We start from the raw sequence: 57,671 nt of genomic DNA, 5'->3' as shown, positions 1-57,671 counted from the left end.
TTACGATTGACTACCAGGTTGAGCCAGAGATGATTAATTATTCGACCGTTAAGCTGATCCTGCAGCCATTTGTTGAGAATATTCTCGAGCATGCCTGGCGTGGAGACCGCATTCATATCCGAATTATAGGCAGCTGTATGGACGGTATGATTACTTTCCAGATTATTGATGATGGAGTCGGCATGCCGCAGCAAGCGATAGATTCCATATTCAGTGGAGATGGACTTGCGAGGGTTGGCTACGGTATTCGTAATGTTCACGAGCGAATCAGGCTATATTATGGAAAAGAATACGGTGTGACCATTCACAGTAAGAGCGGGATGGGAACATGTGTCCAAGTGAGAATTCCTGCTCAGAACAAGCATCAGGTCGCTCATGTCTAACTGCCTAGATCGTCAGATTCATTCATAGGAAGAGGAAAGCCGCTGGGAATGGATGGTTCCCCCAGCGGTTTTCTTCGCCCTGCAGGAGTCTGCTTCATTAACGTATATCACCTGCATATATATCGGCGAAACAAACAGGATATTCCAATAAACGAATGAAGTCAATTACGTTATTGTGGAATCGGACAACTGTGAAACAAAGGAGTAGGTTGACGCATTGCTATAGTTACAGCATAATATTAAGAAAACTCGGAAAATAGCGTGAATCGGAGTCGAATGGGGCTCTTTTCGGAAAGGGACGTTTCATGGGCATTGAGCAGTTACTCGAAAAGGCATCGGCCTATATGAAAGAACAGGACTTAATACGCATTAGGGAAGCCTATGAATTTGCGGAACAGGCCCATCATGGACAGGTGCGCAAATCAGGGGAGCCTTACATTCTTCACCCTATTGCGGTTGCAGATATATTAGTGGATATGCAAATGGACGTGCTGTCGATTATTGCAGCATTGCTTCATGATGTCGTCGAAGATACGACTGTAGACCTAGAAACCGTGCGCGCGAAATTCGGCGAAACCTGCGCTATGCTTGTCGATGGACTTACTAAGCTGGAGAAAATTCGGTTCCGTTCCAAAGAGGAGCAGCAGAACGAGAATTATCGCAAAATGTTCGTGGCTATGGCTCAGGATATACGGGTTATATTGATTAAGCTGGCTGACCGGCTGCACAATATGCGTACGCTCAAATTCCAGTCAGAAGAAGCACAGCGGCGTATCGCTTATGAGACGCTCGAAATCTTCTGTCCTATCGCTCACCGCCTCGGTATATCGGCGATCAAGTGGGAGATGGAGGATATTGCGCTTCGCTATTTGAACCCGCAGCAATATTACCGGATTGCCAATCTGATGAAGAAGAAGCGCGCAGAGCGTGAGCTCTTCATCTCCGACGTTATTACACGAATTAAGGAAAAGCTTGATGAAATGGGCATTGATGGAGATATATCTGGACGCCCTAAGCATATATACAGCATTTATAAAAAAATGACAGCTAAGAACAAGCAGTTCAATGAAATTTATGATTTGATGGCTATTCGGATCATCGTCGAGAATATTAAGGACTGTTATGCCACGCTAGGTATTATTCATACGTTATGGAAGCCGATGCCTGGGCGATTCAAGGACTACATCGCTATGCCGAAGGCGAACATGTACCAGTCTCTGCATACGACCGTCATTGGCCCGAACGGCGAGCCAACAGAAGTACAGATTCGTACGTGGGATATGCATCGCACCTCGGAATACGGGATTGCAGCGCACTGGGCGTATAAAGAAGGCTCGCTCGTGCCTAGCAATAACTTCGAGGACAAAATGTCATGGTTCCGCGAAATTCTGGAGCTGCAGAACGAGACGAGTGATGCGGCAGAATTCATGGAATCACTCAAGATGGACTTTTTCTCAGACCTCGTATTCGTGTTTACGCCGAGCGGAGAAGTTATCGAGCTGCCTGCCGGCTCTGTGCCGCTTGATTTTGCATACCGTATTCATACTGAGGTAGGCAACCGGACGATAGGGGCCAAGCTGAACGGTAGAATTGTGCCGCTTGACTATAAGCTCAAGACAGGTGACATCGTAGAGATTCTGACATCGAAGCATTCTTATGGCCCAAGTCAGGACTGGGTTAAGATCGCACAGTCCTCCCATGCCAGAAGCAAGATCAGACAGTGGTTCAAGAAAGAGAAGCGTGAAGAGAATGTTGCCAAAGGGCGCGAGCTGTGCGAGCGCGAGCTGAAGCGTCTTGGACTTGAGCCTTCGGCTTGGCTGTCTGAGGATAAGCTTATGGAGGTAGCGACGAAATTCTCGTTCAACGATACTGAGGATATGATGTCCGCGGTTGGCTTCGGAGGAATTACGGCTGCTCAGATCTGTACCCGCTTGACCGAGAAGCTGCGCAAGGAAGCTGAGAAGAGCAATATTATTGACATGAGCAACGAGAAGGATGCCAAGTCGCCGGGCTATCGCAAAACCCGTCCGACACATGGTGTCACGGTCAAAGGGATCGATAATCTGCTCGTGCGGTTCGCCCGCTGCTGCAACCCGGTGCCTGGCGATGCCATTATAGGCTATATTACGAGAGGACGGGGCGTATCCGTCCACCGTATGGATTGCCAGAACATACCGCTGGGTGTAGAGGGCGAGGAAGCCGAACGCGTTATCGAGGTCGAGTGGGAGGATTCGATTGAATCCAACTACAGCGTCGATATTGAGATCGCGGGTCATGATCGTAACGGCTTGTTGAATGAGGTTCTTCAGGCGGTATCCGAGAGCAAGACGAATATATCCGCAGTGGCTGGCCGCTCGGTTAAGAATAAAATGGTTATGATTAATATGACTGTATTGATTCGCAATATTGATCATTTGTCTTCCGTTGTTGAGAAAATCAAACGCATTCAAGATATTTATTCCGTTCAACGTGTAATGAATAGCTAACGGAGGTTTGCAGCTGTGAAAGTAGTCGTACAACGGAGCAGGCAGGCAGCGGTTACGGTTGATGGGGAAGTGACCGGCTCGATTGAATTCGGACTTGTGCTGCTTGTCGGAATTACCCATGAGGATTCGGAAGAGGATGTCCGCTGGATGGCGGACAAGATTGCCGGACTCCGTATTTTTGAAGATGAAGCTGGTAAAATGAACTTTTCTGTCCAGGAAATCGGAGGACAGATTCTCTCCATATCGCAGTTCACGCTGTATGGCGACACCCGTAAGGGCAGACGTCCAAACTTTATGGCTGCCGCCCGCCCGGAGCAAGCGGAGCCGCTGTATCAGCGATTCAACGAAACGCTTCAAGGAGCAGGCTTGACCGTTGCGACGGGTCGATTCGGTGCGATGATGGATGTATCACTTGTGAACTGGGGTCCAGTGACCCTCATTATGGATAGTAAGGCATAGATAGGCTGCTGGTTAGAGGGCTGCGATTAGAATATGGCAAGCGGGTTACAATAGGGATTAGCGAGGTGCAATTGCAGCTGCCATCTCAGGCAATGGCCTAAGTGGAATGCTGAATGTGCTACAAGCGTATACTTCTGCTATAGAAGGAGCCCGATTACGTTATGCATCAATCCCGCAAGGAGCAAGGAATGGAACGGACAGCACGGAGACTGCTTCATTCCGACCGCCGGGAATCGCTGATATGGTCTGAGCTTGAGGAAGATATCGAAGCCGCTGAGGAATGGGCTGGCTTTCCAAGTGCAATCAAGCGAGATCATCCCGGCCACCCCTAAGACAATGAACACAGACACCGTCCTGGCAGCCTGCCTTGGACGGTGTCTGTATGATTAGCTCATGTGAGAGCCTATAGCTAAGGGAGAGCGTAAATTAAACGCTTTCTAAATTGTAATATTGCTGTAATCAATTTATAACGGTTTTTTAACATCGTTAACCTATAATAGACCTCGACCCCCTTTTTTTAAATATATATTACTTTTGGACCTGCAACGACGTGTTGCAGGTTTTTTTCTGTGCCTTAGAACAAAGACATCACCTAAGGAGCTGCGCATAAGGTGACGAAGACTGTGATGAGCATGGCAATGCCGGCGATGGAGCCTGTGACAGGGCTATAATCGAATGCTCTGCTGATGCCAGCGGAGCGGGCGCTAGTGCCCAGCAGTACACCCCGGGCAATCGGGCTTGTGATCCGGAACCATTTGACGATAAGAGGGCCCATAATCATCCCTAGAACGCCTGTAATAGGCGTAGCAACACCTGTTATCGTGGGCAGTCCACCAATTATGGAGGAGATGGACAGAGCATTGCTGGAGATGGTTGAGCATGGGGCTAAAAAAATCGAGAAGACCATTGAGGATCCAGTTATTCTATGGCATCTGGAGCTGGTGTGGCGCAGGGAGGGGTATCAGTCACTCGCTGCAAAAGCATGGATTGCTTTTGTGAAGGAATCGTTCAGCGTGTCGGATTCCAAGGGGCAGGGGCGGAGAGTGACTCCCTATTGACTTTCTCTTAAGTGGAGGTTAGAATTAATTTTCAGTATACAAAATGATTTGATGATGGAACACAGTAATCCCGTGCACGTATCCAGAGAGGGACGCCTAGGCTGCAAGCGTTCTTATAGTGACAGGATGAATAGACCTTCCGGAGAACAGTCGGCGAACGAATGCCAGGCCACGATTAGTCAGTCGTACCTGAGCAGGTTAGTAGCCGGATTGCGTATGACGGGCGTTAACCGTTATGAGCGGGCTAGCTTAAGCATAAGCAGTCCGGAATTTGGGTGGCACCACGGGAGATATACTCTCGTCCCTGACGACGAAGCATTGTCGTTAGAGACGGGAGTTTTTTGCATGTTGACAAGTGGAAACAGGGGTCGGGAGGGAAACGCAATGGCATTTCAGAAATTGCCAGGGACACAGGATATTTTGCCTGGAGCGGTCGAGCGCTGGCAGTACGTTGAGCAGAAGGCAAGGGATATTTGCAGACGTTTCAATTTCCGTGAGATCAGAACGCCGATCTTTGAGTCGACGGAGCTGTATCAGCGGGGTGTGGGTGAGACGACGGATATCGTAGAGAAGGAAATGTACACGTTCACCGATCGCGGGAATCGCAGTGTTACGCTGCGTCCTGAAGGTACGGCGGGCGTTGTCAGATCCTATGTTGAGAACAAGCTCTACGGTGAGCCGGATGTATCGAAGCTGTATTATATCGGTCCGATGTTCCGTTATGAGCGGCAGCAGGCTGGCCGGTACAGACAGTTTCACCAATTCGGCATAGAAGCTCTAGGAGCGGTAGATCCGGCACTTGATGCTGAAGTGATCGCCCTGGGATATACCTTCTACTCCGAGGTAGGTCTGAAGAATGTGCAAGTAGAGATCAACTCGGTTGGAACACCTGCAGTACGCGCAGCATTCCGCGAGAAGCTGCTTGCTTTTCTAGAGCCGAAGCGTGATCAGCTGTGCAAGGATTGCCAGTCTCGTATGGATCGCAATCCACTGCGGGTGCTCGATTGCAAGGTCGACCAGCATCATTTTGCAGGGGCTCCTTCCTTGCTGGACAGTCTTGATGAGGAATGCGCCAATCACTTCGATAAGGTAAAAACTTATCTGTCAGATATGGATATTCCTTACGAGATCAATCCAAGGCTCGTACGTGGACTTGATTATTACACGCATACCGCGTTCGAGTACAAAGCTGAAGGTATCGGAGCTATCGATACCATTGGTGGGGGCGGACGCTATAACGGGCTTGTAGCGGAGGTAGGTGGACCGGATCAGCCTGGCGTCGGCCTTGGCCTTGGTCTGGAGCGCACAATCATGCTGCTGGAGCATCAGGAAGCACAGCTTCCGAACTTGCATGAGGTTGATGTGTACGTAATTAGTCTTGGTGAAGCGGCAGAACGCGAGACGACAAGGCTTGTCTATGAGCTTCGCAGAGCCGGCTTGCGCGCTGAGCGCGATTATACAGGCCGGAAGATGAAGGCGCAGATGAAGTCTGCAGACCGGCTTCAAGCACGCTATACAGCAATTCTTGGCGATGACGAGCTCGCGCGCGGGGAAATTGCTCTGAAGGATATGACCAAAGGCGAGCAGCGCTTCGTCGCTCTTAAACAGCTTGCTGATGAAATCAAACAATCTAACTAAACGAGGAGTATGATCAACATGATGTTAAAAACTCATCAATGTGGAACTTTAACCAAGTCTGATATTGGCCAGACTGTTGTACTGAACGGCTGGGTACAACGCAGACGTGACCTTGGCGGCGTATTGTTTATCGATTTGCGTGACCGTACAGGTATCGTTCAGACGGTATTCAACCCTGATTTCTCAGGTGACGCTCTTGCGATTGCTGACCGTGCACGTAACGAGTACGTACTGGCTATTACAGGCACAGTTGTAGAGCGTGATGCAGAGACAGTCAATGCTAACCTTGCTACTGGTGAAATCGAAGTTCGTGTAACAGCAATCGAAGTGATGAACGCTGCGAAGACGCCTCCGTTCCCGATCGAGGATGGAGTAGAAGTAGACGAGTCCATTCGTCTGAAGTATCGTTACCTTGACCTGCGTCGTCCAGAGATGCAGAAGACTCTGCTTCTTCGTTCGAAAGCAGCGAAGATTTTCCGCGATTACCTCGATGGCGAAGGCTTCATTGATGTAGAAACGCCAATTCTGACGAAAAGCACACCGGAAGGCGCACGTGATTATCTCGTGCCAAGCCGTGTTCATGAAGGTGAGTTCTTCGCATTGCCGCAATCCCCACAAATTTTCAAACAGCTGTTGATGGTAGGCGGTATTGAACGCTATTATCAAATCGCACGCTGCTTCCGTGATGAGGATCTTCGTGCTGACCGTCAACCGGAATTCACACAAGTCGACATCGAGACTTCCTTCTTGACGCAGGATCAGCTGCTTCCGATGATGGAGAAGCTTCTTGCTCGCTTGTTCAATGAGACGATTGGCGCTCAGCTCACAACACCGTTCCAACGCATTACTTATGAAGATGCAATTAACAAATACGGCTCCGATAAGCCGGATCTTCGTTTCGATATGGAAATTCAAGATATTACAGATATCGTATCAGCAAGCGACGTGAAAGTGTTCGCAAGCGTTGCAGCAAGCGGCGGCGTTGTGAAGGCATTCAATGCGAAGGGCTGTGGACATTGGAGCCGCAAAGAGCTTGATGATCTTCAACCGTTCGCAGCACGTTACGGCGGCAAAGGCTTGGCATGGATTACAGTGAAGGAAGGCGAATGGAAGGGGCCGATCGTGAAGTTCCTGAAGCCTGAAGAAATCGCTGCACTAACTGAGCGTCTTCAAGTAGAAGATGGAGATTTGCTGACATTCTCTGCTGACAAGAAGAAGGTTGTTGCAGATGTGCTTGGTAACCTTCGTCTGAAGGTTGGACGCGAGCTGGGTCTGATCGACGAGTCGAAATTCAAATTCGTATGGGTTGTAGACTTCCCGCTGCTCGGCTGGGATGAAGATGCGAAGCGTTATGTAGCTGAGCATCATCCGTTCACTCGTCCGAAGGATGAGGATCTACACCTGTTCGACACTGATCCAGGTCAAATCCGTGCGCAGGCTTACGATATCGTATTGAACGGCTACGAAGTAGGCGGCGGCTCCATGCGGATCTACCAACGTGATGTTCAAGAAAAAATGTTCAAGGCTCTTGGCTTCTCGATGGAAGAAGCGCATGAGAAATTCGGCTTCCTGCTGGATGCATTCGACTATGGTACACCTCCGCATGGTGGTATCGCCTTCGGCTTCGACCGTCTGGTTATGCTGCTGACAGGCCGTACGAACCTGCGTGAGACGATTGCCTTCCCGAAAACCGCGAGCGCAACCGACCTGCTAAGCGATGCTCCGTCTCCAGTAGAGCCATCGCAGCTTGAGCAGCTTCATATCCGTACGGTTCTGAAGCCGAAGCCAGAGGCTCCTGCAGCTGCAGCTGCATCAACGGACGGCAAGTAAGCTTATTATAAAAGGAGGCGGCTAACTCGATGCTGCACCAATTCTCACGTACAGAGCTCGCTATCGGACCGGAAGGGCTGGAACTGATGAAGGGGAGCACGATTGCTGTGCTCGGCATCGGCGGTGTAGGCTCAATTGCGGCCGAGGCACTTGCCCGTACCGGCGTCGGACGCATCATCCTGATCGATAAGGATGTTGTCGATATAACGAATGTGAACCGCCAGATTCATGCGCTGACGACGACAGTCGGGCAGCCCAAGGCAGATTTGATGCGTGACCGGATTAAGCTGATTAATCCGGAATGCGACGCGATCTCCTTGCGGATGTTCTACACGGAAGAGACGTATGAGCAGCTGTTCGCTTATCCACTAGACTATGTAGTGGATGCATCGGATACGATTTCTTACAAGATTCATTTGATTAAACAATGCCTGGAGCGTCAAATACCGATTATTTCGAGTATGGGCGCTGCGAACAAGATGGACCCTACGAAGTTCTCCGTCGTAGACATCTCCAAGACGCATACCGATCCGATCGCTCGTGTCGTAAGACAGAAGCTGCGCAAGGATGGGATTAAGAAGGGTGTCAAGGTCGTCTTCTCGTCTGAGCTTCCTAAGAAGCCGCGCCAGGATGTAACGCAGCGCATCGTACCGGAGAACGCGCCTGAGATACGCAAAGCGCAGCAGCCTCCGGCCAGCAATGCATTCGTGCCTCCTGTCGCTGGACTTATTATGGTGAGTGAAGTTGTCAAGGATCTGCTTGCTGCCGGCGGTATTGAGATTTAATCAGGACTGAGAAAAGCCCGGATTCGACATGGTGTCGGATCCGGGCTTTTTGCTGTGCTTATGTTACAAGTTACTAAATTGAGCTATTTTTTGCTGTTCGTCTGCTGTTTCTCTACTAGCAGCTTGAGCTCAGAGATGAGTGAATCCAGCTGTGCATAGCCTTTGACGAGATGACTCATTTTGCCGTCTTGCGTCTCCATGCTGGCGAATACCTCTTCGACTGAAGCCATATTCTGCTCGGTTGTAGCTGCCATATTGTTCATTTCATCTGCTATTGAAGCATATCGGTCATGCAATTGACGGGAGGAATCACCCACTGTATCGGATTGCTGCTTGACGAGCTCGGCATTGCCGTTAATGCTGGTAATGATCTGCTCCACTTGGCGTGATGCATTATAGCTTGTAATAACGGCCTGTTGGCCGAGATTTACCTGTTCGCTAACCGCGTTGATCTGAGTATGAATCGAGCTTAGAATAGATGATATCTCACTTGCCGCTAAGCGGGAATTGTCAGCCAGCTTACGAACCTCGCCTGCAACGACTGCGAAGCCCTTGCCTTGCTCGCCGGCTCTGGCTGCCTCAATAGCAGCATTCAATGAGAGGAGATTCGTCTGCTCGGAGATCTCACTAATGGAGCCTACAATAGAGCTTACGCGTTCATTCTGTTCGATTAGCTGCTGCATCAATGCGACTGTTTCTGTAATGATCGTCCGGACGCTGTCTACATCAGCCGTCAATGTCTGAATGAGCTTATTGCCATTATCGGTAAGAGTGGATGTATCCGTTGAATATTGCTGTAATAATGTTGCTCCTTCGAGCAGATGTGACACAGCCGTCTCAATCGTTTGAGCGGAATCACTCACATTCAGAACCATGCTGGTCTGCTTCTCGATGGAGGAGGACATCTCGGCGAAGGTAGCCGTTACTTCACGTGAAATATGTCCTGTAGACTGAACGGTATTCTTCTGCTCACTGCTGAAATCGCTAAGCAATAAAATGGATGACTTCAGCTTGTCGACGAGCTGCTCTGCCAGTTCCTTAGATTCCAGCGCATCCTTGCGCTCTTGCGTGACCTCTGTTTGAAGCTTCTGACTGAATTTGGCAGAGAAAGCGAGCGCCGTAGTTAAGAAGATAAGATACAGATACAAGTACAGCAATGATTCATTCGGGAATAGAATGGATTGCAGTCTTGCATCTAGGAATATATAAGTGCTTACTCCCATGCTTAGCAGACCCGTGAATATAATCGGTCTATAATCCGCGTACAGCGTCATTAACGCGATATTGACATACAGAAGAAAATAAGTGCTGATGATAGGATTTGGGTCCGATACAATAAGAAGCAAAGTCAACGTTGTTAGAATAATTGGAACTACATACATGATGGATTTGACTAGAATTTTCTTGTAGGTCATCAAGGTAGCGACACCGCAACCGATTGTACCGACAACAGCCAGTGTGATAATCAGGTCCGCCCCCAGTCCCGCCCCAAGATCTGCGACAATACCGAGCGCGAGCATTCCCCATAATATTTTGACAAATAATCTGTTCCGTTTGTTCAGTACAATCTGTTCATTGTCCAATGTGATCGCTACCTCTCAATGTGTTCGATTAATAGTTATTTGGAATAGGCATGCTTCGTTTCTGAACCGGACAGTTGCCTGTATTCCTCAGGATAGTCCAGCCAATCATACTTCTCTTTGTTCGTGTAAATGTACGCCATATCAAATATAACGGGTATGACATAATCGCCTTTGTAAAAGGTCTTCTGTCCGACTCTTTCCATCGGAACATGATACGAAATTCGAAGAGCTCGGAACAATACCGGCTCCAAGAGTGAGACAAAATAATGAAAGCGATGCTTTTCAGCACAATAAACGGCCGATGACAACAAATCCGATAACGGTTTGCCGCCGCGGTAATTTTTCATTACTGCTATTTTATCAATCTCTGCTGCTCTGGAAGGATCTTGTACAATAGACGGATGGGATTGAAAGGGGGCTACGGCTTCTATGCTGCTGGTTCCTAATATGTAGGGTTTTATCTCTGATGTACCTATGTAGCTTCCATCCGGGGATATTGCAACGAATCGCTCTATGACTTCCTCAGTGAACTCCAATTCGTATCCTTTTTCAGCCCATGTTGTGGTCCAAATACGGTTAAACATCGCTAATTCCCAATCATTCTCGACTTGCTTAAACAACTAGAACCTCTCCTCTTATCCCTCTCTCTGTTTAGTTTAGTTTTTTGTCTATTAAATGTTCCCTCTCAACCGGTGGCAATTCGATCATACCATATGACTATAGGAAATATATTCCTAGAATTATATCGGCAGATGATTGGGGAAAAATTATAGTAATTCCTATGAAAGAACTAGGTCTTTTGATCTATCCAGCTATCTGGATCGGCTGGCGAACATTTGTACGAGTATGATATGATCGTAATAACGTGTTGAAAAAGGTTGTGAATGATAAATGGACTTATTCTCCTATCAGGAAGCGGAATCCCCGCGGGCTCGCCTGCTTGCAGATCGTATGCGGCCGGAGACGCTGAATGAATATATTGGGCAAGAGCATATCATAGGAGCGGACAAGCTGCTTCGCAGAGCGATTGAAGGTGATCAGGTGTCATCGATTCTGCTGTATGGGCCTCCAGGCTGCGGGAAGACGACGCTAGCTCATATTATATCTAAGCGCACCGCTGGGGATTTCGTGAAGCTGAATGCGGTAGATGCATCCGTTAAGGACGTAAGAGAAGTAATCGACAAAGCACGAACGAATAAAGCGATGTATGGCAAAAAAACGATTTTATTCCTCGATGAGGTCCATCGCTTCAATACATCAAGACAGGATGCCCTTCTACCTGCAGTGGAGCAGGGCATCATTATCTTTATAGGAGCTACGACTGAGAATCCGTTCCATCATGTGAATGGGGCTTTATTGTCCCGCTCGACGCTGTTCCAGCTGCAGCCGCTCGACGAGGGCCATGCTCTAGAAGCGATGAAGCGTGCTCTAGCTAACCGGGATCGAGGACTCGGCTTTATGAATCTGCAAGTCGATGTAGATGCGCTGGCGCATATTGCATCGCTTGCAGGGGGCGACATTCGACGTGCCTTGAATGCATTAGAGATGGCGGCAGTGACAACTCCTTCAGAGCAGGACGGCTCGGTGCATATCACGCTTGAAGTCGCACAGGAGTCCATTCGGAACAAGGCGATTCGTGCCGATCAATCGACGCAATATGATGTACTGTCGGCGTTCCATAAGAGCGTTAGGGGCTCAAGTGACGCTGCGCTATTCTGGTTCCTATTCGCAGTAGAGAAGCTTGGGATGGATCCGATGACCTTCCTGCGCCGCTTGATTGTTGCTTGCAGCGAAGATATCGGGCTTGCGAACCCGCAAGCGATGATACAGGCGGTCACCGCGATGGATGCGTATCATAAGATTGGATGGCCGGAGGCGAAGTACAATATCTCACAAGCGATATTGTTCGCAGTAGAGAGTCCGAAGTCGAATGCTACAGCACTAGCTATTGCCAAAGCGACAGCAGCAATTGAAGGGGCAGGGCATGGGGAGGTGCCGCTTCATTTGCGGGATACCCATTACAAGGGGGCTCAGCAGCTGGGGCATGAAGGCTATCAATACCCACATGATTATCCAGGTCATTACGTGAAGCAGCAATATTTGCCGGACTCACTCCATGGCATGAGCTTCTACAAAGCGACTGAGCAGGGGATGGAGAACAAAATTCGTCAGAATCAGGAGCTTCGGAAGAAAACAAAGTAGTGCTGAAAAAAGTGACTGCCTAATCCTGAAACACAGGTGAACAGACGATGATGCTCCTACAGAATCATTCGTTCTTCTCCGGTTATGTGTAACTAACTGTTTTTGAGAAAATGAAAGCAACACCTTAATAGTAAAATAGCTGCGTAACTTACCCAAATGAGTATTTCGTTAAGGCTAGGGAGCAATAGCGCAATGAGGTTCACGAATAGCGAAAGGGATTTCGCTATTGGTGGCGGGAAGGCGTGGATGAGCGAGGCTAGCGCAAGCAGTTACCTTATTAGCGAAACTGATTGCGCGAATAAAGTAAATGGTTACTGTAAATTGTTGAGCGGCAAGCGAATGGGGAGCAATAGCGCAACGAGATTCACGAATAGCGAAAGGGATTTCGCTATTGGTGGCGGGAAGGCGTGGATGAGCGAGGCTAGCGCGTCCTAACTCGCATTGTATTGAGAACTTTAGTATAGCTTGGACAAATGGAGAAAGTGGATGGATTCTGGAGAAGTGATAGCGTTCGCCTTTGCCCACGGGTTTCTACCTTTTCTAATTCAGACAGAAGAAATCTGTGGGCAACAGCGATCGGAAGAACCATCCACTTTCGCAGTGCATCCAGTAATAATTCAAAAAGCCTCCAATCCCACTAGAAAAGTAAGTGGAGTTGGAGGCTTTTTAAGCTCCTTCGACTCAAGCGACTCCGAACATAAGAGCGAAATAGCCGAATATGGAGATCAACAGACCCATTATGAACGCGGGGATAATCCGATTGCTCCGATACATAACGATTAAGCCTGCGGCCATCACTGCAGCAGCAGCGATCATCAGAATGCTCTCCAGATTCGGGGAGTAGGCTAATGTGATGTCCGGACTGAAGCTCCCTTTAAAGATGGATGTGAATAAAGATGAGGGAGATACAGTCTGCAGCGTGTCCCTCACATCATGAGGCGGCGTTTGCTGCCCTAGCACTCCTGTTATCGCGAATACGACAATAGCTATCAAGCCCTCTGCTTTCAGCCAAGGTCTTGGATTAAATCCACTGTTCATGGCGATTGTCCGTTTGTAGCCGAAGCCATTGGTGTAGGCGAACAGCAGCAGAGGCAGAATGAGCAGATGCTTAATAAGCAGCATTTGTCCGTAAGGCAGCATCCATGAATTTACGTATTCTGGTGTTGTGAAGGTCATAAGCGTGAGTCCTGCTGCTATCGTGATGAACACACAACCGAGCGCTAGCGGTGAGAACCAAGATAAGAATCGATCCCAGTTCGCGCTGTCCTTGGAGAACCAGCCAATGACGAGTAGTACGCCTATCCATGCAGTAGCTGCCATGAAATGGGCGGAATGCACGATTAAGCCTTTGGTGCTGTATAACGACGAAGCATGGCTGGCATAGCCAAGCCAGATAATAAGCAGCAGCGTAATAAATAAGCCAACCTTCGGCATATGCTTGTCTGTACGAAAGGATTTGAGAGCTAACAGGAACGATAGACCAATTGATCCGATCGCAGTCCATATCCATGCTTTGCCTGCGTTGATATCAAGCAGAATGCTCTTGACCATTTGTCCATAAGGAGTGTCGAAGTCTTCTGCGAATAACATTGCTGATTGATGAATCGGCATAAAGGACAGAATGGGAATCGCAATCGCACAGACCAGAAGCAGCCAATCAGGAACCGATACATCAGGACGAAGGCTTACAGGTACGACTCTTATAATAAAAGAGCCCATCAATAGGGCGAAGCATACATACAGAAGAGCCTCGCTTACATAGATCATTTTTGGCGCCTCCGCAGGATGAAGACTACTGCTGCAATAAGGACAACGAATATAATAATGAACCCAGTTGTACTCAGACCTCTGCTTTGCTCACTGTCCGTGTCATTAGGAGCTGTGGCAGCCTCTGGCTGAGTGGAAGCTGCCGGCTCTGGAGTTTCAGTGGTTGCCGGCTCAGTAGATGGCTCAGTCGATGCAGCAGGAGTCTCCGCAGCAGCAGCCTCTACCTTGAACGAATATTGACCCTCTACCGAATGACCGTCTGCCCCAATAATAGTCCATTTGACCGTATAGCTTCCGTTAGCAAGGGGTTCAGAGATTGTTCCGCTTAGCGTTGCATCATTCACGACAGCGTCCCCTGTTGGGACCTGCTCGCCAGCTTCATTAAGGAGCTTGAAGTTGCTTAATTTCTCGATTGCCGTATTAAAAATCATTTCGATCTGGGCAGGAGAGACGGTAGCTGTCTCATCTGCGGCAGGAGATGAGCTGTCCATCTTGGAATGGGCCATGGCTACCCCTGGAACAAGCCAAAGCGCAGCGAGTAAAATAAGTAGAATGCGTTTCATGAGTATGTCCTCCTAGATTTTGAAAGTTGATTGCATTATAACAGATTAAGGGCGGTCAGAAGCGGTGAAAATCAGGCAAAAGATAACGTTTTTATGAATATATTCGTTGACAGGAGGGCGTACTTCTTCAAAAACATAAGGATTTGTAAGCAAAGGCCGCATATCTATAGGGTTAAGGCGAATAAACTTAATTAGGCTCCTTACAACAGGGAAATTGACGATTCTACCATTTGACGCCATAGCTTGGAATCGTCTAATGTTAATTTTATATCAAGGTTTGTAAATTATTGTACGTAAGGGAGGTGCGCCTGTCGTTGTACAGAATGTTATTCGTACGGCTGGCAGGGAATCGTTGGGTGATCCTTTACCATTAGCTTTTCAGTTGGCGCTTATTGTGTTTTTGGTGGTGTTAAATGGTTTTTTTGTCGCAGCAGAGTTCGCCATGGTGAAGGTTCGGGGTAATCGGATCGATTCACTTGATTCTGAAGGGCAATCAACGAAAACGATCGATGCGTATTTATCGGTATGTCAGTTCGGCATCACGCTCGTATCTATTGGACTTGGTTTTATCGGCCAGTCTATGATCAGCAGCATGATCAAACCTTGGTTCCAGGAGCTAGGATTGAATAATGGGCTTGTTGCTCATACTATTTCATTCCTCATCGCATTCTCATTATTAGCGATACTGCATATGGTGCTTGGACAATGGGTGCCCAGAACGATTGCCATCCGCAAAGCGGAGACGATTACGCTATTGATTGCTAAGCCGCTTAACTTACTGCACACAATAATGTATCCGTTTATTTGGGTAGTGAATGGTCTGACCAATTGGCTGCTAGGTCGATTCGGCATCGAACCCGTAACTGAGCAAGATTCGGCGCATACGGAGCAGGAAATACGGATTTTCATGCAAGAAAGTCACAAAAGCGGTCTAATCGACAATACGGAGCTCACTCTTGTAGATAATATATTCGATTTCACAGAAACCAACGCACGAGAAATTATGATCCCTCGGACAGAGATGACTTGTCTGTACGTGAATTTGTCACTGGAGGAGAACAAGACCATAGCGCTGGAGCAGATGCTCACTCGTTACCCGGTCTGCGAGAATGATAAGGACAATATTATCGGCTTTATTCATATTAAAGATTTGCTGAAGGATACGACTCATAGTCTTACGGATATTCGTCAGATTACAAGACCGGTCACGACAGTACCTGAATCTATGCAAATCAGCAGCCTCTTGAAGCTTATGCAGAAGAAGAAAACGCAGATCGCCATCTTGATCGATGAATATGGCGGCACCTCAGGTCTAGTGACGCTGGAGGATATTATGGAGGAAATCGTCGGCGAAATTCAGGACGAATTCGACGAAGAACGTGCGACTCTGGAACAAAAGGACGAGCAGACCTATTCCATCAGCGGATTAATGTTGATTGAAGAAGTGAATAGTTATTTCGGTCTTGATATTGATACCGATGATTTCGATACGATTGGCGGCTGGTTCTATTCACGAATTGAAATACCGCCTACCAATAATCATCGCATCGACTATAAGGATGAGATTGCCTTTATCATAGAAGAGACGGATCATCATCGTATTTCGCGTATTACTGTTCGCAAGCTTAGCACGTCTGAAACAATGAGCGTAGATGCAGCTATTGAGGGGTATGGATGACGCAGGGTGTTGAATTACTTTCGGGTTGGGTTACGTACTATTTATAATGTTGTATTCTGTACAGTAGAATCGACGGTTGATCGCATTGAAATAGAGCGGGACTGCATTTTGTACAACGTTTTAGCTGGTTTGCCATCGTTATTTCCCTAAAAAGGGAATTTGATTGTATAGAGTGCAGGGTAAAGGTGGCTTGCAAAGGTATAATCTCATTTGGTTGTATAAAATGCAGGCTGCACAGCAAAGCGGTCAAATAAATGCTCTATCCAGTAAGAAAGGGGAAGCCCATGGTCAACAATGATGACCTCTGGCTTCCCCCTTTCCTGTTCCTAATGTTATAGAGATTAAATCTGCACGCCAGAAAGCTCGAATGCAGCAGGGTCAACCTTGTGAACCGTCTCAATCGTGCCTCCTGCTAGACAAATATCTCCGTCATACAGCACTACGGCTTGACCTGGTGTGATAGCCTTCTGCGGCTTGTCGAAGACGATATTCGCTGTACCATCTGGCCGAAGCGTAACGCTCACGCCTTGATCGGGCTGGCGATAACGGAACTTCGCTGTACAGCGGAAGGTCCCTTCCGGCATGACAGGGGAAATCCAGTTCACACCGCTTGCTGTAAGTCCAGTAGAGTATAGACTCGCATGGTCCTCACCTTGGACAACATATAGAATGTTGCGCTCCAGATCCTTGTCAGCTACGAACCATGGCTGTCCGTTGCCAGATCCGCCTATGCCTAGACCTTGACGTTGGCCGAGGGTATAATACATCAGACCGTCATGGCGTCCTTTCACTTCACCGCTGCGAATATCGATCATATCGCCTTGCTGTGCAGGGAGGTAGCCGCTGAGGAAGGTCTTGAAGTTACGCTCGCCTATGAAGCAGACACCTGTACTGTCTTTCTTCTTGGCGGTATAGAGGCCAGCTTCTTCGGCGATCCGTCTCACCTCAGGCTTAGGCAGATGACCAATCGGGAACATGGCCTTCGCAAGCTGCTTCTGGTTCAGGGCACTAAGGAAATAGGTCTGATCCTTGTTGCCATCAACGCCGCGAAGAAGCTTCGTCTCGCCATCCTCGGTGCGTTCTACCCTTGCATAATGGCCGGTTGCCAAGTAATCGGCGCCGAGCTCATTAGCCTTTTGCAAGAAATCGCCGAACTTGATTTCACGGTTGCACATAACGTCAGGGTTCGGCGTACGACCGCGTTTATATTCATCGAGAAAATAAGTGAACACCTTATCGAAATACTGCTTCTCGAAGTTTACTGTATAGTAGGGAATACCGATCTGATCACATACGCGGCGAACATCCTCAGCATCTTCTTCTGCTGTGCAATGGCCGAATTCATCAGTATCATCCCAGTTCTTCATAAATATGCCGACAACGTCGTAGCCTTCTTGCTTCAGGAGCAGAGCTGTAACGGACGAGTCAACGCCGCCTGACATGCCAACGACAACACGCGTTGATTGCTTTGATTTTTCCATCGTGAACACCACCTTGTTCTACAAACATCTGACTCAATTGCTGTATTCCATATCGAGCTTCGTACTATTGTATCATAGAAGAAAAACTTTTTCATAGGAGATGACAAGCTTTTCTCGCATGTTGACTGCACAATATGTTAACATAGAACTGATATGGGAATACCATGATTTAATACTTATGAACGATAACATAAGAGATTAGGATAACATAGCAATCGACTAAATGAAAAGAGGTGCCTCAATTGAAAATTTCTACGAAAGGCCGTTACGGTCTTACTATTATGATGGAGCTTGCGGCTAAATTCGGAGAAGGTCCAACCTCACTGAAAAGTATTGCGGAGCGCAATCAATTATCGGAGCATTATTTGGAGCAACTGGTGGCGCCGTTACGTAATGCTGGACTTGTAAAAAGTATTCGGGGCGCTTATGGCGGCTATATTTTATCCAAGGAGCCAGAATCCATTACAGCCGGAGACGTGATTCGTATTCTTGAAGGCCCAATATCACCAGTAGATTTCACAGAAGAAGATGATCCAGCCAAGCGTGACCTATGGCTGCGTATTCGCGACAGCATCGCCAGCGTAATGGACTCAACGACCTTATACGATCTCGTTAACTTCCAGGATGCGGGTAAAGCAGACAACTATATGTTCTATATTTAAATAATTTCAATGCGTGCAATGCTTATACGCACGCATCGACTAGAGGGATTTATTATGTACAATTACTATTTCGACCACGCAGCTACCACGCCAATGCACCCGGAAGTTGCGAAGGTCATGTTTGATATTATGCAAGGTGCTGGAGGCAACCCCTCTAGTATGCACGCATATGGGCGGGCAGCCAAGCAGATACTTAACCGATCGCGAGACAGCATTGCTGCCGCTATCGGTTGTAAGTCGTCTGAGCTTGTGTTCACGTCCGGTGGAACGGAGAGCGATAATGCAGCTATCGTTGGTGCAGCAGCGGCTATGAAGAAGAAAGGCCGGAACCATATCATTACTTCTGCGGCAGAGCATCATGCGGTACTGCACACCTGTGAAGCGTTAGCTAGAGAAGGCTATCGCATCACATTTCTCCCAGTAGATGAGACTGGACGTGTATCCATAGAAGACATTGCGGCTGCTATTACACCAGAGACAGCCTTAATTACTATTATGCATGGCAATAATGAGGTTGGAACCTTGCAGCCAATCGAAGAGATCGGTGAATTGGCTAGAGCTCACGGCGTTTTGTTCCATGTAGATGCGGTGCAGTCCTTCGGTATCCTCCCTTACCGCTTGAATGAAATGCCGGTAGACTTCATGAGCTTCTCAGCCCATAAGATCAATGGTCCTCAAGGCGTAGGAGCTTTATATATGGCAACAGGAGCGCCGTTCGAGCCGATTGCTCACGGTGGGTCACAAGAGCGAAAGCGGAGAGCAGGGACGGAGAACGTCGCTGGTATTGCCGGTTTCGCTAAAGCTGTTGACATTTGTGTGAACAATCGAGAAGATAAGCAACTTTTGCTCAGCGAGCTCCGTAAAGAATGGATAGATCAGCTTCGAGCCGCTATGCCGGAGGAGACGCTTATCATTAACGGCAATAACGAGTATTACCTGCCCGGTATTGTCAATATTAGCTTTGTAGGATTCGACACAGAGACGATGCTAATGAATCTGGATATGGAAGGCATTGCCGCAGCTAGCGGTTCAGCTTGTACATCTGGCTCTTTGGAAAGATCACATGTGCTTATAGCAATGGGCCTATCTGAGGAACGGATTCATTCAGCTGTAAGGTTTAGCTTCGGATTGGGGAATACTATGGAGGAACTGGAAAGCGCCGCACATAAAGTTGCAACGATTGTACAGCGCCTTCGTACTATCAACTAGGAGGCCTTCCATAGAGCGTGATTAAACTTCAGCAACTAATCGGGCTCCCCGTTATTGTCATTCATTCCGGCAGACAGATGGGTAACGTCAAGGATGCATGGTTCGATGAGCATTGGCAGCTGCTGGGGTTAGTACTCGAGAGCGCCAAGTGGTTCACCTCATCCGTTAAGGCGGTACAGTGGTCGGAGGTGTTGACCTGTGGTGAGGATGCGGTTCTCATATCGAGCGAGGCTGCAGTTATTCCAATCCATTCCGTCGATATTGGCAGGTCATTCTGCACCGGAACTGTGAAATTGAAGGATATGCCTGTAGTAACCGTACAAGGTTTACAACTTGGACGAGTATCGGATGTTTATTTTTACCCATTTCAGGGTACACAAATAGTAGGCTATGAGCTTACGGATGGTTTTATATCGGATCTGATGGAAGGGCGCAAATGGTTGAAGGCGCCTGATGACTCAGATGCCGTACTGCTCGGGGAAGACGCGATTATTGTTCCTGCTGTCAGTGAAGCGGAATTGGAGCCTGTCGCAGCTTCCAATTCGACGAATAGGGAGAATGAAAGAAAATGAGATGTCCCAATTGCAATTCCAAAGATATTGGCAAGATCGGTTCCCATCAGTTTTATTGTTGGGGATGCTTCATCGAGCTGACAGTGAATGGTGAGAAAATGTCTGTCTATCAGGTTGAAGAAGATGGTACGTTAAGCTCTCTCGATGACTTGTTTTTCGAAGAAGAAATCGCAGAAGCGCATATACACGTTAACTAACGACTTGTTAATGATTGAAGGCGGCCTTAGGAGGTCGTCTTTTTTGCCGTTCAGGCAATACAGCTTGCGAACGAAGAGCAATTTTATGATGATTTATCGGATGAAATTCTCGGCTTGTACATATACTTTATCAGAATGTCTGTGCGGGTCATGCAGGCTGCTGCAGGTAGAAGTAGTGAGGAGCGGGGGTGGGGACGGTGGACCGATTTACGAAGAGCCGTCTGTTTGTTTGGCTGATTTATTTGATTCTGGCGCTTCTGGCCTTATATTTGCTGCTTCAGGTTAAGCCTATCATTATTCACTTCTACGTGTTTATGAAGGCGATACTGGCGCCGTTCATTATTGCGATGGTTATTTCCTACGTGCTCAATCCCATCGTTACAATGCTTCATGAGCGCAAAATGCCCCGAACAATTGCAGTACTTCTCATCTATACGGTGTTTATTGCTGGACTTGCGGTCATTCTGGTTAATGTCATTCCGATGTTCATCGAGCAGTTGCAGGAGCTTAACCATCATGTGCCAGACCTCACGATGAAGGCGCAGAGTCTGGTGACGGATTTCAATAATACGTCTTTTTTACCGGAGAGCCTGCGGGAGGGACTGAACAAGTCTCTAGTGCATATGGAGAAAAAAGTATCGGAGACGCTCATTCATTTCATCAATAATATCGGCTCTGTCGTTAATGCTGTATTTATCGCGTTCATTATTCCGTTCCTCGCCTTCTATATATTGAAGGACTTCGATTTATTCGAGCGGACTGTCATTACGTATGTGCCGAAATCTCATCGAAAAAATACGGTTCGACTGCTTAAAGATATCGATACGGCTCTAGGCAGCTACATACGGGGGCAGTTCATCGTGTGTGTCATTGTCGGCATTCTCGCATACATTGGTTATATCATTATCGACATTCCTTATCCGCTGCTGCTTGCGGGTATTGTGGCAGTGACGAATATTATTCCGTATTTAGGCCCTTTCTTTGGAGCGGCACCAGCTATTCTGGTTGCTTCAACGATTTCCATTAAGCTGGTCATTCTAGTTGCGATCATCAATACGGCTTGCCAGATTCTGGAGAGCAATGTCATATCTCCGCAAGTGGTGGGAAGGACGCTGCATATGCATCCCTTAGCGATTATTTTTGCTCTGCTCGTTGGAGGGGAAATAGCGGGAATCGTGGGAATGATATTAGCAGTGCCTATATTTGCAGCTCTGAAAGTCATCGTACAGCATATGTTCGCATATTATGTTCGCCGAAAGATTATTTGACAGAGCGTATCGCTGTAGATATACTTTAAGCAAATGAATACTATGCAAACCAAAAACGTTGATGAAATCAAGTACGCCTTAGCCCGTCAATCAGAGAGAGAGCTACTTCGCCTATAGGCGTTGGCTGCAATAGTTCTTATGGCGAAGAAGGGCGGAAAGCTAATTTCGGAGTGTGGATGAACTTCACCGGGAGGACCCGTTATCGTCCATACGAGGAGATTGCCTAATTGAGTGCACATAGCAAGCGATTAGCAATAACCAGGGTGGTACCGCGATTGTTAATTCGTCCCTGTCTATGACAGGGGCTTTTTTATGTTTCAAGAGTTGAACTAATGGAGGCGTATGACTAATGAAGGCTAGTGAAATTCGATCCAAATGGCTTGCATTCTTCGAAAGTAAAGGACATAAAATCGAATCGAGCGCATCGCTCGTTCCGCATAACGATCCTTCCCTATTATGGATCAATGCAGGAATGGCTCCGCTTAAGGCTTATTTCGATGGACGCACGATACCGGAAAACCCGCGTATCACCAATTCACAGAAATGTATTCGTACCAATGATATTGAGAATGTGGGCAAGACACGCCGTCACCATACTTTTTTTGAAATGCTCGGCAACTTCTCCATCGGCGACTACTTCAAAGAAGAAGCAATCACGTGGGCTTGGGAATTCCTTACGGGCAAAGAATGGATCGGCTTCGATCCGGAGCGTCTGTCTGTGACTGTCTACACCGAGGATGAAGAAGCGCTAGTATTCTGGAATGAGAAGATTGGCGTACCTCTTGAGCGTATTTATAAGCTTGAGGAGAACTTCTGGGATATCGGAGAAGGCCCATGCGGACCTTGTACAGAAATTTTCTATGACCGTGGCGACAAATATGGTGATCTCAGTGATCCTGAGTGCTGGCCTGGCGGGGAGAATGAGCGTTTCCTTGAAGTATGGAACCTTGTATTCTCCCAATTCAACCATAACAAAGACGGCAGCTACACACCGCTTCCGAACAAAAATATTGATACAGGCGCAGGTCTGGAGCGCTTCGCTTCCATTCTGCAGGATGTAGATTCCAACTTCGATACGGATCTATTCCTCCCAATTATTGAGCGCACTTGTGCTATTGCAGGCGTGAAGTACCATGTGAACGAGGAGCATGACGTAGCGCTCAAAGTGATTGCTGACCATATTCGTACTGTAGCTTTCGCTGTAGGCGATGGCGTAATGCCTTCTAATGAAGGCCGCGGCTACATTATTCGTCGTTTGCTTCGCAGAGCGGTTCGTTATGGAAAAACAATCGGTATCGATCGTCCATTCTTGTACGAGCTTACAGCTGTTGTCGGTGAAGTAATGGGCGTCTACTACCCAGAAGTGGTGGAGAAACGCGAATTCATCGAGCGTGTTATTCGCACAGAGGAAGAGCGTTTCCATGAGACTCTATCTGACGGCCTAACGTTGCTCTCTCAGCTGGTAGACAGCGCTCGTGAAGCGGGTACAACAGAAATCAATGGCGACGATGCATTCAAGCTCTATGATACCTATGGCTTCCCGTTCGATTTGACTGAGGACTTCGCTTCGGAGAATGGCTTGACTGTCGATCGTGCAGGGTTTGACTCGGCAATGGAAGCACAGCGTGAACGCGCGCGTGCTGCTCGTCAAGACACTGGCAGTATGAAGGTACAAGGCGGTCCACTCGCTGAATTGACGGTTAAAAGTGAATTTGTTGGCTATAATGAACTGGTAACAGAAACGGAAATTACGACTGTCGTAGCAGGTGACGAGCTGGTGGAATCGGCCGAGGCTGGCAGCCAGATCATCGTTCTGCTCAGTCGTACTCCGTTCTATGCAGAGAGCGGTGGCCAGATCGGTGACCGTGGTACGATTACCGGCAAAGGGTTCGTTCTGCAAGTAGAAGATGTAACGAAAGCGCCGCATGGCCAGAATGTACATCATGCCACTGTTGTCTCCGGAACTGTACGTAACGGTGAACAGGTAGAGGCTGCTGTATCTCGCGCTGTACGTGATGATATTATCAAGAATCATACAGCGACGCATTTGCTCCATAAAGCGCTCAAGGAAGTGCTTGGCGACCATGTTAATCAAGCAGGTTCCCTGGTAGAGCCTGATCGCATGCGCTTCGACTTCTCGCATTTCGGCAGCATTACGGCAGAAGAGCTTACGGAGATCGAACGCCGCGTGAACGAGCAAATATGGCTTGGCACACCTGTCGTGATCGAGAACAAATCGCTGGCTGAAGCAAAAGCAATGGGAGCTATGGCGTTGTTCGGTGAGAAATACGGCGATGTCGTACGTGTCGTTCAAGTTGGTTCCTACAGCTTGGAGCTGTGTGGAGGTATTCACGTTACGAATACAGCGCAGATTGGCCTGTTCAAGCTGCTGAGCGAGAGCGGAATCGGTTCCGGTGTTCGGCGGATTGAGGCAGTAAGCGGCCGTCATGCTTATAGCTATATGGAAGGCCAGCTGGATCTGCTCAAGCAAGCTGCTGCGCTGCTGAAATCCAACCATACGGATGTTCCAAAACGGATAGAAGCACTGTTCACGCAAGTGAAGGAGCTGGGCCGCGAGAATGAATCGCTTCAAGCGAAGCTTGGTCGTATCGAAGCTGGTTCTCTAGAGCAGAGTGCGAAGACAGTTAACGGTATTACGGTTCTGAGCACGAAGGTTAGTGCCCCGTCGATGGATGCGCTCCGTGGAATTGCTGACGAGCTGAAGCTCAAGCTGCCATCCGCAGTCATCATTCTTGGTGCTGCACAGGATGACAAAGTGAATCTCGTTGCGGCTGTATCGCCGGATCTAGTGAAGAAAGGTTTGCACGCTGGGAAGATTATAAAAGAGGTAGCTGTTCATTGCGGTGGAAGCGGCGGCGGCCGTCCTGATATGGCGCAAGCGGGCGGCAAGGATGCTTCGAAGCTGGACGAAGCTCTGAAACTTGCGGAAGAACTGGTTCTCAACCAATCAAATGTGATATGATAGCTGTGTAAAGTTGAATTTAATCCCATTGAACTGCGGTTGGAAAGCGAGGTGCTGGCGATGAGTTCCATGGACAAAACGATGAAGTTTGATGTAAAAGGAGAAGGCGTTGAAACCTCCTCACAAGACATTTTGCTGACGGTGCATGAGGCGCTCCTGGAGAAGGAGTATAATCCGATCAATCAGATTGTAGGGTACTTGCTGTCCGGAGATCCCGCGTACATTCCACGGCATAATAACGCCAGAAGCTTGATTCGTAAAAAAGAACGCGATGAACTCATTGAAGAGCTTGTCCGGTTTTATTTGAACAATAAGAAATCATAGTAGATCGGGAGCTATTCAGCAGATGAGGACAATGGGTTTGGATTACGGAGACCGTAACATTGGTGTTGCGGTAAGCGATGCGTTCGGTTGGACCGCGCAGGGGACGGAAGTCGTCAAGAAGCGACGGGACGGCAGCGAGATGGATCGGATAGCCGAATTAGTGCAAGAGTATGAAGTAACAGCTATTGTTGTCGGGTTGCCGAAAAATATGAACAATACGATCGGCCCCCGCGGCGAGATCAGCATTGCATTCGCAGAGCAGCTGCAGCAGAAATTGAACTTGCCTGTTCACCTTTGGGATGAGCGGTTGACGACGGTTGCCGCCGAAAGAACGTTAATTGAGGCGGATGTCAGCCGCAAGAAGCGAAAGCTAGTAGTCGACAAAATGGCGGCAACGCTCATTTTGCAAAATTATCTCGATTCTAAAACGAAAAGGTGAGGGTTACGATGACAAACGATGACACGCAGTTCGAAGAACCGGAAATCATTTATATTCCGGATGAAGAAGGCAACGAAGAGGAATTCGAGGTCATCATGAAGTTTGAAGTGGACGGCTCTGATGAGAAGTATATGATGGTTGTGCCGCTGACTGGGGAGAATGACGAGGAAGATGAAGTATATGCTTTCCGTTATGAAGAAGACGGCGATGACTTGAAGCTGTATACGATCGAAGATGAGGAAGAATGGAGCATGGTCGAAGAGACGTTCAACACGCTTCTCGGCGAACTGGAGGAAGAAAACTAATGACAGAGAGCGAACGCCTCGTTCCGGTACCGCTTAAGCGGCTCCGTGAAGTGTTCGGCAACGATATTGATTTAGTGGCTGACGACGGTGGGCTCGAGACCTTCGAGATCAAAGCGGAGTTCCAGCTTGGAGCATTCGTATATGCCGCACTTCAATCTGTCGCGATGCAGAAGGATGATGAAGTGGAGCTATTCCGCGTCGTCCTATCTGACAGCGGAGAGCCTCAGCTTGAGACGATTGAAGAAGATGAAGAGTGGGAATTAGCCTCTGAGGCTTATGATGATCTTCTTTTTGCTAACGATGAAATGCCTTAAGCGTTCTACAATTGGATATGCCAGAGATCAAAGAGCGGCTAACACCGCTCTTTTTCTCCACGTTCAGACATATTTATTCTAGGAGGAGCCAAGATTGGATAATTCATTGCAGCATTCTTCATCATCCGGGCCAGGAAGAGGACGTATCACAATGTGGGTCATTCTCATTCTTCTAGGGCTCATTATAGTGGGAGCCGGAAGCGTGTTTCTCTATATATGGAACGGACTTAAGCCAACAGCAGCCTCTGAGCCGGTAAGGATAGAAATTGCCAAAGGCTCTTCAGCCTTCGAGGTATCGGATCTGTTGGAAGAAAAAGGTATCATTAAAAATTCATTTCTTTTCAAATATTATTTGAAATTCAAAGACCAAGGCTCCCGCTTTCAAGCTGGTGTCTATGAGCTAAGCCCAGGCACGGAGAACGATGCCATTATTGCAACGCTTAACAATGGTGAGACGGTTGCGGCTGAGATGATCCGATTCACGATTCCCGAAGGCTTCACGCTGCTCCAAATTGCGGATAAGCTTGCGGCAGACAAGCTCATCGATCGTGATAAGTTCCTGGAACTTGCTGAGAAGCAGACCACCTGGGGAGACGCAGAAGCAGTCCGCTCCATCCCAACAGACGATCAGCTGCATCATCGGCTTGAGGGATATTTATTCCCGGAGACCTATGAGCTAGTGAAGGACAGTACAGAAGAGGATATTCTGAGGCGTATGATGGTGGAGCTCGACAATAAGCTCGGTCAATTGCCTGAGGATTGGCAGGATGTAATGGAGGCACATGGGCTTAATCTCCATCAGCTGCTGACGATTGCATCCTTAGTGGAGCGCGAGGTTGTCGTCGATGAAGAAAGACCACTTGTAGCAGGTGTTATTTATAACCGGATCAAGGATGGCATGATGCTGCAGATTGACGCAACGGTTCAATATTCATTGGATAAGCCGAAGGAAAGATTGTTTGAAAAAGATCTTCTAATCGATAGTCCATACAATACGTACAAGGTAGATGGCTTGCCGCCAGGCCCGATTGCAAGTCCGAGTCTATCTTCGATCCAAGCAGCGCTATACCCTGAAGAGTCAGAATACTTCTATTATGTAACGAAAAAAGATGGCACGCAAAGTCACTTGTTCGCCCGCACTTATCAAGAGCATTTGCAGAACATCGAGAAGAGCAAACAGACGGCACAGTAAGGAGGAAATGAGATTATGACCTATAAGCCGGAATTACTGGCGACGGCTTCATCCATTGAAGAGCTGAAGCTTCTTATGGAAGCAGGAGCAGATGCTTTTATCATTGGAGAGGCACGTTATGGCATGAGATTGCCAGGTGAATTCGACCTTGCTAGGATAGCGGAAGCGGTGCAGCTTGCATCGCCGAGAGGTGTGAAGATTTATGTATCCGTCAATAATTTAATGGACAATAAAGTGGTTGCAGCACTGCCGGATTATATTCGAGGGCTGGCGGAGGCTGCTGTTGATGGCATTGAGTTCGGTGATCCTGCTGTCTTGATGGTCGCTCGCGAGGTTGCTCCAACACTGCCACTGCATTGGAATGCGGAGATGACATCCACCAACTATGCGACAGCTGAGTATTGGGGTCGAAGAGGCGCGAAGCGATTCATTCTTGCTAGAGAGCTGAATATGGAGCAGGTTATTGAGACGAAGGGTGCAACGGCTATGGAGCTCCAGATTCAAGTTCATGGTCTCACGAACATTTATCATTCGAAGCGTTCTTTGGTTAACAGCTACATGGAGCATCAGGAGGAGCCGGATCGTCTTGACGATACGAGCCATGAACGTGGACTTTACGTCATGGAAGCTGAACGGCAGGATGAACGTTATCCAATCTATCAGGACAGCAATGGGACTCATATTATGAGCTCAGATGATATTTGCATGCTGGAGAACCTGCATGAGCTGCTGGAAATTGGAGTAGATAGCCTTAAAATTGAAGGACTGCTGAAATCTGTTGCTTACAATGAAACGGTTGTAAGAGCTTATCGGACGGCTATTGATGCTTATATCGCAGATCCGGATCACTACCAATTCCAAGAGAAATGGCTTGATCCGATACGTGAGCTGCAGGACCCGAATCGGGAGCTGAGCTTCGGCTTTTTTTATAAAGAGCAAGTGTACTGATTCAATGAGAAATAGAGGAGGTGGAACGAACATGACAACTATTGAGAAGACAAAACCACGTTTCCACGGAAAAAGAAATCGATTGGACAGGCCGGAGCTGCTGGCCCCTGCAGGCAATCTAGAGAAGCTGAAGTTCGCTGTGCATTACGGAGCAGATGCTGTATATATTGGCGGTCAAAAATACGGCTTGCGCTCTAACGCGGACAACTTCAGCTTTGAGGAAATGAAGGAAGGCGTTGAATTCGCGAGCCGTTACGGAGCGAAGGTGTTCGTAGCAACGAATATCTATGCTCACAACGAGGATATCAGCGGACTTGAGAGTTATTTGAGATCGCTTGAGGAGGCAGGGATTGCCGCGATTATCGCAGCTGATCCTACGATTATCGAAACCGCGCAGCGTGTTGCGCCTAAGCTAGAGGTTCATCTTAGCACACAGCAATCGACGCTCAATTGGCAAGCGGTGAAGTTCTGGGAGGAAGAGGGGCTGCCTCGGGTCGTGCTCGGGCGCGAGACGAGCTTCGAGGAGATTGCGGAGATTAAGGCGAATGTGGATATTGAGATTGAGGCGTTTATTCACGGCGCGATGTGCTCTTCTTTCTCAGGTAGATGTGTGCTCAGCAATCATTTCACAGACCGTGACTCTAATCGCGGCGGCTGCTGCCAATCCTGCCGATGGAAATATGATTTATTCGTTGATGATATGCCGCTGTATCCCAGTGATGAAGATCAATTCACGATGGGCTCGAAGGATCTGTGTATGATTGAATATATACCTGAGCTGATTGAGGTTGGCGTAGACAGCTTCAAGATCGAAGGCCGGATGAAGAGCATCCATTATGTGGCTACAGTTGTGAATGTATATCGTCAGGCCATTGACGCTTATTTCGAAGATCCGGAGCATTTTGTGCTGAAGCGGGAATGGGTCGACGAAATTAATAAAGCGGCGAATCGTCCGCTCAATACGGGCTTTTTCCTAGATACACCAGGAGCTGAGGATCATATTTATGAGCCTGAGGAAAAGTCGGCTCCCTATGACTTCGCTGGCGTTGTACTGGAGTATGATGAGGAGAACGGCATTGCTGTAGTACAGCAGCGCAACCATATTAAGCTTGGACAAGAGATTGAATTCGTTGGTCCTGGCGGAACGTTCTTCAAGCAGACCGTGGAGCATCTTACGGATGATAAAGGTCAGCCGCTGGACGCAGCGCGCCATCCGTTGCAGCATATTCGGATCCGTACGCTCCAGCCTGTTCGTCCGATGGACATGATGCGCAAAAGGATTATTAAAAAGTAGTGGCTTCTGCTGCAAGAGGCAGGCATACAGAGGAGGGCTGTCCCACATTCATCATGGATGACAAGGGGCAGCTTTTTTTTGATATTCTACACATCGATCAGGTGTTTTTTGATTTCCATATAATGAATTGACAGGGAACGTCCGATATACTTTAATAGGACTAGGTTATACATACGATTTGGGTCTATAGAACTAATTTTCTAGCAATGAATGCCTCTCTACATCTTCAGCATGGTAACAGCAAACTATTAAAAAGGCGGGTGTCTGTCTTGAAAAAAGAAGGCAGCAACAAAGAGAAAGTACCTAAACAGCAGAAGCTATTGAAAGCGCAACCAAGTTTACAGCTTGCAAGGAGATTGTCTAAGGGAGCTATTGATCAGCTAAAGTCTACAAAGCTTGGCAATCCTACTAATTCAGTAGGAACGAAGCTGCTTATAATCATTTTTATTTGTATTATTGCTTGCGTTCTCGTAGTAGGCCTTATGGCTTATTCTCAAACCAAATCCATTGTTGAACGTAAGGTGTCGGATGCAAGTCTGCAGACCATTAATCAATCCGCCAATAATTTGGATATTGTGTTCAAGAACTATGAGGATTTGACGATGCAATTATTGATTGATAAAGAATTCCACCGCATCGTTAGTGATATCGCAGGAAGTACGGATGATTATTCAAGCTTTGCAGGAATAAGGGAGTTAAGCGATAAGGTTCAGAACTATATACTTGGCAACAGTTCGATCGTTAGTGTATATCTGCTGCCACTTAACCCTAAGGTGAAATTCGTATCGACGGGCAATGCAACATCCGCCTCAGAGGAAATGCTGAAGGAGGGTGAGTGGTTTACCAAGGTTCAAGAGCAGAAGGGTAAAACATTATGGATCGAAACACAGCCTAAGGGCTTCGGCGGTGATCGCAGTACACCTTCAATTGGTCTTAGCCGAGTGCTCTCTGACAGCACAACGAATGAGGCGTCCTATGTGCTGCTGTTCGAGATCAGTGTGAGCTCTTTGCAGGATAAATATCAGGATATCGCACTAGGAGAAGGCAGCATTCTAACGATCGTTGATGGTAATAATAATTATGTTGCGAATCCCGATTATGCTCAGATTGGACAGGCCCAATCGATTACACTGCCCGAGAACAATAATTCAGGCAAAGTGACGACGGCAGACGGCAGCGAGCAGCTGGCTGTATACAAAACATTCGAGACGATGGATTGGAAGCTGGTCGGCACCATTCCGGTCAAAGAATTGATCAAAGATGCGCAGGCTATTCGCACCATGACCTATATAACAGCTGGTGTAGCGGTGCTTATCGCACTTGCTATCGGACTTCTCATTATTCGCACCATTGGTATGCCATTGATGAATTTAAGAAACCTGATGAACGAAGGCGCGCTGGGCAATCTGACGGTCAGCTCTGGTATGAACAATCGCAAGGATGAGATTGGCCAGCTTGCCCAAAGCTTCGATAGAATGATGATTCAGATTAGAGCGTTGGCACAGCAGACCACTCACTCCGCTACGGAAGTGCTGGCTACAGCTAGTGAGCTGACTGATGCATCGAAGAAGACCGCCATCTCGGCTAGGGAGATTTCAGTAGCGACAGAAGAGATCGCGAATGGCGCTTCGAGCCTTGCTGTAGAAGCAGAGCGTGGAAGCGACTTGACGAGCAGTATTAATAGCCAGATGCAAGCAGTCCTGCAGGCGAATGGGGAAATGGTGCAATCTGCGGTTGAAGTAGAGAAAGCGAGTGCTCAGGGTACGACCTATATGGGCGTACTTATCCAGAAGACCGGCTTGACGGAGGAAATGACACGCTCGATGGTTGAGAAGGTTGACAGCTTGAAGGACAGCACGGGCTCAATTGTCAAAATTCTCGAGGTGCTTAATAATCTAACGAAGCAGACGAATATTCTGTCTTTGAATGCTACGATTGAAGCTGCTCGTGCTGGTGCAGCCGGCAAAGGCTTCATGGTAGTAGCGGATGAGATCCGGAAGCTTGCCGATCAATCACGTCAATCGATTGATGTCGTTGCTCAAATTACGCAGACCATTCAGCATGAGATCGGAGAAACCGTGAATGTTCTATCCGATGCGTATCCATTATTCCAAGAGCAGATTGGCTCTGTGAAAGAGGCGAATCAAATATTCTTGACTGTTCAAGGTCAGATGGTTCAATTCATTGAGAAGCTGGATTCTGTAACAGGCTCAATCAGTACGCTTGATCAATCGCAGCTTGTACTCTCGGATGCAATGAGCAACGTAAGCGCAGTAGCAGAGGAATCCTCTGCAACGTCTGAGGAAGTTGCTTCATTAAGCTCTGAGCAGCTTAGCATCAGCAATGGTCTGGTTAACCTGTCTGAGAAGCTGGATACGGTATCACGCGAGCTTCAGCAGTCATTGTCGAAATTCAAGATTGATTAATACAGGAATGAAAGCTAATCGCCCATTGGAACTAGAAGTTGTTCCTATGGGCGTTTTTTTGGTTTTTAATAAGGCGATACTGAAGGGAGAGATATAGAAAGAGGGGGGCGATGAGATGCATCGTCGGTCAGTTCTCGTCGCTGTATTGTTAACTTGTATAATGTCGCTGTTTATGATTCGGTTAGCTTGGCTTCAACTGATCCCGAGCTCAGCACCAAGCTCCTTATCGACATCAACGGCTGCTTCCAGAGGCGGCTGGAAGCGGATGTCTGTTATCCAGCGGCAGAGAAATCTTGTGCTTGATACAGGCAGGGGAGATTTCGTTGATCGGAATGAGCAGCCAATTACTGGTGAGACCTACGATACACTTGCGTTGTTCCCGGTTAATGCCAGAGCGAGAGGCACAGATGAAGACATGGAGCAGCTTGCCAAGCTGCTCGGAGTGACAAAAGATCAGCTAATGCAGCAATGGGATGAAATTAGGGAGCCTACCTTCTGGCGTGAGGGTGCGGAGAAGCTTCCCTACAGGCTGACGGCTGGGCAATTGCAGAAGCTTGAGAAGCTGAGATTGAACGGCGCAAGAGTATTGCCATATCGCAATCGATATATAAAAGGATTTCAAGCGAAGCAGGTTATCGGATACACGAGTCAGCATCCGGAGTGGCTCCTGCTGCAGCATGCCGAGGATATAGCTAATGGCACTCGGAAGCTGACAGATCAGGTTGGAGGCTCAGGTGTAGAGAAATCGCTTGATAAGCTACTAAGAGGCGTTGGAGCAACCTCCGTATCCTATTTCACCGATGGAGCGCGGAAGCCGATGCAGGGGCTCTCCCTGCGTATGACTATGCCAAGAGACCCCTACTATCCACTGCAGGTTAAGACTACGCTGGATCTAATCGTCCAGAATCGCATAGAAGCTTATGCGGATGAGCAGGGATTGAAGGAAGGCGCCATCGTTGTCCTTGATATTCACAATGGAGATATCGTGGCCATGGTATCAAGGCCGATGATGAATCCCCTTAATTTGCAGGAAGAGGAAGGCGAAGGCTGGGCGAATCATGCCCTTAAGGCAGTAGCCCCAGGCTCCATATTCAAGCTTGTAACCGAAGCGGCTGCGCTGGAGGCGCATGCTGCCAATGAGCAGGAGACCATTACCTGCAATGGTGAATATGGCAAATACGGCTTGTCCTGCTGGAAAGAGGGCGGACATGGGACACTGACGCTGCGAGAAGGGCTTGCTCAATCCTGCAACGTTGCCTTCGCAACAATTGCTGAGCGCTTAAGTCCGCTGCAACTGCATCGAACAGCACAAGCGTTAGGTGTCGGCAGGAGAATCGGATGGCATTCAACGAAGGCATTCGGACCATTCAATGGTCAGCTGCGCCTGTTAGGCGAGGAAGAAGCCGGCCAGGTGTTCGCACCTTTGCCAGAATTAGGCGAGAAGGCCGATTCATTCAAGGATGTGGATGGGGGCATACTTGCCCAGAGCGGGATCGGTCAGCGGGACGTGCTCATGACGCCGCTGCAGGCGGCGAACTTAGTCGTCACGCTAGTGAATGGAGGGCGCGTAATGGAGCCGCGCCTCGTTAGTGAAATCCGCTACGCCAACGGCCAGCGGATGGTGAAGCTGGACGCGAAGCGAGCGTCTAGCAATGGCGGCCGCATACATGCGGCCACTGCCCGCGCGCTGCTGCGCGGCATGGAGGCGGTCGTCGACCATGGCACTGGTCGATCGATCCGCCAAGGGCTGTGGGCAGTGGCCGGCAAATCCGGCACTGCCGAAGTGATGCGGGCCGGAACGCCGCTCGTTCACCAATGGTTCACGGGCTACGGCCCAGCCAAGACGCCGCGCTACGCTGTTGCTGTGCTCTCGAAATACAGATCGCCTGGTTCATCGAACCAGGCGACCAAGCTATTCCGCGGTGTTATGGATATCCTTGCGTCCAATTAGAGGACGGGCTTGTCTGCTTCCGCCGCAGGGGTATCGAATTCCCCTTGCGGGGTTCTAATCCAGCGGTGGAAGAAGCCCTGATCGTACAAAGCTTTGAGGAGGATAATCAGAATTGGCGATAGAATGACGCCCGATATGCCGAATAATTTCAGTGAAATAATCATGAATGCCAGCATTGTGAACGCGGACACGCCCAGTGTATCACCCGTAATTTTGGGCTCCAGAATTTGACGCGTCAGAATAACGACAAGGAACAAGACAGACAGCCATATCGCAAGCGATGTTTGTCCTACGATGAATAGATAAATGATCCATGGAACGAAGAAGGTACCCACGCCAAGAAGCGGCAGAACATCGAGTATGGCACAGATCAGTGAGATGATGAAGGCGTTGTTGACTCCAAGAAGAAGTAAGGAAATGAATATAACGATGAACGTAATGCTGATCATTTTGCCCTGTGCCTTCAAGTAGCCGGCAATTCCTTTGAACACATTCTCTCTAAGGAAGAAAAAGGCTTTCTTGAACGTGTTCGGCGTTTTGTCGTTAGCCGTTTTTTTCCATACCACAATCTCGATGCTTAAGAAATAAGCTAAAATAATGCCAACTCCGAAATTAAAGAGGAAGCTGGAGAAGGACGATGCGTATCCCAGTGCCGCTGTGAATACAATGTTCGCAATTTTCGGTAGATACTCAGTAGCACCATTGATGTATTCTGTAATTTTGGCAACCCAGTCAGGCGGGAGAGTGTCGAGCCTGCTCTGCAGCTCACTGGAGTTATTCAATACCTGATCCTTCAATATTTGCTGATACTCAGGCAGCTTGTCATTGAAGAATTCGGTTCCCTGGGTGGTCAATATGAAGCCTAACCCGGAGAATGCGCCAACGATCACAAGGGAGAACAGCAGAACGGATATGCCAGAAGCAATCGATTTCTTAAGGCCCAGCTTATTCAAGCGCCGAGCTAGCGGCTCAATGCATAAGTAGATGACGAAAGAGAAAAAGATGGGTGTTGCAATCCGGTATAAATAACTGAACAGAAGCATAGTTAAGTAAACCGTTAACGCGATCAGTGCAATGTCAAATGCAGTTCGCCAATATTTCTTGTAGAATGGCAGCATAATCGAATCCCCTTTTTGGATAAATATTCATATTACGATATTGATTGTACTATAATTTTTAAATGGATACCTATTTTTAAATCTATTATGGTACAATTAAAGGTATTGTTGCGTTCAATGCCATACTGCATATGTAACTAAAATTTTATAAAACGGTGGGGAAAACTAATGGAGAATTTGCTGCTATGGGCACTTTACTTCTTGTCATTCTACGCCTTTCTCCCTGCATTTGTCAGTCGAACGTTCGGCTTCCGAGTATTCAAAAGAGGCCAAGTGGAGCGCGAGATATCACTTACATTCGATGATGGACCCGATCCTGTCTATACGCCACAGCTGCTAGATCTGCTCGCACGTTACAATGCGAAAGCAACCTTTTTCGTTGTAGGTTCACATGCTGAAGGACAGCCTGAATTACTTCGCCGAATGCATGAAGAAGGCCATATTATCGGTATTCATAATTATGTTCATAAGTCCAATTGGCTCATGCGTCCGAAGACGGTGAGGAAGCAGATTGCTCGTACCTGCGACGTTATACGTGATGCAACTGGCAAACGTTCCATTTATTATCGTCCGCCATGGGGAATTGTTAATTTCTTCGATTTTGCCAATATCGGTCATTATCAGATCGTGCTCTGGTCAGGAATGTTCGGCGATTGGAATGTGAAGCTGGGCGCTCAGCGATTGACGAAAAGATTGATGAAGAAGCTTCGGCCTGGCGAGGTTATTCTGCTGCATGACTGCGGTACAACACCTGGGGCAGATGCTGGCGCACCAGCTAATATGTTAATTGCGCTCGAGGCGTACCTCAAGGAGGGAACGAAGCGTGGCTATACATTCGTTGGTATTGATGACATGATTAAGCAGACGGAAGCGGCTAAAGGGAATAAGCAGTCGGTATGGAAAAAATCCATTATAGCGTTGTGGCTCTCTTACGAGCGACTGTTCCATCTGGTGTTCCGCCTGAAGAAGGTGGGCTCTAATGACCCTGCATTCCATTACCGAATTATCAAATATACAGGGCAGCCTGTTGAGCTGTCGAATGCGGAGAGGCTGGAGAAGGGCGATAAGATCGTCGAGCTGCATTTTGACAACAAGAAGCTGTCGACGATTGCTGCCGAGTCTAGCTCACCTGTAGCTACTGGTATCAAAATGCTAAGGGAAGTGGAGATGGCGCTGCCTATACTGGCAGATCAATTAGCTGTTGATCCCGATGCGAATAATGTGCGTGTCGTATATGGAGTGACTATGATTCATCGAGGTGCAGACCGACTTGGCTTCCAAGTGTTCCGGCTGCCGGACGGCTTATTCGCTCGTTCAACCCGCATTTATTTGCGTGTATTGATGAGAGTGCTGACTAAGAAGCAGCGTAATGCTAGAAGTAAGCAGAGAAGAAGCACGATTGACCCGCATATGCTGCTGATGCCGATTAATCGGATGATGTCTTATGCAACAACGAGGAGCTCTTCCTTCGTACAGGATAGTGCTATACGGCTATCAGATGCGGTTGAACGATCTATTCAAGCGGCTGCTGAGGATGCTGCTCACGCAGGGAGCAATACATCGGTTATTTAAGCTAATATATTGTAAAATACCTTCTTTATCGCCTTGTACCAAACCACTTGGGCGTGAAGAAGGTTTTTCTTCTTGTAGGCTGGCATTGACGTGTCGTTACAAAAAAAGGGAGCTCCTTCAGGCAGCTGTGCTGCACTGTGGAACTCCCTTTTCGATTCAATCCATTACATTTTCATTACGCCGCCTGTGCTGGCGTTCGTAACCAGGTGGGCGTAGCGTGCAAGATAGCCTCTTTTGATCTTCAGTTCGAAGCCAGGCCATGCTGCGCGGCGCTTCGCCAATTCCTCATCGCTGACGAGAACGTTCATCGTACGGTTGTTCATATCCAGCTCGACGATATCGCCATCTTCGATGAAAGCGATTGGACCGCCTTCAGCTGCTTCCGGAGATACGTGGCCGATACTGATACCGCGGGATGCGCCGGAGAAACGGCCGTCTGTGATGAGACCGACTTTGGCGCCAAGGCCCATACCGACGATTTGGGATGTCGGAGCAAGCATCTCTGGCATACCAGGTCCGCCTTTAGGTCCTTCGTAGCGGATAACAACGACATGGCCTTCAACAACTTTGCCGTTGGCAATGCCAGCAAGTGCTTCATCTTGTGAATCGAAGCAGATCGCAGGACCTTTATGATAGCCGCCGACCGATTTGTCGACTGCACCTACTTTGATAATGGCGCCTTCAGGTGCGATGTTACCGAACAAGACAGCTAGGCCGCCGCGTTCGCTATGTGCATCCGCCAAAGGACGTAGAACATCTTTATTTTTAATTTCGTGGCCAAGCACGTTCTCACGAAGCGTATTGCCTGTAACGGTCATTACATCGCCGTGCAGAGCGCCTTCTTTTTTGAACAGCTCATTCAATACTGCGCTAACGCCGCCTGCTTCATGCACATCTTCGATATGATAATCGGAAGCTGGTGCGATTTTGGCTAAGTGAGGTACGCGGTTAGCTACTTCGTTAATACGGGAGATCGGATACTCGATGCCAGCTTCATGAGCCAGAGCAAGTGTATGAAGAACCGTATTCGTCGAACCGCCAAGTGCCATGTCCAGTGCGAATGCATTGTCAATAGCTTCAATTGTTACGATATCGCGAGGACGGATGTCCTTCTCGATCAGTGTCATCAATTGACGTGCAGATTGCTTAACGAATTCTCTGCGCTCAGGAGCAACAGCAAGAATTGTACCGTTGCCTGGAAGAGCAAGTCCAAGACCTTCAGCCAGACAGTTCATGGAGTTCGCTGTGAACATACCCGAGCATGAGCCGCAGGTTGGACAACCGTATTGCTCTAATTCAAGCAAGGTTTTGTCATCGATCTTGCCAGCCATATGAGCGCCAACGCCTTCGAATACCGAAGTTAGGGAGATCGCACGACCGTCGCTAGTACGTCCGGCTTTCATTGGGCCGCCGCTGACCATAATAGTTGGGATGTTGACGCGGAGTGCGCCCATCATCATTCCCGGTGTGATTTTGTCACAGTTAGGAATGCAGACCATACCGTCGAACCAGTGCGCATTAACGACTGTTTCTACTGAATCCGCAATAATCTCACGGCTCGCAAGTGAATAGCGCATGCCGATGTGACCCATTGCAATACCATCATCAACGCCGATGGTGTTGAACTCGAAAGGTACGCCGCCTGCTTCTCTAATCGCTTCTTTAACAAGCTTACCGAATTCTTGAAGATGAATATGACCAGGTACAATGTCGATATAGGAATTGCAAACCGCAATGAATGGCTTGTCAAAATCTTCTTCCTTAACGCCTGCCGCTCTTAGAAGACTACGGTGAGGAGCACGGTCAAATCCTTTTTTTATCATGTCTGAACGCATTTTTTTTGCTGCCATGTAAGTACCTCCTAAGTAAATGTCGATACCTTTTAGTTTATCACAACAGACAAGCGTTGACTAGATAAGATGAAACCAGCGGAAGCATGTCGAGAGATGAGCAATGCTGTAGACACAAGGAGAATAGCTGTCTCCAGCGTGGCATACAAATTATTGTTACTTTTCTACCATAAAAGATGGCGGCTGTATCTTGCATTTAATAGCAATGCTGACGTCGTTCATTCAAGCGATGTGTTATTCTTGCCCTTTAATTGGGTTAATTGCTTCATATTAGCGATACTGCAAGGATAAGAGAATAGCTAGTGTCAGATATTCTGACACTACTCATTTACTAACGTTTTTTTTGCGATTATAATAGAATGGATAAGTTTAGGAAATTGGGCCAGTAAGGAGGTTCATCGATGCAGTTAACGGAACGCGAAAAAGAGAAGCTGCTCATAACGATAGCAGCAGACCTTGCTAGAAGACGCCTGAATCGAGGCGTGAAGCTGAACTATCCTGAGAGTGTTGCCTTAATTACCTCTGAGATTATGGAGGGGGCACGTGACGGACAGACAGTAGCCGAATTAATGGAATATGGAACACACATTCTGAAGCGCGACCAGGTCATGGTAGGCATTCCGGAAATGATTCACGAGGTGCAGGTTGAAGCAACCTTCCCGGACGGTACTAAGCTCGTAACGATTCATCATCCGATCACTGGTTAAGGTGAAAACAGGCCTAAGGAGGTAGCTGCGCTAATGATTCCAGGAGAATACCGGACGGCAGAAGGCTCAATAGTTCTGAACGCCGGAAGAAAGACGATAGATTGCATAGTGGTTAATACAGGAGATCGACCTGTTCAGGTCGGCTCTCACTTTCATTTTTTTGAAGTAAACCGCGCTTTGAAGTTCGATCGAGAGGCTGCCTATGGCATGCGTCTGCACATTCCGGCTGGAACGGCGGTTAGATTCGAGCCTGGCGAGGAAAAGCCAGTTACATTAGTAGAGCTAGGAGGCTCGAAGCTGTCCTATGGACTGAATGGCTTGTCACAGGGGTATGCAGAGGCAGGTGCGATGCCAGACGAGGTGCGGGCTAGGCTCGCGGCTTGGGAAGGAGTTGAATAATGGCTACCATGGATAGGAAGAGCTATGCTGCGATGTTCGGACCAACTACCGGCGATGCAGTCCGACTCGCTGATACGGGGCTGTGGGCAGAGATCGAGAAGGATTACACCGTCTATGGCGATGAATGCAAGTTCGGTGGAGGCAAGGTCATCAGGGATGGAATGGGTCAGTCCAGCGGTGCGGTTCGAGATGAAGGTGTTCTCGATACGCTCATTACAAATGCCGTTGTTATCGATCATTGGGGTATTGTTAAAGCTGATATTGGTATCAAAGACGGTTTAATCATAGGGATAGGCAAGGCGGGCAACCCGGACATTATGGATGGTGTATCACCGAATATGATCGTGGGGGCAAGTACAGAGGTTATCGCTGGTGAAGGGAAGATTGTAACGGCAGGCGGCATTGATTCCCATATTCATTTTATCTGCCCGCAGCAGATTGAGACCGCTCTCTCATCAGGAGTAACGACGATGATCGGAGGCGGTACTGGGCCGGCTACAGGCACGAATGCGACAACAGTTACACCAGGTGCTTGGCATATGCGCCGGATGCTGGAGGCGGCTGAGCATTTTCCAATGAATATTGGGTTTACTGGCAAAGGCAATGCCTCCTTCCTCGCGCCTCTAGTAGAGCAGATTGAAGCTGGTGTGATCGGGCTTAAGCTTCATGAGGATTGGGGTACGACACCCGCAGCGATTGATGCTTGCTTGCAGGCAGCTGATCAATATGACATCCAAGTTGCGATTCATACCGATACGTTGAATGAGGCAGGCTTTATTGAAGATACGCTTGCGGCAATTGGCGGCAGAACGATACATACCTATCATACAGAAGGCGCTGGCGGCGGCCATGCGCCGGATATCATTATTGCAGCAGGGGAGCAATATGTCCTTCCTTCTTCGACGAATCCTACTCGCCCGTTCACAATCAATACGATCGAGGAGCATCTGGACATGCTGATGGTCTGCCATCATCTGGACAGTCGAATTCCTGAGGATGTCGCTTTTGCGGATTCCAGAATTCGTCCGGAGACGATTGCGGCAGAGGATATCCTGCATGATATGGGTGTATTCAGCATGATCAGCTCAGACTCCCAGGCGATGGGTCGTGTGGGAGAGGTTATTATCCGTACCTGGCAGACTGCCGACAAAATGAAACAGCAGCGCGGGCCGCTCGCCCCTGATGGTGAGAGCAGCGATAATTTCCGGATTAAACGATATATTGCCAAATACACAATCAATCCAGCGATAACGCATGGCGTGTCTCATCTTGTAGGCTCCATTGAGCCTGGCAAATTCGCTGATCTTGTTGTATGGAGCCCGATGTTCTTCGGGGTTAAGCCTGATCTTGTGCTGAAGGGCGGCAGCATTGCGTTCGCGCAAATGGGTGATCCGAATGCCTCTATCCCAACACCTCAGCCCGTATTCGGCCGTCCGATGTTCGCCGCGTTCGGCAAATCAGTCTTCCAGAGCTGTATCACGTTCGTGTCGCAGACAGCGTATGATCGCGGTATTGCACAGGAGCTTGGTCTGCAGAAACGGATTGAGCCCGTACGCGGCTGTCGTTCTATAACGAAGAAGGACATGATCCATAATGATGCCACTCCGAAGCTTGAGGTAGACCCAGAAACCTATAAAGTAACCGTAGACGGTGAGCATGTTACCTGTGAGCCAGCTGAAGTCTTGCCAATGGCTCAGCGGTATTTCATGTTCTAGAGAGGATTCTTAAGCCATGACACAACCATTACCTTGGCTTGCGATGCAGCAGCTGCTCGATTCTGCACTGCCTATCGGTGGCTTCTCGCATTCCTTCGGATTAGAGACATTGGTACAGGAGGGTCGCATGAATACAACGCAGCAATTGTACGTGTATGCCTCCACGATGATGCTCCAGAGCTGGGCGACAGCAGATGCTATGGTCATCAAGGCTGTCTATCGGGATGCGCCGAGGCAAGACTGGGAGCGGCTATGGCAGGTAGAACGTCTTGTCCATACGCAGCGTGTGGCTTCAGAGACAAGGATTGGGATGGAGAAAATGGGCAGGAGACTACTGCAGCTTGCATCATCCATTCATCCACAGCTTGACCTTGCCCCGCTCACGGAAGCGATGCGAAGCGGTCAATGCTCGGCTACACATCCTCTTGTTCACGGATTTGTATGCTGCGGACTCGGTGTCTCTCAGGAGCAGGCTATCCAAGGCTATCTGTATACCTGCGTAGTGACCTGTATTAATAGCGCACTTAGACTTATGTCAATGGGACAGACAGAGGGGCAATCATTAATTGCCAGGCTGTCCGTTGTTATCGGAGAAGCGGGCGATATCGCTGTTGGTATGGAGCCGGAGGAAGCTTACTCGAATATGCCGATGGCGGAGCTTGCCATGATTAGACATGAACGGCTGTATTCCAGACTATTCATGTCCTGAGGAAAGGCAATTATCTATAAACAATAATCAGAAAATAATGGAGGAATGACTCATGTGCCAAGGTCAAGGACATACTCATCAGGAATGGAATAAACCGAATTTCGATAATTCTCGTCCGATTCGCGTAGGGATTGGTGGACCTGTAGGCTCAGGGAAAACAGCTCTTGTGGAGCGCCTTTCCAGGGAGCTGAGCGGCAAATACAGCCTAGGCGTCATCACGAATGATATCTACACTAAAGAGGATGCACGTATTCTCGTGAATACAGGCGTTCTGCCGGAGGAGAGAATTATCGGAGTGGAGACTGGCGGATGTCCACATACGGCGATTCGCGAGGATGCCTCGATGAACTTCGAAGCGATTGAAGAGCTGCAAGGGCGCTTCGAGAAGCTTGATCTCATCTTTATCGAGAGCGGCGGCGACAATCTGGCAGCTGCATTCAGCCCAGAGCTTGTAGATCTGTTCATCTACATTATTGATGTGGCACAAGGTGAGAAAATTCCTCGTAAGGGTGGACCGGGCATCATGCGCTCCGATCTGCTCGTCATTAACAAGATTGATCTGGCGCCATTCGTCGGAGCGAGTCTTGAGGTGATGGAACAAGATTCGAAGCGGATGCGCGGTGACCGTCCTTTCGTATTCTCCAATATGTTCGGTGGCGATGGCGTAGACGAAATCGTGGGCTGGCTGGAGCACGAGCTTGCACATGCACGAGGAGACGAGCACTCCCATGTAATCCAGCTGGGCGCAGCTCCGCATAAGCATTAACACATGCTTTCCAATAGCGTAAGTGAGCGCGCGGTACGGACCTCCGTTCTGCGTGCTTCTTTTGAGAATAAGGGATACGGTACCGTGCTGACTGACAAATATCATACCGCCCCCATCAAAATCGCGAAGTCCTTCCCATTGGAGCAGCAGCTAGGCATTATTGTAATGGATGTATCTCCTGGGCTGCTTGAGGGGGATCGCTACGAGCTGGAATGGTCTGCAGGCAACGAAGCTCATGCCTACATAACGAATCAATCTTATATGAAGGTTCATCCTTGCTTAACTGAAGGCATCTCCTCCATGCGCCAACACTTCACACTTCAATCTAATGCCATTATCGAGCATATGCCGGAGCCGATGATGCTATATAAGGCTGCGTCGTTCCATAACGAGACTCTTGTTCATCTGAAGCCGGGGGCGATATGGATGCAGGCGGATGTTGTGTGCCCTGGCCGGACGCTCCGTGATGAAGTATTCCAGTATCGAAGCTTCCATAATTCATTGAATGTGTATTATGAGGATGAGCTCGTGTTCGCGCAGCGGCAGCGGGTCGAGCCTGGTGTGCAACAGCTGAAAGTCCCAGGCTCTTGGGAGGAAATGACGCATTGGGGTACCTTTTATGTGTTCTCCGACAAGCTGACTAGCTTTCACTTGGATGCCGTGAAGGAGAAGCTTGATCAAATTCCCGAAGCCTTCGGTGATCATAAGGTTGTAGCGGGTGCTTCCAAAACACATAAGTATGGTATTGCCGTATCTGCTGCATCTACTGCTGCATGGCCACTACAGCAGGTGCTAAGGCTTGTATGGGAGGCTGTAAGGGAAGCGCTGCTGGGAAAACGGGCACTTTCTTTTCTGAGAATGTAAGGTATTACAGCCTATGCTGTTAGGAGTGAACGGGAATCGGCCGCCTTCAGGATGGGCTGTGGCTTGGCTGAACGTTCAAAACAAGTTATAGTATATGCAAATGGCATAAACGTGCGAGGGTGAACGGATGGATCAGCTTGTTGAAGAGAAAATGATTAAAATGCGTGAAATGGACGAAGCGTTCCGTGTGCTGCGCAGATTAATTAATGCAGAATATAATCGGTTTAATGTGCATGGTCTCGGGATGACGGAAGGGAAAATGATCATTATCCTTGCTGAATCAGGACCGCAGAAGGCATCGGTTATGGCTGAAATGCTGCGTATTACGAGCGGAGCTGTCACCGGGATTGCAGATCGTCTCATTCAGCTCGGTTACATTGACCGTTCCCGGAGTAATATGGATCGCAGAATCGTACTCCTCACCATTACGGATGATGGGAGAAAGCTGGTCGGGCAAATACTTGAAACGCGTGAGCGGATTATGCTCAAATTATTTGAAGGCTTCGAGATGGATCAGATGGATCAAATGATTCTATTGTTCAATAGAATGGCCGAGAATTTAGAGAAGGAATAAGCGAAACCTGATCAGCCTTTAGGCGGAAGATCAGGTTTTTATTTATAATGTAGATCGATGACGACATAATAAGAATAGGAAGTATGCCCTATTGAGTAGGAAGGAGCCTGTTCAAGAGGTTAACAGGCTCCAGCAATGTCGTAGGCTTGGACTAGGTTAATGCCTAATTGGCAATGGAAGGGCTCCCATTGTTACAAATTCGTGTCCATAGCGGATTTAATAACCATTACCGTGTAAAATGATGTAGAATAAACAAGTAATTTGTCGTAATTAATGGATTGACAAATCCCGATAAAAGAACTAGGATTAGATGGGAATGAAGGAAATTACACTATTTATGATCTAAGGGGAGAAACGTACAGATGAAAAAAACAGTTACTTTAGCACTAACACTGTTTGTAATCGTAGCCATGCTAGCAGCATGCGGCTCAAACAATAGTGGCAGCAATACAGCTAACAATGGAGCAGCAGGCAATACCAATGCTGAAGAAAAGCAAAAACGTATCGCACTCGTACTACCTGAAAAAATTGGTGTTAACCCATTCTTCGTTTCTATGGATGAAGGCTTCAAGAGAGCAGGAGAAGAATTTAATGTTGAAGTAAAAACAATTGAATCGACTGACCCTGCTGGCTTCGAGCAGAATCTTCGTGCAGCAGTTGCAGAAAACTATGATCTGATTATTACAGCAACCTTCCAAGCGGAAGATGCTCTCAATAAAGTAGCAGTTGAAAACCCGGACAAGCCGTTCGCGATTATCGATACAGTCGTTGACCAACCTAATGTTCGCAGCGTTCAATTCCGTGAGCAAGAAGCAGCTTACCTGCTTGGTGCAGCAGCGGGCTTGTCGACCAAAACAAATACGGTAGGAGCGGTTGTCGCTATGGATACACCGCTTCTGAAAAAATATACTTCAGGCTTCGAGCAAGGTCTTAAGCAGACGAACCCTGATGCGAAATTCCTGATCAACTATGTGGGTAACTTCTCGGATTCGGCAAAAGGTAAAGAGCTTGCGCTCTTGCAATATTCTCAAGGTGCTGACTTCGTAGCTGGTATGTCTGCAGTAGGGGATCTTGGCGTATTCGAAGCAGCGAAGGAAAAAGGCTTGTATGCTTCTGGTCAAGATATCGACCGTACAGAGCTTGATCCCGAGCACATCGTATTGTCCCAATTGAAAGGGACAGACGCTGCAGCTTATGAAACAGTTAAAGCTTTTGCATCAGACACATTTGAATTCTCATCTGTTGATTACGGTCTGAAAGAAAACGGAGTAGGCCTGACTTTCGTAACGACAGAGAGCAAATCAGCACTTAGCCCGTTCGTAGGTCAAGAAGCTGTTGATCAAGTAAAAACGATCGCTGAAGATATCATTTCAGGTAAAATCGTAGTACAAACACCTTAGGCTCAACAGTAAAAAAAGCACCGGCTGCCACTAGCAGCCGGTTTCCTTGTTGCAGGCTTATAAGAGAGGAGCGGCCGCATGCTGCTGCAAATGGATAAAATAACGAAATCATACGGTGCTGTAACGGCTAACCGTGATGTGGATTTCACACTTCGCGCAGGAGAAATTCATGCGCTTGTCGGCGAGAATGGAGCCGGCAAAACGACCTTGATGCGTATTCTATACGGGATGGAAAGTCCAACCTCCGGCTCTATTATCATGCGTGGCAACGAGGTGTCCTTCTCAAGTCCATCAGATGCGATTCGGAGTAAAATCGGCATGGTGCATCAGCACTTCATGCTGTTTCCGTCTTTTACAGTAGCTGAGAATATCGTAATTGGTCGGGAGCCTAGCAAGGCGATTGGCTTCAATCGCAAAGAGGCGGCAGCCCAGACGCAAGAGCTGGCCCGCAAATACGGGATGCCGGTCGATCCTTGGCGCAAGGTTGAGGAGATTTCTCTTGGTATGCAGCAGCGAGTTGAGATATTGAAGGTGCTGCATCAAGGCGCAGAGGTTATTATTCTGGATGAGCCTACAGCTGTTCTTACTCCGCTGGAGGTTAATGAGCTGCTGATAGCGATAAAAGCTCTGGCTAAGCAAGGCAAAAGCTTTATTCTAATTAGTCATAAGCTGCAAGAGATTATAGATGTAGCTGATCGAATTACGGTGCTTCGAGATGGCCGGGTAACAGGTACGGTCGCTGCCTCGGATACGAATGTAGAAGAGCTGTCGCGACTAATGGTTGGCCGGGAGCTAGTGGATATGAAGAGACATGCACCTAATCCAGGAGCTTCTGTACTGGAGGTTCAGGATTTGACTATACGTGGCGGGAAGGTCAAACCGCTGCTTGACTCTATAAACCTTCATGTAAAAGAAGGTGAGATTGTTGGAGTTGCTGGGATTTCGGGCAATGGACAGTCTGAGCTTCTACAAGCGATCTCTGGCTTATTGCAGCCGGATGAAGGCAAGGTGAGGCTGCTTGGTGCAGATATGACGGGAGTGTCTGTTCGCGACATCCGAGAGCGTGGGCTTGCTCATATTCCGGAGGACCGCTACCAATGGGGCGTCGCCAAAGGGGCTACTGTTGCTGATAATGGCTTAATGGGTCACGCCCGTAAGCACCAGCGCTTCGGTGTACTGCGAAGTAGTGCGATCCAGAAGCTTGTGAGTGGATGGGTAACGCAGTATGGCATTAAGACGGGCTCTATTCATACGAAAGCACAGAATTTATCGGGGGGCAATCTGCAGAAGCTGATCGTTGCCCGTGAGATGGCTCAGAACACGCCATTTCTTCTTGCAGCTGAGCCGACACGTGGTGTCGATGTAGGGGCTATGGAGATCATTCACGGCGAGCTGTTGAAAAAAAGAGCTGAGGGTGGAGCTATACTGCTCGTCTCCTCTGAGCTTACTGAGATATTAAAGCTGTCTGATCGAATTGTCGTTATGTTCGAAGGGCGCATAGTGGGAGAGCTTCAGTCTGAGACGGCGACGGAAGAGGAAATAAGTCTATTGATGGCGGGAGGGAAGTCGGTTGGATAAGCTAAAAGAAACAGGACGTGCGCTGCTTCAGCCGCTCCTCGCTATTATTGTGGGGCTCGCTGTTGGTGCTATTGCCATTGCTATCGTAGGTGGCTCCGTATTAGAAACCTATGGGGAAATGTGGAAGGGAGCGTTCGGCAGCTCGTACTTCTTCACGAATACGCTCAGCAGGGCTACTCCCATTATTCTAATCGGGTTAGGTGTAGCGCTTGCGTTCCGTGCAGGATTTTTCAACATGGGCTCCGAGGGCCAGATGGTTCTAGGCGCACTTAGTGCGGCATTAACGGCTATTTATCTGCCAGGTCCGGGATGGCTTAAGCTTGTTGCGGCAATACTGGCTGGTATTGTTACAGGCGGCATTTGGTCGGCTTTTGCCGGTTGGTTGGATTCGCGATTCAGAATGAACTTGCTTATTACGACCTTACTTCTTAATTATATTGCTACATTGTTCGCTGGATATATCGTATCGTACCCACTAATGGACCGTACCGGCTCTGCGGCAATGGCACAGACTGTCATGATCGACAAGAGTGCTATGCTGCCTAAGCTATTCACAGGAATGAGTCTGCATGCGGGGTTCATCATTGCTGCGTTAGGAGCGATACTTCTTGCGCTGTTCATGAAGCATACCGTGAGCGGCTATGAGATTCGGATGCTAGGGGGCAATCCTCTATTCGCAGGGTACGGCGGTGTTAAGCGCGGCCGGCTTATGTTGTACAGCATGTTTGCGAGTGGCGGCTTAGCTGGCCTTGCGGGTGCGGGAGAGGTTCTTGGCACGCAGTATCGTTATCTCGATGGTGCATTAACCTCTCCAGGCTATGCTTGGTCAGGGATAATGGCAACACTTCTGGCTGGCTCGAACCCACTGGGTACAGCGTTAGCAGCTATTGTCATTGCTGCGCTGCAGACAGGGGGAATGGGAGTTGAACGGAACACGGAGGTTCCGCTTGAGGTAGCAAGCATCATTCAGGCCGTGCTCATCTTGTTCATTTCAGCTAAGTTCACCTATTCATTCATTAAAAAGAAGAAAGCGGGGGCTTCTAATGGAACAACTGTTTGATGTGTCCCTGTTTGCTTCTACGCTCCGTATGGTTACACCAATTCTGTTGGCCGCACTAGGCGGGGCTCTATGCTCCCGTGTCGGATTGTTCAACGTTGGACTTGAAGGTCTTATTCTTATTGGCGCTTTCTCTGCGATTGTTGGCAATCATCTAACAGGCAATGTATGGCTTGCTGTATTATTTGCTATTCTTTGTGTAATGGCATTCTCACTTCTGTTAGCCTATATGAGTATAAATCTGAAGGCGAACGTTATCGTTGTCGGTATATCGCTTAATTTTCTTGCGATTGGGCTTACGACTTTCTCACTGCGGGCGATTTTTGATGTAAAAGGGGCTTATTATGATAAAGATATGGTTGGGCTTCCGAAATGGGATATTCCTCTGATTAAGGATATTCCGTGGGTTGGAGATGTTATATCCGGCCATTCTCCGCTCGTCTATTTGTCATTAGTGCTAGTAGGCGTTCTGCAATATTATTTGTTCCGCACGGTATCGGGCTTCCGCCTGCTTGCAGCTGGGGAGAATCCGACTGCAGCCAAAAGCCTTGGTATCAAGGTGACGAGAATCCAATATGGCGCAATTCTAATGTGCGGCGTTTTGTGTGGTCTGGCAGGCGCGCAGCTGTCGCTTGGTCAAGTGACGATGTTCACGGAAGGCATGACCGCCGGCCGCGGATTTATCGCGCTGGTAGCAACGATGCTTGGTCAATCCAATCCGCTTGGCGTAGCTGGCTCCAGCCTGCTGTTCGGATTCATGGACGCACTCAGCACAAGGCTGCAGGGCTTCACGATTCCGGTTCATTTTACGATGATGCTGCCTTATGTCGTGACGATTGTTGCTATGTTCTTCTTCAAAGACAGGAGCTATATGCAGGAAGCGCGTAAAGCCAATGAAAGCTCCCGCTAACAGGGAGTTGGAAGAAGCTAATGCTTACGAAGTGGTTTTGTTACACAAAACCTAGGATAATGCTTACGAAGTGGTTTTGTTACACAAAACCTAGGATAATGCTTACGAAGTGGTTTTGTTGCACAAAACCTAGGATAATGCTTACGAAGTGGTTTTGTTACACAAAACCTAGGATAATGCTTACGAAGTGGTTTTGTTGCACAAAACCTAGGATAATGCTTACGAAGTGGTTTTGTTACACAAAACCTAGGATAATGCTTACGAAGTGGTTTTGTTACACAAAACCTAGGATAATGCTTACGAAGTGGTTTTGTTACACAAAACCTTTAGGAGGGTATCACATGAACAAAAAAGCCGAACGCTTAAAAAAAGCACCGCTTCGGGAAGTCGAAGTATCACCAGAGCTGGCGCATCGCCTGCCGCCAGGCCAGACCATTACGGAGCGTTTCCCTATTCTACATGAAGGGGATGTGCCGGAGTATGATATGAGCACATGGACTCTTCGTGTATTTGGCGAAGTGGAAGAGGAGCAAGTATTCTCCTATGATGATTTAATGGCCCTGCCGCAAACGAAGCAAATGAATGATATTCATTGCGTCACACGCTGGTCGAAGCTGGACACAGAGTGGGAGGGAATCCGCTTCACAGAGCTGCTCTCACATCTTAAGGTTAAGCCTGAGGCCAAATATGTGATGATTCATGCTGATCAGGATTACGATACGAATGTTCCGCTTGAAGATCTCATGCGAGACAATATCCTTCTGGCACATAGCTTCGATGGTGAGCCGCTTAACGCGAAGCATGGATGGCCTTTGCGTCTGCTCGTGCCTCATCTATTCTTCTGGAAGAGCGCCAAGTGGATTCGCGGTATTGAATTTATGAAGGAGGACCGTCCCGGTTTCTGGGAACGCAACGGCTTCCATAACTATGCAGACCCATTCAAGGAGCAGCGTTTCTCTGGTGAAGACCTGCCTATTCCTGAAGACGAATGGGTACATAAGGAGTTTGATTAATCGATGTTATTGCCAATTCTGCAAGTACATTCTGTGGATCTGCCAGCTTACGCTATCGTTTGCGGAGATCCAGGCCGTGCGGCGAAAATTGCTGAAAAGCTGACTAATGCCCGTGAGCTGGCGTTCAGTCGTGAATACCGTACCTTTGTTGGGGAATTTAACGGAGCTAAGCTTGCCGTTGTCAGTCATGGTGTAGGCTCACCTGGTGCAGCGGTGTGCTTCGAGGAGCTCATTCGTGGTGGCGTGAAGACGCTGATCCGTGTAGGGACGGCGGGCTCTTATTCTGCTGATCATCCAGCTGGAAGCTTGATCGTCAGTACGGCCGCAATTCGCACGGATGGCCTTACTCGTCAGCTCGTACCGGACGGTTTCCCGGCAGTTGCTGATATGGATGTTACTCAAGCATTGTACGAAGCGGCGCTTGAAGCTGGTGGTATCGTGAAGAAGGGGATTACGGTTACGCTTGACGTATTCTTCAACGGAGTGGTTGAGATGCCGCATAAGCAATATAAGCAGGCGGGAGCACTTGCCGTTGAGATGGAGATTGCGGCTCTGTACGTTGTCGCAGCGCTGAGAGGCGCACGTGCCGGAGCCATTGTTGCTCTTGACGGCTATGCGGATTCTGATCTTGCTGGCGAATATGATCCGCATACCGACGTTGTCGCCAAAGCGATCGAACGTGAGATGGATGCTGCCTTGCATGCGATGGCTAAGCTAGTTCATCAAGAGACCAACTAAACATTCGATTTTTATAAAAAGAACGGTTGAACAGGGGACAGTCCCCCCTATTGTTCAACCGTTCTTTTTTGTTTCCTGTCTTGTCATCTACTAGAATGATCCGGAGGAACTAAGCTGTCCCGAGTGTTACGCCGAGCTCAGTCAAATATTTGCGGTAAGCGATGCTCATTCGATCGACCTTGAGGGATAGCTCCATTTGCAGATCAAGCGGCAAATCTTCAGGCTTTTGATTCTCAACCACTGGCTTGTCCTGAGCGAATATCACATCCTGGAATCGATTGATCTCATCGTCATCCATGTCCATCTCATAGTTGAAGCCCATGATCCCATAGGCAATCGAGGTATTGCCGGACTCTGGCTGAACCGTCAGCATCATGCTCATGGCATTCCCATTCCGAGGATCACGCTTCGTGAACTTGACCGTTAAGGGATTCAGAACCTCGTAAGTATAATAGACCGTCTTGGCTTCTCCTGTCCCGTCGGGATCAGGCTGGTACACGGCTATTTCATCGGAATAAATGCCTTCGTTGTTGTTATGCACGCGGTAATCGCCTATCTCAGTGTGCTCGGCTGTGCCGAGATATCCTTCATGAACAATGGCAAGATGTCCTACATCAAGAAAATTCTCGATAATACGTGGTGGCTTGGCAGCTACGCTCTGAGGTCCCCATATGACGCTGCGAATAGAGGGGTCATTATATTCGGGAAGGGGTGGGGGTGACGAGCCACTGCTCGAGGTGTTGATCCAGATGAGGCCGTAGCGCTCTGTGCATTCGTACACAATGGCATGTGCCTTGAGAGGTATCGATTGCTCAGGGGCGAGCTGTGGGATTTTAACGCATGCACCTGTAGGGTCATACTCCCACGCATGATAAGGGCATACGAGGTTGCCTTCCTTGACACAGCCAAGAGAAAGAGCAGCTCCCCGGTGTATACACATATCCTTGAACGCATGGATAGCATCCTGACTTCGGAATAGAGCAATCCTCTCTCCCATGACTGTCACCTGCTTAGGCTGATCAAGTAGCTCAGTTGACAAGCTAACGGCAATCCAATGTTGCTTCAATACGGGATCTAGTTGTTCCATGCAGGATACTCCCTTTCACTCTGGCTTACTGAATTCTATGTTATGTAAAATAACACAATTTTCTTTCGTATTGAGATTCTACTATTAAATTCAGCATGATGCACAAAAAAAAGCCAACTTATTGTGAGTCAAGCAAAACAGGTGTGTCACCTGTTGCTATAGGAGGCCGTTCGACGTAATCTATTGGTAATATACAAGTTAACTATTCTTACATAATGTGAACGGGGAGAGTGGAATCCAATGAAGAATTCGATCGTGGCTGTTCTGCTAACTGTAATGCTATTGCTTACTGCATGTTCGGGTGAAGCGGCTTCGACATCGACGAATGACAAGCCATCGAACACGTATGGCTCGAACAGTTCGAAGGAAGACAAGCTTCCTAGAGTAGCCTTTGTCTATTTGGGCGTGCCGGGGGATGGAGGCTGGACCTATCAGCATGACCTTGCCAGAAAGGAAATTGAGGAGAAGTTCGGGATTAAGGCTACTGTAATGGAGAATATACCGGATACAGCGGATGCAGAGCGAGTGTTCACTCAGTTGGCTATGGAGAATGACATTATTTTTGGTACGAGCTACGGTTATATGGATTCTATGGTTAATGTAGCAAGTAAATTTCCTGATGTCGTGTTCGCGCACAGCACAGGCTACAAAACCGCAGATAATCTGAGTACTTATATAGGCCGGGATTACGAGGCAGGTTATCTGTCCGGCATTGCCGCAGGCAAAATGACCAAAAACAACAAGCTCGGCTATGTCGGTTCATTCCCGATACCGGAAGTGATTAATACGATTAACGGCTTCACGCTTGGTGCGCAGAGCGTTAATCCTGATATAGAAGTGATGGTAACCTGGAGCAACACTTGGTTCGATCCCACGACGGAGCGTCAGGCGGCAATCAGCTTGCTTGACCAAGGTATAGATGTGCTCGCAACTTATCAGGATTCACCGGCAGGTATTCAAGCAGCGGCAGAGCGCGGAGCATACGGCATCGGGAACGATTCGGATATGAACAAATATGTGCCAGACACGTATATTACGAACCCGGTATGGGATTTCGCTCATTTCTACAGCTCCGTCATTCAAGGTGTAATGGATGGCACGTATAAATCTGAATCCTATTATGGCGGAATGAAAGAGGGAATGATCGATATAGCCCCATTCGGCAAAAACGTACCTGAGGACGTTCAGAATCTCGTTAATGAGAAGAAGCAAGCTATTATAGACGGCAGCCTGCAAGTATTCACAGGCCCTCTATATGATCAAACGGGCAGCTTGAAGGTGAATGAAGGCTCAGTAATGAGTGACGAAGACATTCTAGCTATGAATTGGTTCGTAAAAGGCATTAAAGGTACAATTGCCCAATAAGCTCCTATGTAACCTCGAATGCGGCGGAGGCAATATCCGCCGCTTGTTCGGTTACGAGGCGTTGTGGTATAGTACGGTAGGTAAAACCTATAAATGCTGAAACAGACTCTATAAACTTAGAGTGTGTAATCAGGAGAGGTTCGCGAACTCCCTCTATAAAAAACTAAGGATGAAATGGAATCTCCTTGGATTCTATTTTTTTCATTTTATGGGCAAGACGGTGTTGTTCGAGGATCTCTCTCTCACGAGAGAGGGGATTAAGTAATGAAGCAAAAAAAAGCTGTTGTTGTATTCAGCGGTGGGCAGGACAGTACGACCTGTCTATTCTGGGCAATGAAGCGGTATGACGAGGTCGAAGCCGTAACTTTCAATTATGGACAGCGACATGCTCTGGAGCTGGAATGCGCTGCTCAAATTGCTGAGGAGCTTGGCATTAAGCATCATGTATTGGACATGTCACTGCTCAATCAGCTCGCACCAAGCGCTTTGACAAGGTCTGATATAGCCATTGAAGAGCAGACAAGTGGGGTGCCAACTACTGCAGTAGACGGCAGAAATCTGCTGTTCCTATCCTTTGCAGCGGTGCTTGCGAAGCAGATAGGTGCCAGTACGATCATTACTGGCGTATGCGAGACGGATTTCAGTGGATATCCGGACTGCCGAGATATTTTTATCAAATCGCTGAATGTCACGCTGAACCTGTCGATGGATTATCCATTCGTGATCGAGACGCCGCTCATGTGGCTTGATAAAGCGCAGACCTGGGAGCTGGCGGACACACTCGGAGCATTCGAATACGTCAGTGAGCGTACGCTGACTTGTTACAATGGCGTGATCGCAGACGGCTGCGGCGAATGTCCAGCTTGCAAGCTGCGGAGAAAAGGGCTGGAGAGCTACTTAGCCTCGAAGAAGGAGGCAGGAGCAGTATGATCCAGCAAGTCTATCCATCTGTCTCCCATTCGTATTGTTATGAATTAAATAAAGACATGCATTTCGCTGCTGCTCACTCGATTCCTTCCGAGGATGCAGGCAAATGCGCACATGTACACGGGCATACGTATTATGCGAATGTAACGATTGCCGGTGATGAGCTCGACTCATCCGGTTTTCTTGTGAATTTTGCTGTCATTAAGAGACTTATCCATGATCGGTTCGACCATTCGTATCTGAATGACCATCACGAGCTGTTCCATGCGAATGATTCTGATCGGTTCCCCACGACTGAGGTGCTGGCACGTACCGTCTATGAATTGGTTCAGGAATATCTGGATCAGACGGCCAATAAGCCGAAGTGCATTCAAGTGTATTTGCGGGAAACACCTACCAGCTACGTGATTTATCGTCCGAAGAGGGCTGTGTCACATGGCTGATAACATGATTCCGGTTATGGAGATATTCGGTCCTACGGTTCAAGGGGAGGGCATGGTCATCGGTCAGAAGACGATGTTCGTCCGGACGGCAGGCTGCGACTATTCATGCTCCTGGTGTGATTCTGCCTTTACGTGGGATGGCACAGGCGCTAAGGATATTACCATGCTGACGGCAGAGCAGATCTGGGCTGAGCTGAGAGCTTGCGGCGGACAAGCCTTTTCCCATGTCACCTTATCGGGAGGCAATCCAGCACTACTCAAGCATCTTGGGGAGCTCGTCGAATTATTGCATGCTCAAGGCATTAGTGTTGCAGTAGAAACACAAGGAAGCCGCTGGCAGGATTGGCTGCTTGAAGTAGATGAGCTTACACTGTCACCTAAGCCGCCGAGCTCGGGAATGAAGACGAACTGGCAGGTGCTGGATGATATCGTTAGCAAGCTCTCTCATGCAAGTAGAACGTATAGTCTGAAGATCGTTATATTCGATGAGGAAGACCTGTTATATGCCGTTGAAGCTCATAAGCGCTATCCTGACGTTTCTTTTTTTGTCCAAGCGGGAAATGACGATCTCGTAGAAGAGGATAACGATAAGCTGAGAGATAAGCTTGTCAAGCGCTATGAGTGGCTGATTGAGCAGGTTATGAATCGTGAGGATATGAATCATGTACGTATTTTGCCGCAGCTCCATGCTTGGGTATGGGGCAACAAGCGCGGCGTATAATAGAAGGAGAATGAAGATATGTCTGGAAGAACAGAACAAGAGCTGCAAGGAATTAGCCTATTAGGCAACCAAGGAACCCAATATGCGTTTCAATATTCACCTGCCATATTGGAGTCATTCGATAATAAGCACCCTTACCGGGATTATTTCGTCAAGTTCAACTGCCCGGAATTCACAAGCTTATGCCCGATGACGGGCCAGCCGGATTTCGCAACAATCTATATTTCCTATATCCCTGATGAGAAAATGGTAGAGAGCAAATCGCTTAAGCTGTACTTGTTCAGCTTCCGTAATCATGGTGATTTCCATGAGGATTGTATCAACATTATTATGAATGATTTGATAGAGTTGATGCAGCCTCGGTACATTGAAGTGTGGGGGAAATTCACGCCGCGTGGAGGAATTTCTATCGATCCTTACAGCAACTACGGCAAGCCGGGCACTAAATACGAGCAAATGGCGGAGCTCCGCTTAAGCCGTCATGATCTCTATCCTGAGAAAATAGACAATCGTTAGATTAGTATGAATGTCTTCGCAAGGCATTAACACAAGCAAAGCATGGCCAATCCTCGTATACTATCGTAGACCAAGAGGGAAGGAGTTGCCTTATATGTCTTGCGATCATTTTTGTCCGACTGTCAGAGTGTTCGATCCACCTGTTACTGTAGTGAATGATGTGTTCCATCCGCAGATTGTGGAAGTCATTCATCAAGTGAATGTCGTAACTCGTCATCACTGTGTTCCAGTTGAGAAACATCTCTATCAATACTGCTATCACGATGAAGACGCTAATAAATCTAAATCGTGTGGTAAGAAATCACGTCATCGTTCTAACCGCAGCCACAGCAGAGGCGGAAACTCATATATTTCCAAAGCTAAAGCAAACAAAAAATCAATAAAATCGAAATAATAGATTCTTAAAAGAACGGGACCAAAATCCCGCCGCGGCTATTCAGAGCTGCGGCGGGATTGTTGGTTTATAGGGGAAGCAGCAGCTTAAGCGTTGGGGAGTGACTATAGCATTAGGAGTAGGGGCAGGGGCAGGAGCAGGAGCAGGTGTGAGTGTGAGTAATCGGAATTAGCGTAATGAGGATCACGAATAGCGAAAGGGATTTCGCTGTTGGCGGTGGAATGACGTAGATGAGCAGGGTTAGCGAAACGAGTTTCCGTATTAGCGAAAGTAGCTGCTCGAGTAGCGAACCTAGTTACTCTAATCATCTGAGCAGGGAGCAGGCGAGTTGTATTAGCGTAATGAGGTTCACGAATAGCGAAAGGGATTTCGCTGTTGGCGGTGGAACGACGTGGATGAGCAGGGTTAGCGAAATGAGTTTCCGTATTAGCGAAAGTAGCTGCTCGAGTAGCGAACCTAGTTGCTCTAATCATCTGAGCAGGGAGCAGGCGAGTTGTATTAGCGTAATGAGGATCACGAATAGCGAAAGGGATTTCGCTGTTGGCGGTGGTTTGCTGGATGAGTCAAGGTAGTAAAAGTAATAGAGTACGGAACAAGTTTAGCTATTACATATAAGCCCTTGAGAGTTATGCTAGAGATAAGATTAAACGATATAAGGTATACTCTAAGCAAGAATAAACGGTACTTCGCCGTATGAAGAATGCGAAGCACCGTTCATGCTCCTTCTATAGAAGATATCCAGTTAGACTAGTGGTTATTGCCGGATGCGTTGCCTTTTTTGTCGGATGATTTGGTTGTTGTGTTCTTGGCGCCATGTCCTTGTTGTTTAGCCATATTGGTCTCACCTCCTAAGTGCTAGGATGGGGTTATTATGCGCGGACAAATGTTGTTTTAAAAGTTATTTATAAAAAAAGCTTGCCATCCTATGAATACATATGGTATATTCTAATTCCGGCCGAGAGAAACAAGCGGACGGCAAGCGAAACACAAGAAATGTTATTGTTCTTTGAAAACTGAACAACGAGCGAAACTGCCCCATAGATTCCACGGAATTTATGGAGAAGCAATAAACAAAGTAATGAGCAAGTCAAACACCTGGTGAGTTTTATCCATCGGCTTTCAGCCGAAAGATAAAACCACCCTAAATGGAGAGTTTGATCCTGGCTCAGGACGAACGCTGGCGGCGTGCCTAATACATGCAAGTCGAGCGGACTTGATGGAGTGCTTGCACTCCTGATAGTTAGCGGCGGA

Annotated in this window: 55 protein-coding genes, 1 rRNA gene and 1 riboswitch (1 of these 57 running past the window's edge); of the genes, 47 read left to right on the top strand and 9 right to left on the bottom strand. The window is 48.1% G+C overall.

Annotated elements, in window-relative coordinates; translation table 11 throughout:
• From AC6ESP_RS06780 to AC6ESP_RS06765, 4 genes are all read left to right on the top strand, one after another.
• Positions 1-383: the 3' end of a sensor histidine kinase gene (locus AC6ESP_RS06780; RefSeq protein ID WP_497095940.1), read on the top strand. 1,399 nt of this gene lie to the left of the window's left edge; the window shows 383 of its 1,782 coding nt (coding positions 1,400-1,782); its start codon lies off the left edge, out of view; the stop codon is at positions 381-383.
• Between the two features lie 305 nt (positions 384-688).
• Entirely contained in the window at positions 689-2,869 is a 2,181-nt protein-coding gene (locus AC6ESP_RS06775) for a RelA/SpoT family protein (protein WP_497095939.1), read from the top strand.
• A gap of 15 nt (positions 2,870-2,884) precedes the next feature.
• The gene (gene dtd, locus AC6ESP_RS06770; protein WP_497095938.1) at positions 2,885-3,328 is read left to right on the top strand and encodes a D-aminoacyl-tRNA deacylase; all 444 of its coding nucleotides are present in this window, start codon (positions 2,885-2,887) and stop codon (positions 3,326-3,328) included.
• A 161-nt stretch (positions 3,329-3,489) separates the two neighbouring features.
• Positions 3,490-3,660: a hypothetical protein gene (locus AC6ESP_RS06765; RefSeq protein ID WP_497095937.1), complete on the top strand. Its 171-nt coding sequence runs from the start codon at positions 3,490-3,492 to the stop codon at positions 3,658-3,660.
• A 260-nt stretch (positions 3,661-3,920) separates the two neighbouring features.
• Here AC6ESP_RS06765 and AC6ESP_RS06760 read toward each other — a convergent pair whose 3' ends face one another.
• Positions 3,921-4,235 carry an LrgB family protein gene (locus AC6ESP_RS06760; protein ID WP_497095936.1) on the bottom strand — a complete coding sequence of 105 codons (315 nt, stop codon included), beginning with the start codon at positions 4,233-4,235 and terminating at the stop codon, positions 3,921-3,923.
• On the opposite strand from AC6ESP_RS06760, the gene AC6ESP_RS06755 reads away from it, so the two are divergent.
• From AC6ESP_RS06755 to AC6ESP_RS06740, 4 genes are all read left to right on the top strand, one after another.
• Entirely contained in the window at positions 4,177-4,386 is a 210-nt protein-coding gene (locus AC6ESP_RS06755) for a hypothetical protein (protein WP_497096113.1), read from the top strand. The genes AC6ESP_RS06760 and AC6ESP_RS06755 overlap by 59 nt on opposite strands.
• 384 nt (positions 4,387-4,770) lie before the next feature.
• Positions 4,771-6,024 carry a histidine--tRNA ligase gene (gene hisS / locus AC6ESP_RS06750; protein WP_497095935.1) on the top strand — a complete coding sequence of 418 codons (1,254 nt, stop codon included), beginning with the start codon at positions 4,771-4,773 and terminating at the stop codon, positions 6,022-6,024.
• Positions 6,025-6,042: 18 nt separating this feature from the next.
• A complete protein-coding gene (aspS, locus tag AC6ESP_RS06745) occupies positions 6,043-7,854 on the top strand; it encodes an aspartate--tRNA ligase (protein WP_497095934.1) in 1,812 nt (603 codons plus the stop codon).
• Between the two features lie 29 nt (positions 7,855-7,883).
• Complete coding sequence (locus tag AC6ESP_RS06740; RefSeq protein WP_497095933.1) at positions 7,884-8,639, top strand: tRNA threonylcarbamoyladenosine dehydratase; 756 nt, start codon at positions 7,884-7,886, stop codon at positions 8,637-8,639.
• Between the two features lie 83 nt (positions 8,640-8,722).
• Here the strand turns inward: AC6ESP_RS06740 and AC6ESP_RS06735 are convergent, their stop codons facing one another.
• On the bottom strand, positions 8,723-10,222 hold the full coding sequence (locus AC6ESP_RS06735; RefSeq protein ID WP_497095932.1) for a methyl-accepting chemotaxis protein: 1,500 nt from the start codon (positions 10,220-10,222) through the stop codon (positions 8,723-8,725).
• A 35-nt stretch (positions 10,223-10,257) separates the two neighbouring features.
• A complete protein-coding gene (locus tag AC6ESP_RS06730; protein WP_497095931.1) occupies positions 10,258-10,842 on the bottom strand; it encodes a GNAT family N-acetyltransferase in 585 nt (194 codons plus the stop codon).
• Between the two features lie 271 nt (positions 10,843-11,113).
• Here AC6ESP_RS06730 and AC6ESP_RS06725 point away from each other — a divergent pair, with 271 nt between their 5' ends.
• Together AC6ESP_RS06725 and AC6ESP_RS06720 are read left to right on the top strand one after the other, a co-directional pair.
• Positions 11,114-12,424: a replication-associated recombination protein A gene (locus tag AC6ESP_RS06725; RefSeq protein WP_497095930.1), complete on the top strand. Its 1,311-nt coding sequence runs from the start codon at positions 11,114-11,116 to the stop codon at positions 12,422-12,424.
• A 192-nt stretch (positions 12,425-12,616) separates the two neighbouring features.
• Entirely contained in the window at positions 12,617-12,859 is a 243-nt protein-coding gene (locus AC6ESP_RS06720; RefSeq protein WP_497095929.1) for a hypothetical protein, read from the top strand.
• 246 nt (positions 12,860-13,105) lie between these two features.
• Here the strand turns inward: AC6ESP_RS06720 and AC6ESP_RS06715 are convergent, their stop codons facing one another.
• Both AC6ESP_RS06715 and AC6ESP_RS06710 read right to left on the bottom strand, forming a co-directional pair.
• The gene (locus AC6ESP_RS06715) at positions 13,106-14,191 is read right to left on the bottom strand and encodes a CopD family protein (RefSeq protein WP_497095928.1); all 1,086 of its coding nucleotides are present in this window, start codon (positions 14,189-14,191) and stop codon (positions 13,106-13,108) included.
• Positions 14,188-14,754: a copper resistance CopC family protein gene (locus AC6ESP_RS06710; protein WP_497095927.1), complete on the bottom strand. Its 567-nt coding sequence runs from the start codon at positions 14,752-14,754 to the stop codon at positions 14,188-14,190. The genes AC6ESP_RS06715 and AC6ESP_RS06710 overlap by 4 nt, the downstream gene beginning before the upstream one ends.
• A gap of 352 nt (positions 14,755-15,106) precedes the next feature.
• Here AC6ESP_RS06710 and AC6ESP_RS06705 point away from each other — a divergent pair, with 352 nt between their 5' ends.
• The gene (locus AC6ESP_RS06705; protein ID WP_497095926.1) at positions 15,107-16,432 is read left to right on the top strand and encodes a hemolysin family protein; all 1,326 of its coding nucleotides are present in this window, start codon (positions 15,107-15,109) and stop codon (positions 16,430-16,432) included.
• A gap of 341 nt (positions 16,433-16,773) precedes the next feature.
• Here the strand turns inward: AC6ESP_RS06705 and mnmA are convergent, their stop codons facing one another.
• On the bottom strand, positions 16,774-17,913 hold the full coding sequence (gene mnmA / locus AC6ESP_RS06700; RefSeq protein ID WP_497095925.1) for a tRNA 2-thiouridine(34) synthase MnmA: 1,140 nt from the start codon (positions 17,911-17,913) through the stop codon (positions 16,774-16,776).
• 242 nt (positions 17,914-18,155) lie between these two features.
• On the opposite strand from mnmA, the gene cymR reads away from it, so the two are divergent.
• From cymR to AC6ESP_RS06625, 15 genes are all read left to right on the top strand, one after another.
• A complete protein-coding gene (gene cymR, locus AC6ESP_RS06695; RefSeq protein WP_497095924.1) occupies positions 18,156-18,575 on the top strand; it encodes a cysteine metabolism transcriptional regulator CymR in 420 nt (139 codons plus the stop codon).
• A gap of 54 nt (positions 18,576-18,629) precedes the next feature.
• Positions 18,630-19,784 carry a cysteine desulfurase family protein gene (locus AC6ESP_RS06690; RefSeq protein ID WP_497096098.1) on the top strand — a complete coding sequence of 385 codons (1,155 nt, stop codon included), beginning with the start codon at positions 18,630-18,632 and terminating at the stop codon, positions 19,782-19,784.
• Positions 19,785-19,801: 17 nt separating this feature from the next.
• Positions 19,802-20,356: a PRC-barrel domain-containing protein gene (locus AC6ESP_RS06685; protein WP_497095923.1), complete on the top strand. Its 555-nt coding sequence runs from the start codon at positions 19,802-19,804 to the stop codon at positions 20,354-20,356.
• Positions 20,353-20,553, top strand: coding sequence for a YrzR-like zinc ribbon domain (locus AC6ESP_RS06680; RefSeq protein ID WP_497095922.1), 201 nt, complete (start codon positions 20,353-20,355; stop codon positions 20,551-20,553). Before AC6ESP_RS06685 ends, AC6ESP_RS06680 begins: the two co-directional genes overlap by 4 nt.
• 197 nt (positions 20,554-20,750) lie before the next feature.
• A complete protein-coding gene (locus AC6ESP_RS06675; protein ID WP_497095921.1) occupies positions 20,751-21,821 on the top strand; it encodes an AI-2E family transporter in 1,071 nt (356 codons plus the stop codon).
• 349 nt (positions 21,822-22,170) lie between these two features.
• Positions 22,171-24,804: an alanine--tRNA ligase gene (alaS, locus tag AC6ESP_RS06670; RefSeq protein WP_497095920.1), complete on the top strand. Its 2,634-nt coding sequence runs from the start codon at positions 22,171-22,173 to the stop codon at positions 24,802-24,804.
• Positions 24,805-24,864: 60 nt separating this feature from the next.
• On the top strand, positions 24,865-25,128 hold the full coding sequence (locus AC6ESP_RS06665; protein WP_497095919.1) for an IreB family regulatory phosphoprotein: 264 nt from the start codon (positions 24,865-24,867) through the stop codon (positions 25,126-25,128).
• A 22-nt stretch (positions 25,129-25,150) separates the two neighbouring features.
• Positions 25,151-25,567: a Holliday junction resolvase RuvX gene (gene ruvX, locus AC6ESP_RS06660; protein ID WP_497095918.1), complete on the top strand. Its 417-nt coding sequence runs from the start codon at positions 25,151-25,153 to the stop codon at positions 25,565-25,567.
• Positions 25,568-25,575: 8 nt separating this feature from the next.
• Positions 25,576-25,872: a DUF1292 domain-containing protein gene (locus AC6ESP_RS06655; protein ID WP_497095917.1), complete on the top strand. Its 297-nt coding sequence runs from the start codon at positions 25,576-25,578 to the stop codon at positions 25,870-25,872.
• Positions 25,872-26,186, top strand: a complete 315-nt coding sequence (locus tag AC6ESP_RS06650; RefSeq protein ID WP_497095916.1) for a DUF1292 domain-containing protein — start codon at positions 25,872-25,874, stop codon at positions 26,184-26,186. The genes AC6ESP_RS06655 and AC6ESP_RS06650 overlap by 1 nt, the downstream gene beginning before the upstream one ends.
• A gap of 151 nt (positions 26,187-26,337) precedes the next feature.
• Positions 26,338-27,378, top strand: a complete 1,041-nt coding sequence (gene mltG / locus AC6ESP_RS06645) for an endolytic transglycosylase MltG (RefSeq protein ID WP_497096097.1) — start codon at positions 26,338-26,340, stop codon at positions 27,376-27,378.
• 15 nt (positions 27,379-27,393) lie between these two features.
• A complete protein-coding gene (locus AC6ESP_RS06640) occupies positions 27,394-28,326 on the top strand; it encodes a peptidase U32 family protein (RefSeq protein ID WP_497095915.1) in 933 nt (310 codons plus the stop codon).
• Positions 28,327-28,357: 31 nt separating this feature from the next.
• On the top strand, positions 28,358-29,620 hold the full coding sequence (locus AC6ESP_RS06635; protein ID WP_497095914.1) for a peptidase U32 family protein: 1,263 nt from the start codon (positions 28,358-28,360) through the stop codon (positions 29,618-29,620).
• Between the two features lie 482 nt (positions 29,621-30,102).
• Positions 30,103-32,046 (top strand): methyl-accepting chemotaxis protein, encoded by a 1,944-nt coding sequence (locus tag AC6ESP_RS06630; protein WP_497096096.1) that lies wholly within the window; start codon positions 30,103-30,105, stop codon positions 32,044-32,046.
• A 115-nt stretch (positions 32,047-32,161) separates the two neighbouring features.
• Positions 32,162-33,997 carry a peptidoglycan D,D-transpeptidase FtsI family protein gene (locus AC6ESP_RS06625; RefSeq protein ID WP_497095913.1) on the top strand — a complete coding sequence of 612 codons (1,836 nt, stop codon included), beginning with the start codon at positions 32,162-32,164 and terminating at the stop codon, positions 33,995-33,997.
• On the opposite strand, the gene ytvI is transcribed toward AC6ESP_RS06625, so the two are convergent.
• Positions 33,994-35,115 carry a sporulation integral membrane protein YtvI gene (gene ytvI / locus AC6ESP_RS06620; RefSeq protein ID WP_497095912.1) on the bottom strand — a complete coding sequence of 374 codons (1,122 nt, stop codon included), beginning with the start codon at positions 35,113-35,115 and terminating at the stop codon, positions 33,994-33,996. The genes AC6ESP_RS06625 and ytvI overlap by 4 nt on opposite strands.
• Before the next feature lie 168 nt (positions 35,116-35,283).
• Here ytvI and AC6ESP_RS06615 point away from each other — a divergent pair, with 168 nt between their 5' ends.
• Positions 35,284-36,687, top strand: a complete 1,404-nt coding sequence (locus AC6ESP_RS06615; protein ID WP_497095911.1) for a polysaccharide deacetylase family protein — start codon at positions 35,284-35,286, stop codon at positions 36,685-36,687.
• Between the two features lie 164 nt (positions 36,688-36,851).
• On the opposite strand, the gene ilvD is transcribed toward AC6ESP_RS06615, so the two are convergent.
• A complete protein-coding gene (gene ilvD, locus AC6ESP_RS06610; protein ID WP_497095910.1) occupies positions 36,852-38,537 on the bottom strand; it encodes a dihydroxy-acid dehydratase in 1,686 nt (561 codons plus the stop codon).
• A 401-nt stretch (positions 38,538-38,938) separates the two neighbouring features.
• On the opposite strand from ilvD, the gene AC6ESP_RS06605 reads away from it, so the two are divergent.
• The 13 genes from AC6ESP_RS06605 to AC6ESP_RS06545 all read left to right on the top strand — a co-directional run bounded on the left by AC6ESP_RS06605 (position 38,939) and on the right by AC6ESP_RS06545 (position 50,967).
• Positions 38,939-39,244, top strand: a complete 306-nt coding sequence (locus AC6ESP_RS06605; RefSeq protein ID WP_497095909.1) for an urease subunit gamma — start codon at positions 38,939-38,941, stop codon at positions 39,242-39,244.
• 33 nt (positions 39,245-39,277) lie between these two features.
• Positions 39,278-39,643, top strand: coding sequence for an urease subunit beta (ureB, locus tag AC6ESP_RS06600; RefSeq protein ID WP_497095908.1), 366 nt, complete (start codon positions 39,278-39,280; stop codon positions 39,641-39,643).
• The gene (ureC, locus tag AC6ESP_RS06595; RefSeq protein ID WP_497095907.1) at positions 39,643-41,358 is read left to right on the top strand and encodes an urease subunit alpha; all 1,716 of its coding nucleotides are present in this window, start codon (positions 39,643-39,645) and stop codon (positions 41,356-41,358) included. The genes ureB and ureC overlap by 1 nt, the downstream gene beginning before the upstream one ends.
• A 16-nt stretch (positions 41,359-41,374) precedes the next feature.
• Positions 41,375-42,067 (top strand): urease accessory protein UreF, encoded by a 693-nt coding sequence (locus AC6ESP_RS06590; protein ID WP_497095906.1) that lies wholly within the window; start codon positions 41,375-41,377, stop codon positions 42,065-42,067.
• A gap of 52 nt (positions 42,068-42,119) precedes the next feature.
• Positions 42,120-42,833, top strand: coding sequence for an urease accessory protein UreG (ureG, locus tag AC6ESP_RS06585; protein WP_497095905.1), 714 nt, complete (start codon positions 42,120-42,122; stop codon positions 42,831-42,833).
• A gap of 3 nt (positions 42,834-42,836) precedes the next feature.
• The gene (locus tag AC6ESP_RS06580; protein ID WP_497095904.1) at positions 42,837-43,697 is read left to right on the top strand and encodes an urease accessory protein UreD; all 861 of its coding nucleotides are present in this window, start codon (positions 42,837-42,839) and stop codon (positions 43,695-43,697) included.
• A 127-nt stretch (positions 43,698-43,824) separates the two neighbouring features.
• Positions 43,825-44,271, top strand: coding sequence for a MarR family winged helix-turn-helix transcriptional regulator (locus AC6ESP_RS06575; protein WP_497095903.1), 447 nt, complete (start codon positions 43,825-43,827; stop codon positions 44,269-44,271).
• Between the two features lie 362 nt (positions 44,272-44,633).
• A complete protein-coding gene (locus tag AC6ESP_RS06570; protein ID WP_497095902.1) occupies positions 44,634-45,671 on the top strand; it encodes a BMP family lipoprotein in 1,038 nt (345 codons plus the stop codon).
• Between the two features lie 78 nt (positions 45,672-45,749).
• The gene (locus tag AC6ESP_RS06565) at positions 45,750-47,249 is read left to right on the top strand and encodes an ABC transporter ATP-binding protein (protein WP_497095901.1); all 1,500 of its coding nucleotides are present in this window, start codon (positions 45,750-45,752) and stop codon (positions 47,247-47,249) included.
• Positions 47,242-48,309, top strand: a complete 1,068-nt coding sequence (locus AC6ESP_RS06560) for an ABC transporter permease (RefSeq protein WP_497095900.1) — start codon at positions 47,242-47,244, stop codon at positions 48,307-48,309. Before AC6ESP_RS06565 ends, AC6ESP_RS06560 begins: the two co-directional genes overlap by 8 nt.
• On the top strand, positions 48,293-49,216 hold the full coding sequence (locus tag AC6ESP_RS06555) for an ABC transporter permease (protein WP_497095899.1): 924 nt from the start codon (positions 48,293-48,295) through the stop codon (positions 49,214-49,216). Before AC6ESP_RS06560 ends, AC6ESP_RS06555 begins: the two co-directional genes overlap by 17 nt.
• Before the next feature lie 341 nt (positions 49,217-49,557).
• Positions 49,558-50,229 carry a sulfite oxidase-like oxidoreductase gene (locus AC6ESP_RS06550; protein WP_497095898.1) on the top strand — a complete coding sequence of 224 codons (672 nt, stop codon included), beginning with the start codon at positions 49,558-49,560 and terminating at the stop codon, positions 50,227-50,229.
• A gap of 3 nt (positions 50,230-50,232) precedes the next feature.
• Positions 50,233-50,967 carry a nucleoside phosphorylase gene (locus AC6ESP_RS06545; RefSeq protein WP_497095897.1) on the top strand — a complete coding sequence of 245 codons (735 nt, stop codon included), beginning with the start codon at positions 50,233-50,235 and terminating at the stop codon, positions 50,965-50,967.
• 109 nt (positions 50,968-51,076) lie between these two features.
• Here AC6ESP_RS06545 and AC6ESP_RS06540 read toward each other — a convergent pair whose 3' ends face one another.
• The gene (locus AC6ESP_RS06540) at positions 51,077-52,054 is read right to left on the bottom strand and encodes a Rieske 2Fe-2S domain-containing protein (RefSeq protein ID WP_497095896.1); all 978 of its coding nucleotides are present in this window, start codon (positions 52,052-52,054) and stop codon (positions 51,077-51,079) included.
• Positions 52,055-52,294: 240 nt separating this feature from the next.
• Here AC6ESP_RS06540 and AC6ESP_RS06535 point away from each other — a divergent pair, with 240 nt between their 5' ends.
• From AC6ESP_RS06535 to AC6ESP_RS06505, 7 genes are all read left to right on the top strand, one after another.
• Positions 52,295-53,419, top strand: coding sequence for a BMP family ABC transporter substrate-binding protein (locus AC6ESP_RS06535; RefSeq protein WP_497095895.1), 1,125 nt, complete (start codon positions 52,295-52,297; stop codon positions 53,417-53,419).
• A 129-nt stretch (positions 53,420-53,548) separates the two neighbouring features.
• Positions 53,549-53,592: riboswitch (PreQ1 riboswitch) on the top strand.
• Positions 53,593-53,683: 91 nt separating this feature from the next.
• Positions 53,684-54,349 carry a 7-cyano-7-deazaguanine synthase QueC gene (gene queC / locus AC6ESP_RS06530; RefSeq protein ID WP_497095894.1) on the top strand — a complete coding sequence of 222 codons (666 nt, stop codon included), beginning with the start codon at positions 53,684-53,686 and terminating at the stop codon, positions 54,347-54,349.
• Entirely contained in the window at positions 54,346-54,789 is a 444-nt protein-coding gene (gene queD / locus AC6ESP_RS06525) for a 6-carboxytetrahydropterin synthase QueD (protein ID WP_497095893.1), read from the top strand. Before queC ends, queD begins: the two co-directional genes overlap by 4 nt.
• Positions 54,782-55,510 carry a 7-carboxy-7-deazaguanine synthase QueE gene (gene queE, locus AC6ESP_RS06520; RefSeq protein WP_497095892.1) on the top strand — a complete coding sequence of 243 codons (729 nt, stop codon included), beginning with the start codon at positions 54,782-54,784 and terminating at the stop codon, positions 55,508-55,510. The genes queD and queE overlap by 8 nt, the downstream gene beginning before the upstream one ends.
• 18 nt (positions 55,511-55,528) lie before the next feature.
• Positions 55,529-56,026, top strand: coding sequence for a preQ(1) synthase (gene queF / locus AC6ESP_RS06515; RefSeq protein ID WP_497095891.1), 498 nt, complete (start codon positions 55,529-55,531; stop codon positions 56,024-56,026).
• 94 nt (positions 56,027-56,120) lie between these two features.
• The gene (locus tag AC6ESP_RS06510; RefSeq protein WP_497095890.1) at positions 56,121-56,420 is read left to right on the top strand and encodes a hypothetical protein; all 300 of its coding nucleotides are present in this window, start codon (positions 56,121-56,123) and stop codon (positions 56,418-56,420) included.
• 1,142 nt (positions 56,421-57,562) lie between these two features.
• Positions 57,563-57,671, top strand: a 16S ribosomal RNA gene (locus AC6ESP_RS06505); the annotation flags it as partial.

The organism is Paenibacillus xinjiangensis, assembly GCF_059686975.1.
This window is presented reverse-complemented; position numbering and strand designations above follow the sequence as displayed.

Bases quoted from the DNA above. Each gene is read 5' to 3' on its own strand.
- AC6ESP_RS06775 (WP_497095939.1), top strand. From the start codon at position 689: ATGGGCATTGAGCAGTTACTCGAAAAGGCATCGGCCTATATGAAAGAA.
- AC6ESP_RS06765 (WP_497095937.1), top strand. From the start codon at position 3,490: ATGCATCAATCCCGCAAGGAGCAAGGAATGGAACGGACAGCACGGAGA.
- AC6ESP_RS06755 (WP_497096113.1), top strand. From the start codon at position 4,177: ATGGACAGAGCATTGCTGGAGATGGTTGAGCATGGGGCTAAAAAAATC.
- AC6ESP_RS06760 (WP_497095936.1), bottom strand. From the start codon at position 4,235: ATGGTCTTCTCGATTTTTTTAGCCCCATGCTCAACCATCTCCAGCAAT.
- hisS (WP_497095935.1), top strand. From the start codon at position 4,771: ATGGCATTTCAGAAATTGCCAGGGACACAGGATATTTTGCCTGGAGCG.
- aspS (WP_497095934.1), top strand. From the start codon at position 6,043: ATGATGTTAAAAACTCATCAATGTGGAACTTTAACCAAGTCTGATATT.
- AC6ESP_RS06740 (WP_497095933.1), top strand. From the start codon at position 7,884: ATGCTGCACCAATTCTCACGTACAGAGCTCGCTATCGGACCGGAAGGG.
- AC6ESP_RS06725 (WP_497095930.1), top strand. From the start codon at position 11,114: ATGGACTTATTCTCCTATCAGGAAGCGGAATCCCCGCGGGCTCGCCTG.
- AC6ESP_RS06720 (WP_497095929.1), top strand. From the start codon at position 12,617: ATGAGGTTCACGAATAGCGAAAGGGATTTCGCTATTGGTGGCGGGAAG.
- AC6ESP_RS06715 (WP_497095928.1), bottom strand. From the start codon at position 14,191: ATGATCTATGTAAGCGAGGCTCTTCTGTATGTATGCTTCGCCCTATTG.
- AC6ESP_RS06710 (WP_497095927.1), bottom strand. From the start codon at position 14,754: ATGAAACGCATTCTACTTATTTTACTCGCTGCGCTTTGGCTTGTTCCA.
- mnmA (WP_497095925.1), bottom strand. From the start codon at position 17,913: ATGGAAAAATCAAAGCAATCAACGCGTGTTGTCGTTGGCATGTCAGGC.
- AC6ESP_RS06690 (WP_497096098.1), top strand. From the start codon at position 18,630: ATGTACAATTACTATTTCGACCACGCAGCTACCACGCCAATGCACCCG.
- AC6ESP_RS06680 (WP_497095922.1), top strand. From the start codon at position 20,353: ATGAGATGTCCCAATTGCAATTCCAAAGATATTGGCAAGATCGGTTCC.
- alaS (WP_497095920.1), top strand. From the start codon at position 22,171: ATGAAGGCTAGTGAAATTCGATCCAAATGGCTTGCATTCTTCGAAAGT.
- AC6ESP_RS06665 (WP_497095919.1), top strand. From the start codon at position 24,865: ATGAGTTCCATGGACAAAACGATGAAGTTTGATGTAAAAGGAGAAGGC.
- ruvX (WP_497095918.1), top strand. From the start codon at position 25,151: ATGAGGACAATGGGTTTGGATTACGGAGACCGTAACATTGGTGTTGCG.
- AC6ESP_RS06655 (WP_497095917.1), top strand. From the start codon at position 25,576: ATGACAAACGATGACACGCAGTTCGAAGAACCGGAAATCATTTATATT.
- AC6ESP_RS06650 (WP_497095916.1), top strand. From the start codon at position 25,872: ATGACAGAGAGCGAACGCCTCGTTCCGGTACCGCTTAAGCGGCTCCGT.
- mltG (WP_497096097.1), top strand. From the start codon at position 26,338: ATGTGGGTCATTCTCATTCTTCTAGGGCTCATTATAGTGGGAGCCGGA.
- AC6ESP_RS06640 (WP_497095915.1), top strand. From the start codon at position 27,394: ATGACCTATAAGCCGGAATTACTGGCGACGGCTTCATCCATTGAAGAG.
- AC6ESP_RS06635 (WP_497095914.1), top strand. From the start codon at position 28,358: ATGACAACTATTGAGAAGACAAAACCACGTTTCCACGGAAAAAGAAAT.
- AC6ESP_RS06630 (WP_497096096.1), top strand. From the start codon at position 30,103: ATGGCTTATTCTCAAACCAAATCCATTGTTGAACGTAAGGTGTCGGAT.
- AC6ESP_RS06625 (WP_497095913.1), top strand. From the start codon at position 32,162: ATGCATCGTCGGTCAGTTCTCGTCGCTGTATTGTTAACTTGTATAATG.
- ytvI (WP_497095912.1), bottom strand. From the start codon at position 35,115: ATGCTGCCATTCTACAAGAAATATTGGCGAACTGCATTTGACATTGCA.
- AC6ESP_RS06615 (WP_497095911.1), top strand. From the start codon at position 35,284: ATGGAGAATTTGCTGCTATGGGCACTTTACTTCTTGTCATTCTACGCC.
- ilvD (WP_497095910.1), bottom strand. From the start codon at position 38,537: ATGGCAGCAAAAAAAATGCGTTCAGACATGATAAAAAAAGGATTTGAC.
- AC6ESP_RS06605 (WP_497095909.1), top strand. From the start codon at position 38,939: ATGCAGTTAACGGAACGCGAAAAAGAGAAGCTGCTCATAACGATAGCA.
- ureB (WP_497095908.1), top strand. From the start codon at position 39,278: ATGATTCCAGGAGAATACCGGACGGCAGAAGGCTCAATAGTTCTGAAC.
- ureC (WP_497095907.1), top strand. From the start codon at position 39,643: ATGGCTACCATGGATAGGAAGAGCTATGCTGCGATGTTCGGACCAACT.
- AC6ESP_RS06590 (WP_497095906.1), top strand. From the start codon at position 41,375: ATGACACAACCATTACCTTGGCTTGCGATGCAGCAGCTGCTCGATTCT.
- ureG (WP_497095905.1), top strand. From the start codon at position 42,120: ATGTGCCAAGGTCAAGGACATACTCATCAGGAATGGAATAAACCGAAT.
- AC6ESP_RS06580 (WP_497095904.1), top strand. From the start codon at position 42,837: ATGCTTTCCAATAGCGTAAGTGAGCGCGCGGTACGGACCTCCGTTCTG.
- AC6ESP_RS06575 (WP_497095903.1), top strand. From the start codon at position 43,825: ATGGATCAGCTTGTTGAAGAGAAAATGATTAAAATGCGTGAAATGGAC.
- AC6ESP_RS06570 (WP_497095902.1), top strand. From the start codon at position 44,634: ATGAAAAAAACAGTTACTTTAGCACTAACACTGTTTGTAATCGTAGCC.
- AC6ESP_RS06565 (WP_497095901.1), top strand. From the start codon at position 45,750: ATGCTGCTGCAAATGGATAAAATAACGAAATCATACGGTGCTGTAACG.
- AC6ESP_RS06555 (WP_497095899.1), top strand. From the start codon at position 48,293: ATGGAACAACTGTTTGATGTGTCCCTGTTTGCTTCTACGCTCCGTATG.
- AC6ESP_RS06550 (WP_497095898.1), top strand. From the start codon at position 49,558: ATGAACAAAAAAGCCGAACGCTTAAAAAAAGCACCGCTTCGGGAAGTC.
- AC6ESP_RS06545 (WP_497095897.1), top strand. From the start codon at position 50,233: ATGTTATTGCCAATTCTGCAAGTACATTCTGTGGATCTGCCAGCTTAC.
- AC6ESP_RS06540 (WP_497095896.1), bottom strand. From the start codon at position 52,054: ATGGAACAACTAGATCCCGTATTGAAGCAACATTGGATTGCCGTTAGC.
- AC6ESP_RS06535 (WP_497095895.1), top strand. From the start codon at position 52,295: ATGAAGAATTCGATCGTGGCTGTTCTGCTAACTGTAATGCTATTGCTT.
- queC (WP_497095894.1), top strand. From the start codon at position 53,684: ATGAAGCAAAAAAAAGCTGTTGTTGTATTCAGCGGTGGGCAGGACAGT.
- queD (WP_497095893.1), top strand. From the start codon at position 54,346: ATGATCCAGCAAGTCTATCCATCTGTCTCCCATTCGTATTGTTATGAA.
- queE (WP_497095892.1), top strand. From the start codon at position 54,782: ATGGCTGATAACATGATTCCGGTTATGGAGATATTCGGTCCTACGGTT.
- queF (WP_497095891.1), top strand. From the start codon at position 55,529: ATGTCTGGAAGAACAGAACAAGAGCTGCAAGGAATTAGCCTATTAGGC.
- AC6ESP_RS06510 (WP_497095890.1), top strand. From the start codon at position 56,121: ATGTCTTGCGATCATTTTTGTCCGACTGTCAGAGTGTTCGATCCACCT.